The sequence below is a fragment of the Enterobacter sp. SA187 genome (genome assembly GCF_001888805.2).
Taxonomy (GTDB): Bacteria; Pseudomonadota; Gammaproteobacteria; order Enterobacterales; family Enterobacteriaceae; genus Enterobacter_D.
This window is the reverse complement of record NZ_CP019113.1, coordinates 57,672-114,424: the sequence shown is the minus strand read 5'-3', so window position 1 is coordinate 114,424 and position 56,753 is coordinate 57,672. Positions and strand designations below refer to the sequence as shown.

Below are 56,753 nucleotides of genomic sequence, written 5' to 3'. Positions count from 1 at the left end.
CATCCGTAAAATGATCACGCTCTATCAGCGGCAGTCACCCGATGCCGTTGCCGATGCGGAGCATTACGACGCGCTGTACGCCTATGCGGAAAAACGGCTGGATAAATGCGTGTTTGGCGAGGAAAAGCCGGCGTGCAAACAGTGCCCGGTGCACTGCTATCAGCCGGTAAAGCGTGAAGAGATGAAGGCGATCATGCGCTGGGCGGGGCCGCGGATGCTGTGGCGGCACCCGGTGCTGACGGTGCGCCATCTGATCGATGATAAGCGCCCGGTGCCGGAACTGCCGGAAAAATACCGTCCCAAAAAATAGCCCGACCTTTATTCCGCCGGGCCATCCGTTTAGTGCAGCGTATCTTTATCAATCCCCAGCCGCTTCATCCTTGAGAGCAGCGTCGTGCGTTTTAACCCCAGCCGCTGCGCCGCGCCTTTTGGCCCGGCGACCACGCCGTTGGTTTCACGCAGGATCCTGACGATCAACTGATATTCATCTTCGCCCTCCTGCGGCGTTTCCACCGCCGCATCGAAGCGTTGCGGCACGCTCATTTCCGCCATCGACAATTGCAGAACGTTGCCCCGCGTCAGCAGCACGGCGCGCTCGACAACGTTTTCCAGCTCGCGCACATTACCCGGCCACGGCTGGTTGCTTAAAATACGCAGCGTTTCGGCGGGGATGCTGTCGATATTGCGCCCCAGCCGGTGGGCGATTTTGAAGGTGAAGGCTTTGACCAGCAGGGGAATATCTTCCGGGCGTTCACGCAGCGGCGGAATGCGGATCGGAAAGACGTTCAGGCGATAGTAGAGATCGCTGCGAAATTCGCGATCGGCCACCATCTGTTTCAGATCGCGATTGGTGGCGGCGATCAGGCGCACATCCGTCTGGATCAGTTTGTTGCTGCCGAGGCGTTCAAACTCCTGCTCCTGCAATACCCGCAGCAGCTTCGGCTGAAGTTCGAGCGGCATATCACCCACTTCATCCAGGAAGAGCGAACTTTTATCCGCCAGTTCAAAGCGGCCGATGCGCTGGGCGCTGGCCCCGGTAAAAGCTCCGCGCTCATGACCAAAGAGATCGCTTTCCAGCAGTCCGGCAGGCATGGCGGCGCAGTTCATTTTCACCATGCGGCGCGCGTTGCGTCCGCTGAGATTATGAATAGCGCGGGCAATCAGTTCTTTCCCGGTGCCGGTTTCGCCAAGGATGAGCACCGTACTGTTGCTTTTCGCCACCATTTCCACCTGTTGCAGCACGCTGTACATGGCTTCGCTGCGGCCGATAATCTCCCCGAACTCGCTGTCCACGTTGTTAAGCTGCTCGGTGAGCGCCAGGTTTTCATCCACCAGCCGTTCTTTCAGGCGGTGAATTTCCTGATAGGCCTGCGCATTGTCGACGGCAATGGCCACCCGTTCAGCGATCTGCCGCAACAGCGACAGGGTGGACGGCGTAAAGGTTTCGCCATCGCACTGCGCAAGTTTAAGCACGCCGAGCAGCGTGCTGCCGGACATCAGCGGCAGCAGGCACAGCGTCTGGATCTTATTGCCCCAGGTTTCAAACAGCCGACGCTCATAAGGGGCCAGTTTGTCGCGCTCGTGCAGTTTCAGCACCAGCACATCCTTGCTGTTAAATACCCGCTCGGAGAGCGTACCCGCCTCGTCCACTTCACTTTGCTCATGCACCGGCGAGCGGTCATTCGGATAATGGGTGGAGTAAATATTGAGTTTGCCTTTACGACTGCTGCGCAGCACGATGCTGATGGCGTCGATGTGGAAATAGTGGTGGATCTCTTTCGCCACCTCGCTGACCAGATCGTCAATGTCCAGCCGGGACAATACCGCATTGGTAATGGCCACCAGAATGCGGAAGTTATCCCGCTCGCGGCACAGCAGTTCGTGATCGGATGCGCCGTCAGGGTGCTGCTGAATATGTTCCATCACCACGCCGGTGAGCTGGGCGAGGGTATGCAGACGGGCGTACTCTTTCTCGCTCCAGGGCCTGTCCGCCTGACGAATAAACTCGCAGCCGCCGAAGATCCGCCCGTCAATCGCCAGAGGCAGCAGAGAGTAGTGTCCCCAGGGATCGTACAGGCCGCTGGCCGCCAGCTGCGGCCAGGTGTCGCAGAACTCCGCGTAATTGCAGTGCAGCGCCTCCGGGCGTGACAGAATGCGCCGCACCGGGCCGTGCGCCAGCAGCGTGTCATCTTCATATTTCACCGCGCGGCCATCTGCCCGCGTGGCGTAATAGCGGGCATGATGATCGTCGGCGTTCCATAATACGATCGCTGCGCTGTCCGCCAGGTCTGACGCCTTCACCAGCTGCGTCAGGCTCTGACAGAGCGACGGCAGATCGGGCTGATGTAATAACGTGCGCGTAATATCAAACAGGCCCTGCTGCCCGAGATCGCTCATCGGTGTATACGACATATCGCTAGTCCAGAAAGGCACCGAAAGCCGGTGCAAAAAGAGTTTTAATGAATACAGGTGGCGGCGGCGCAAATATCAGCAAATGCGCGGCAGCGGCTCAGCGTGCGGCAGATCCAGTATGCGCTTCACGCCATATAATCCGGCGAGACGCACGCCCTTGCGCCCGACCACTTCGCCTATCAGCGCCGCGTCGCGGCCGAGCGGATGGGCGCGCAGTCGCTCCAGTACCGCATCGGCGGCATGGCGTTCCACGGCGATCACCAGTTTGCCTTCATTGGCAAAATTCAGCGCCTCCAGCCCCAGCAGTTCACAGACGCCGCGCACCGCCGGTTTCATCGGCAGGTCGGCCTCGCGCAGTTCAATACCGTAGCCGCAGCTGGCGGCAAACTCATGGGCCACCGCGTTGACGCCGCCGCGGGTGGCATCGCGCAGGGCTTTGACGCCGGGAATATCGCGCAGAGACTGGACAAGCGGCGTCAGTACGGCGCAGTCGCTCACCAGATCGCCATCCAGACCGAGGTTTTCCCGCAGATTGAGGATGGTCGCGCCGTGATCCCCCAGCGTGCCGCTCACCAGCAGCAGATCGCCGGGTTGCAGCTGTTGCGCCCCCCAGCGGATCCCGGCGGGGATAGCGCCGATCCCGGCAGTGTTAATAAAAAGCTTATCCGCCGCGCCGCGCTGCACGACTTTAGTATCGCCGGTGACAATCGCGATACCGGCCGCTTTCGCTGTCGCCGCCATGCTGTTGACCACTGCCCGCAGCGTGTCGAGGGGCAGTCCTTCTTCAAGGATAAACCCACAGGAGAAAAAGCGCGGCAGCGCGCCGCTTACCGCCACATCGTTAGCGGTGCCGCAGATGGCGAGCTTGCCGATGTCGCCGCCGGGGAAAAACAGCGGATCGATAACGTAGCTGTCGGTGGAAAAGGCCAGCCGGTCGCCCGCGGCGCTCAGCGTGGCGAGATCAAGGCGCGCCTGATCTTCCTGCTCCGCCAGCCAGGGATTGTCAAAGGCCTGCATAAACAGGCTGCCGATCAACTGCTGCATCGCCTGGCCGCCGCTGCCGTGGGCCAGTTGTACGGTACTCATGCTTCACTCTCCTGACTGCGATACTGATACCAGGCGGCGCAGGCTCCCTCTGAGGAGACCATCAGCGCGCCAAAGGCCGACTGCGGATCGCAGGTTTTGCCGAACAGCGGGCACTGGTGCGGTTTGCATTTACCGGTCAGCACGTCGCCGCAGCGGGCGCGCGGATCGTCATACGCCTGCTGCGGGGCAGGGCGAAAATGCGCCTGCGCATCAAATGACTGGTACGCCGGTGTCAGCTGCACGCCGGAGTGTTCGATCATGCCAAGCCCGCGCCACTCGCTTTTGCCTTCGACGCAGAACACCTCGGCCATCGCCTGACGGGCCAGCGCGTTGCCGCCATCGGGCACCACGCGGCGGTACTGATTTTCAACCAGACTGCGGGCTGCTATTTTCTGCTCAACCAGCATCAGTACGCCTTGCAGTAGATCAAGAGGTTCGAAACCCGCCACCACTAACGGGCGCTGAAAGTCGCTGGCGATAAAGCCGTAGGCGTCGATACCGATCACCATGCTGACGTGCCCCGGCGCTAAAAAGGCGTCGATGCCGTTGTCCGGCGCTTCCAGCAGGCTGCGCAGCGTCGGGATCAGCGTGATGTGCTGGCAGAAAAAATAGAAATTATCGAGCCCGCGCGCCTTCGCCTGTTGCAGCGTAATGGCGGTGGCGGGCATGGTGGTCTCAAAGCCGAGGCCGAAAAACACCACTTTGCGCTGCGGGTTTTCCGCCGCCAGCGTCAGCGCGTCCATCGGCGAATAGACAATGCGGATATCCGCGCCGCGCGCTTTCGCCTGCAACAGCGAACCGTTTTTTCCCGGCACGCGGATGGCATCGCCGAAGGTGCAGAAAATCACCTCCGGACGGCTGGCGATCTCCACGCAGGTGTCGATGCGTCCCATCGGCAACACGCAGACCGGGCAGCCCGGCCCGTGAATGAATTCGATATTGTCCGGCAGCAGCTGATCGAGGCCGAATTTAAAAATCGCGTGGGTATGGCCGCCGCACACTTCCATAATGCGCAGCGGGCGGGAAGCGGTGTAAGAGAGCTGGCGGGCGCGATCCCGCAGGCGATCGATAAGCTGCATCACCTGTTCCGGGGCGCGGTATTCATCAACAAAACGCATCACCGGCCTCCGCTGTTGTGGGCGTCACCGTACAGCAGACCGCCGACGTCCGGCTCTACCTCAAACATATTTTGCAGGGCTCTCAGGGTGTCGCGGGCTTCCGCTTCGTTGATCACGCTCATCGCAAAGCCGACGTGCACCAGCACCCACTGGCCGAGGCGCGACTGGCCTGTTTCATCGGTGCTGCCCACCAGCGTCAGATCCACATCACGCTGAATGCCGCAGACGTCCACTTTCGCCTGTAAACCGTCGATGGCGCTGATCTGCCCCGGTACGCCTATGCACATTGTTGCGCCTCCAGCCAGGCAAGCCAGCTGTCCATGCCTTCGCCGCTGGTGGCGGAGATCAGGATCACTTCTATCTGTGGATTCACCGCCCGCGCCGCCTCTAAACAGCGTTCGACGTCAAAATTCAGATAGGGCAGCAGGTCGATTTTATTGAGCAGCATCAGCGAGGCGGCGGCAAACATATGCGGATATTTCAGCGGCTTGTCTTCGCCTTCGGTGACGGACAGTACCGCCACTTTATGCCGCTCGCCCAGGTCAAAGCTCGCCGGACACACCAGGTTGCCGACGTTTTCGATGAACAAAATACCGCCGTCGTCCAGCGGTAAACGCGGCGCGGCGTCGGCGATCATCTGTGCATCCAGATGGCAGCCTTTACCGGTATTCACCTGAATGGCCGGGGTGCCGGTGGCGCGAATACGCGCGGCGTCGTTTACCGTTTGCTGATCGCCTTCAATCACCGCGCAGGCGGTTTTGCCTTTCAGGCGCAGCAGGGTATCGGTGAGCAGAGTGGTCTTACCGGAGCCGGGGCTGGAAACCAGGTTCAGCACCAGCAGCTGGCGGGCGGCGAAGCGCGCGCGGTTGCGGGCGGCAAGCTGATTGTTTTTATCCAGCACGTCGATTTCCACTTCCAGCATCCGGCGCTGGCTCATGCCGGGCGCATGGGTGCCCGCCTCGCCATGACCATAATGCAGATCGCCGCTGTCGGTTTGCGTTGGACTAAAGGCGGTTTTCATGCCAGTGATGGTAAGCCCGGGCCGGGCGGCAGGCGCGAAGGGCGCCCCGCGAAACGCCGAGTGCGGATTGTGCTCGTCGCCTTCTATATAGAGATTGCCTTCACCGCAACCACAGGTGGTACACATATTTCACTCCTGTTCAATTTCCAGACGCTGAATTTGCAGACCGTCGTCGGCGACAATCTGTAAGCCGTCGCTGTGACACAGCGGACAACGGCGCACGCGCTGGCTCAGTAAGGTGACGTACTGCTGACAATGCCCGCACCAGCACTCGGCCTGTTGCTCATCGAGATGCAGTGTACAACCTTCCGCCAGGGTGCCACGGCATACCAGATCAAAGCAGAAGCTCAATGCGCTGCTTTCGACGCAGGAAAATGCGCCAATTTTTAACCACACGCCGGTGACGCGCCGCGCGCCGTGCGCCGCTGCCTGCTGTTCGATAAGTTCCAGCGCGCGCTGGCAAAGGGTAATTTCGTGCATAGCGCCTCCCGTTAGTCGATGGCCTAACGAATGCAATAACGATGCCAGCTCTTTTTGACATGTCACTGACGATGTCGACGCTGACGAAATGACATGTCATTTTCGCGATGGTTTTGTTTTTTATCTTTAAAATTCAATGTATTAAAAACTGGCATAAAAACTGCTAACAACGGTTATCGCAACTAATTGGGTAACCTGACATGACCATCTGGGAAATTAGCGAAAAAGCGGACTACATTGCCGAACGGCATCAACGCCTCCAGGATGAATGGCGTCATTACTGCAACTCACTGGTTCAGGGGATAACCCTGTCAAAAGCGCGGCTGCATCATGCCATGAGCTGCGCGCCGGACCGGGATCTGTGCTTTGTCTTATTCGAGCACTTTCCGGTTTACGTCACCCTCGCCGACGGCTTTAACAGCCACACCATCGAGTATTACGTCGGCAGCAAAAACAGCGACGACAAACTGTTGATTGCGCAGGCGCAACTGGGGCTGGATGGCCGGGTTGACGGCCACGTCAGCAACCGCTCCCGCGAAGCCGTACTCGAACACTATCTCGATAAAATCGCCACCGTTTACCACGGCCTGTATGCCGCCATTGAACAGGATCTGCCCATCGATCTGCATCAGCTGGTGAACCGCCCGTTACAAAGGGCGCAGGCGTAACCGCACGGGTGTCGATGAGTGTCGAAACAGACAGTACATCGGCATGATTTCGTCAAAAATGACCACCTGAGGAATGCCTGGTGAATCGTTTTGTAATTGCTGACTCCACCCTCTGCATTGGCTGCCACACCTGTGAAGCCGCCTGTGCCGAGACGCATCGCCAGCGCGGTTTGCAGTCTATGCCGCGCCTGAAAGTGATGCGCAACGAAAAAGAATCTGCGCCGCAGCTATGTCATCACTGCGAAGACGCGCCCTGCGCCGGGGTCTGCCCGGTGAATGCCATTAACCGCGTCGATGGCGCGGTGCAGCTCAATGAAAGCCTGTGCGTCAGCTGTAAGCTGTGCGCCATCGCCTGTCCATTTGGCGCGATAGAAATGTCCGGCAGCCGCCCGCTGCATATTCCGGCCAACGCCAATACGCCGAAAGCGCCCGCCGCGCCGCCTGCGCCAGCCCGTGTCAGCACGCTGCTGGACTGGGTACCAGGTATCCGCGCCGTGGCGGTGAAATGCGATCTGTGCAGCTTCGATGACGCCGGTCCCGCCTGCGTGCGCACCTGCCCGACGCAGGCGCTGCATCTGGTCGATAACCATGACATCGCCCGCGCCAGCAAACGCAAGCGCGAGCTGACCATTAACGCGGATTTCGGCGATCTGTCGGCGCTGATGCTGCCGCCAGGAGGTACACATTGAACGCGCTTTCACTCATTAACAGCGCGCTGCTGTTTTTTTCCGCGGCGGCGTTGCTGGCAGCGGCATTTTCATTTTATAAGCCGCTGAGCGGCGTGATGGCAGGGCTGGGCGGCGCGCTCGCCAGCGTCATGACGGCGGGGGCCGGCGCGCTGGTACTGCTCGACGGCGTGGCGGTGCAGGGCACGGTATCGCTGGCGGGTATGGGGATGCTGATCACGCCGCTGTCTGCGATCTGGCTTATCACCCTCGGCCTGTGCGGGCTGTTTGTCAGCCTGTTTAACCTTGACTGGCATCGTCATGCCGGGGTGCAGGCGAACGGTCTGCTGATGAACGCCCTGATGGCGGCGGCGGTGTGCGCTGTCGTTGCAGATAACTTTGGCGTGCTGGTGGTCATGGCGGAGATCATGGCGCTGTGCGCGGTGTTTCTTACCGGCTGCGGCCAGTCGGCAAAACTGTGGTTTGTGCTGGGCCGGGCGGGCACGCTGCTGCTGGTCGTCAGCTGCGGGCTGATCTGGCAGCGTTATCACACGCTGGATCTGACGCAGATGAATATGGCCGCCCAACAGTTACCGCTGAGCGCCGGGATCTGGCTCACCGGCGTGGCCGGATTTGGCCTGCTGGCGGGGATCATCCCGCTGCACGGCTGGGTGCCGCAGGCCCATGCGAATGCCAGTGCGCCCGCCGCGGCGCTGTTCTCCACCGTGGTGATGAAAATCGGTCTGTTCGGCATCCTGACATTATCGCTCGCGGGCGGTAATCCACCGCTGTGGTGGGGCATTGTGCTGCTGGCGCTGGGGATGGTGACGGCTTTTGTCGGCGGCCTTTACGCGCTGATGGAGCACAATATTCAGCGTCTGCTGGCGTACCACACGCTGGAAAATATCGGCATTATTTTGCTCGGTCTGGGGGCCGGTCTGACCGGCATCGCCCTGCAACAGCCCGCGCTTATCGCCCTTGGCATGACCGGCGGCCTCTATCACCTCATCAACCACAGCCTGTTTAAAAGCACGCTGTTTCTCGGCGCGGGCAGCGTCTGGTATCAGACCGGACATCGCGATATTGAAAAACTGGGCGGTATCGGCAAACGCATGCCGCTGATCTCGCTCGCCATGCTGGTGGGGCTGATGGCGATGGCGGCGCTGCCGCCGCTCAACGGCTTTGCCGGGGAGTGGGTGATCTACCAGTCCTTCTTCCGCCTGAGCAGCAGCGAGCTGTTTATCGGCCGTCTGCTCGGCCCGCTGTTAGCCGTGGGGCTGGCGATCACCGGCGCGCTGGCGGTGATGTGTATGGCGAAAGTCTATGGCGTGACCTTTCTCGGCACGCCCCGCACCCCGGAGGCGGCAAACGCCCGTCCTGCGCCCTTGCTGATGACCTTCTCCGTGGTGGCGCTGGCGCTGTGCTGTATCGCGGGCGGCGTGGGCGTGCCCTGGCTGCTGCCGCTGTTATCAACGGCGGTACCGCTGCCGCTTGCCACCGCGCAGACCAGCGTGTCACAGCCGATGATCGCGCTGCTGCTGGTGGCCTGTCCGCTGTTGCCGCTGATCATCATGCTGTTGTTGAAAGGCGACCGTTTACCGGGACGCCAGCGCGGGGCGGCATGGGTGTGCGGTTACGATCACGAGCCATCCATGGTGATCACCGCCCACGGTTTTGCCCATCCGGTGAAAGCCGCTTTTGCCCCGGTGCTGAAGCTGCGTCACTGGCTGGATCCGGTCGCCCGCATTCCTGGCTGGCAGCATGAAGGGGCGGCGGTACTGTTCCGTCGCCTGGCGCTGATCGAGCTGGCGGTGCTGGTGGTGGTTGTGATTTCCCGAGGAGCCTGAACATGAATCTGCTGTTTCCGTTACTTCAGGCGCTGGCGCTGTTTGCCTTCGCGCCGCTGCTGTCCGGCGTAACCCGCGTGGCGCGCGCCCGTCTGCATAATCGCCGCGGGCCGGGGGTGCTCCAGGAATACCGCGACCTGATCAAGCTGTTCGGTCGGCAGAGCATTGCGCCGGACGCGGCGGGCTGGGTGTTTCGCCTGATGCCGTTCGTGATGGTCGGCGTGATGCTGACCATCGCCACCGCGCTGCCGGTGATCACCGTCGCCTCGCCGCTGCCGGTGCTGGGCGATCTGATCACCCTGATTTACCTGTTCGCCATTGCACGCTTCTTCTTTGCCATCGCCGGGCTGGATACCGGCAGTCCCTTTACCGGGCTGGGGGCCAGCCGTGAGGCGATGCTCGGCGTACTGGTAGAGCCGATCCTGATCCTGGGACTGTGGGTCGCCGCGCTGGTGGCGGGTTCGACGCACATCTCTTATATCGCCGCCGCGATTTACCACTGGCCCGCCGGGCGCAGCCTGCCGCTGATCCTTGCGCTCTGCGCCTGTGCCTTCGCCACCTTTATTGAGATGGGCAAACTGCCGTTCGATCTCGCGGAAGCGGAGCAGGAGTTACAGGAAGGGCCGCTGACCGAGTACAGCGGCAGCGGCTTTGCGGTGCTGAAGTGGGGCATCTGCCTCAAACAGCTGGTGGTGCTGCAACTCTTTGTCGGCGTCTTTTTCCCCTGGGGGCAGATGATGCACTTCAGCGTGACCGGCCTGCTGCTGGCGCTGGTGATTGCCGTGGTGAAACTGCTTGTCGGCGTGCTGGCGATCGCCCTGTTTGAAAACAGCATGGCGCGGCTGCGTTTTTGCGCCACCTCGCGCGTCACCTGGGCCGGTTTCGGCTTTGCCTTTTTAGCCTTCGTCTCCTTGCTGGCGGCGTGATTTAAGAGAACTTATGTATGTCTGAAGAAAAAATCGGTCAACACTACCTCGCCGCCCTGCATCAGGCCTTTCCGGGCGTGGTGCTGGATGAAGCCTGGCAGACCCGCGATCAGCTCACCCTGACGGTGAAAGTGAATTATCTGCCGGAAGTGGTGGAGTTTCTCTATTACCAGCAGGGCGGCTGGCTGTCGGTGCTGTTCGGCAACGACGAACGCCAGCTGTGCGGCCATTACGCCGTCTACTACGTGCTGTCGATGGAGCAGGGCATCAAATGCTGGATCACGGTGCGGGTGGAAGTGGACGCCAGTACCCTTGAGTTTCCATCGGTGACGCCGCGCGTACCGGCGGCGGTCTGGGGCGAGCGCGAAGTGCGCGACATGTACGGCCTGCGCCCGGTTGGGCTGCCGGATGAGCGTCGCCTGGTGCTGCCGGATGACTGGCCGGACGAACTCTATCCGCTGCGTAAAGACAGTATGGATTACCGTCAACGCCCGGCCCCGACCACCGACAGCGAAACCTACGAGTTTATTAACGAACTGGGCAGTAAGAAAAATAACGTCGTACCGATTGGCCCACTGCACGTCACCTCCGACGAACCGGGCCATTTCCGCCTGTTTGTCGATGGCGAAAACATTATCGACGCCGATTACCGCCTGTTCTATGTCCATCGGGGCATGGAAAAACTGGCGGAAACCCGCATGGGCTATAACGAAGTGACTTTCCTGTCGGATCGCGTGTGCGGCATCTGCGGCTTTGCCCACAGTACCGCCTACACCACCTCGGTGGAAAACGCGATGGGCATTAAGGTGCCGGAGCGTGCGCAGATGATCCGCGCCATTCTGCTGGAAGTGGAGCGGCTGCACAGCCATCTGCTGAACCTCGGCCTGGCCTGTCACTTTGTCGGCTTTGACTCCGGCTTTATGCAGTTTTTCCGCGTGCGCGAAACCTCCATGAAAATGGCGGAGATCCTCACCGGCGCGCGTAAAACCTACGGCATGAACCTGATCGGCGGCATTCGTCGTGACATGCTGAAAGACGACATGATCCAGACCCGTCAACTGGCGCAGCAGATGCGCCGCGACGTAATGGAACTGGTGGATGTGCTGATGAGCACGCCGAATATCGAACAGCGTACCGTCGGCATTGGCCGTCTGGATCCGCAAATTGCCCGTGACTTCAGCAATGTCGGCCCGATGGTGCGCGCCAGCGGCCATGCGCGCGATACCCGCGCCGATCACCCGTTCGTCGGCTACGGGCTGTTGCCGATGACGGTGCACAGTGAACAGGGCTGCGACGTCATCTCCCGCCTGAAAGTGCGCATCAACGAAGTGCTGACCGCGCTCAATATGATCGACTTTGGTCTGGATAACCTGCCCGGCGGCCCGCTGCTGGTGGAGGGCTTTACCTATATCCCGCACCGTTTTGCCCTCGGTTTTGCCGAAGCGCCGCGCGGCGATGATATTCACTGGAGCATGACCGGCGACAACCAGAAACTCTACCGCTGGCGTTGCCGGGCGGCGACCTATGCGAACTGGCCGACCCTGCGCTATATGCTGCGCGGCAATACGGTATCCGACGCGCCGCTGATCATCGGCAGCCTCGACCCCTGCTACTCCTGCACCGACCGTATGACGGTGGTGGATGTGCGCAGGAAGAAAAGCAAAGTGGTGCCGTACAAAGAGCTTGAGCGCTACAGCATCGAGCGTAAAAACTCGCCGCTGAAATAAGGAGTCGCCATGTTTACCTTTATCAAAAAAGTCATCAAAACCGGCGCGCCGACCTCGTCGTACCCGCTGGAGCCGATTGCCGTCGATAAAAATTTTCGCGGCAAGCCGGAGCACAATCCGCAGCAGTGCATCGGCTGCGCCGCCTGCGTGAACGCCTGTCCGTCAAACGCCCTGAGCGTAGAAACCAATCTGGCCCGTGGCGAGCAGGCCTGGCAGTTTAACCTCGGGCGCTGCATTTTTTGCGGTCGCTGCGAAGAGGTCTGTCCGACGGCGGCCATTACCCTGTCCCAGGCCTATGAACTGGCGGTATGGAAGAAAGAGGATTTCCTGCAACAGTCGCGCTTTGCGCTGTGCGAATGCCGCGTCTGCGCCCGGCCCTTTGCCGTGCAAAAAGAGATCGACTACGCCATCGCCCTGCTGCAACACAACGGCGACACCCGTGCGCACGAGCACCGGGAGAGCTTCGAAACCTGCCCGGACTGCAAACGTCAGAAATGCCTGGTGCCGTCAGATCGGATCGAACTGACCCGCCACATGAGGAAGGCCAGCTAATGCAAAACCTAATTGGACCGCGTGACGATAACGGCATTCCGGTGCCGATGACGGTGGATGAATCCATCGCGCGCATGAAAACCTCGCTGCTGAAAAACATCAAGCGTTCCGCCTATGTCTACCGGGTGGACTGCGGCGGTTGCAATGGCTGCGAAATCGAGATTTTCGCCACGCTTTCGCCGCTGTTCGACGCCGAACGCTTCGGCATCAAAGTAGTGCCGTCACCGCGTCATGCCGACATTCTGCTGTTTACCGGTGCAGTGACCCGCGCTATGCGCTCCCCTGCGCTGCGCGCCTGGCAGTCAGCGCCCGATCCGAAAATCTGCATCTCTTACGGCGCCTGCGGCAACAGCGGCGGCATCTTCCACGATCTCTACTGCGTGTGGGGCGGCACCGACAAAATTGTGCCGGTGGACGTTTATATTCCGGGCTGCCCGCCGACGCCTGCCGCCACCCTGTATGGCTTTGCCATGGCGCTGGGCCTGCTGGAGCAAAAAATTCACACCCGTCTGCCGGGTGAGCAGGACAACCAGCCTGCTGAACTGTTGCATGACGACATGATGCAGCCGCTGCGCGTGCGGGTGGATCGCGCTGCCCGCCAGCTGGCCGGTTATCGCTATGGCCGCCAGATTGCCGATGATTATCTGCGGCTGCTGGGCAAGGGCGAACAGCAGGTGGCGCGCTGGCTGGAAGCAGAAAACGATCCGCGGCTGAATGAAATCGTGCAGCGGCTTAACAGCGTGGTGAACGAGGCGCGCATCAGATGAGCGAGAAGGTCGTTTTCAGTCAGTTGAGTCGCAAATTTGTCGACGAGAATGATGCCACGCCGCCCGCCGCGCAGCAGGTGGTCTATTACAGCCTGGCGATCGGTCATCACCTGGGGGTGATCGACTGCCTGGAAGCGGCGCTGACCTGCCCGTGGCAGGCGTATCTGGCGTGGATCGGTACGCTGGAGGAGGGCAGCGAGGCGCGGCGCAAAATGGAAGGCGTACCGAAGTATGGCGAGATCGTCATCGACCATTCGCACATCAGCATGCTGGCCAACGCCTTTGATCGCGCCCGGGCGCAGCAGACGCCGGAGCAGCAGGCCTGGAGCCGGACGCTGCTCGGTATGCTGCACGATATTTATCAGGAGAATGCCATCTACCTGATGGTGAGGAGATTACGTGACTGATGTTTTACTCTGCGTCGGCAACACCATGATGGGCGACGACGGCGCAGGTCCGCTGCTGGCGGAAATATGCGCGGAGCGGGGCTGTGAAGGGTGGACGGTGATTGACGGCGGCAGCGCGCCGGAAAATGACATCGTGGCGATCCGCGAGCTTAAACCCGCGAGGCTGATGATTGTCGATGCCACCGACATGGGGCTGAACCCCGGCGAGATCCGCATTATCGATCCCGATGACATCGCCGACATGTTTATGATGACCACCCACAATATGCCGCTCAACTATCTGGTCGATCAGTTAAAAGACGATGTCGGCGAGGTGATTTTTGTCGGCATTCAGCCGGATATTGTTGGCTTTTATTATCCGATGACGCCGCCGGTAAAGGCGGCGGTGGAAACGGTGTATCAGCGCCTTGCCGGATGGCAGGGGAACGGCGGTTTTTCACCGCTGTGATTGAAACTCTGCCCGGTGGGAAATGCCGGGCGGCGCTGCGCTTGCACCGGCCTACATAATTTCGACAATGCGGATTTTTGTAGGCCCGGTCAGGCGAAGCCGCCACCGGGCAATGCAATTTATTCCAAATCCGCGCCATTACTGGCAATCACTTTCTTATACCACCAGAAGGATTTCTTGCGCGTGCGGGCGAGGGTGCCGTTGCCGGCGTCATCGCGATCCACATACACAAAACCATAGCGCTTGCTCATTTCACCGGTGGATGCCGATACCAGATCGATACAGCCCCATGAGGTATAACCCATCAGCGGCACGCCGTCTTCGATGGCGTCACCCATCGCGCGGATATGCTCGCGCAGATAGCTTATGCGGTAATCGTCGTTGATCTCGCCGTTGGCATCGATTTCATCCCGCGCGCCGAGGCCATTTTCCACCAGGAACAGCGGCTTCTGGTACCGGTCATACATCATATTCATGGTGATGCGTAAGCCCAGCGGATCGATGCCCCAGCCCCATTCGCTGGCCTGAATGTACGGGTTTTTCAGTGACTTCACGATATTGGCCGCGCTGGTGTTTCCGGCGTTCATATCCGCTGACGCGCAGCGGGAGGCGTAATAGCTGAACGACACGAAATCGACGGTGTTTTTCAGGATCTCATCGTCGCCCGGCGCTTTTTCAATGTGTACGCCTTTCTCGCGGAACACGCGGGCGGAATAGGACGGATAGGCCCCGCGCGCCTGCACGTCGATAAAGAACAGGTTTTCGCGATCTTTCTCCAGTGCCATCCACACATCTTCCGGCTTGCAGGAATACGGGTAAAAATTACCGCCCGCCAGCATACAGCCCACCTGATTGTGCGGGTTCACCTCATGGGCTATTTTAGTCGCCAGCGCGCTGGCAATCAGCTCATGGTGCGCGGCCTGGTATTTCACCTGGTCCTGATTTTCACCTTCTTCAAACGCCAGTCCCGCGCCGGAGAACGGGCTGTGCAGCATGATGTTGATTTCATTGAACGTCAGCCAGTACTTCACCAGCCCGTCAAATTCTTCAAAACAGGTGCGCGCATAGCGGGTGAAGAACTCCACCATCTTGCGGTTGCGCCAGGAGCCATATTCCACCACCAGATGCATCGGCACGTCGAAATGGCACAGCGTTACCAGCGGTTCAATGTTGTACTTTCTGCACTCCTCAAACACCGCTTTATAGAAGGCGATGCCTTCCGGGTTGGGCGTCAGTTCGTCGCCATTCGGGTACAGGCGCGCCCAGGCAATGGAAGTGCGGAACACCGTGAAGCCCATCTCCGCCATCAGGGCGATGTCTTCCTTGTAGCGATGATAAAAATCAATCGCCTCATGGCTGGGGTAGAACTCATCATCACGCAGCGCCACGCGCTTTTCCTGGCCCAGCTTCACCGGCAGGCGGTTTGCGCCATGGGGGATCATATCGACGGTGGTCAGGCCCTTGCCGCCTTCGCGATATGCCCCTTCAGACTGGTTGGCGGCCAGCGCGCCGCCCCATAAAAATCCTTCCGGAAATACAGACATGCTTACTTCTCCTTAAATCAGGCTCTGGCTTCGGTGCTGACGGGCGCTTTCGCCGCCTGCAACTCACGCGCTTTCGCCGCTTCTTTTTCCACCGGAATATCTTCAAAGCCCAGCATCAGCGTGAGCACAAAGGACAGCACCACCGCCAGCGCCATCACGCCGAACACCCAGACGATGCTCATCGGATTGGCCGGATCGAAGAACTGCACGCTGGTAAACAGTCCGGGTGCTGCCATTGAATGGCTGGCGAGTCCGGCAATGCCCGCCACCGCGCCGCAGATAAAGCCGCTGATGAGGCTGGCGATAAGCGGTCGTTTCAGGCGTACCGCCACGCCGTACAGCGCCGGTTCCGAGATGCCCGCCAGAATGGCAGAGGCGGCGGCTGCCAGCGCCGTCTGACGCAGTTCCGGGTTTTTCGTTTTCCACGCCACCGCCAGTGAGGAGCCGCCAAGGGAGAGGTTAGCGCCAATTTCTGACGGCATCACCATGCCTTCTTTACCGGTTTCGGCGATGGTCTGAATAATAGTCGGCGTAAACACGCGGTGCATCCCGGTCATCACCAGCAGCGGCCACAGCGCGCCCATAATGGCGACGGACAGCCAGCCAAGATAATCGTGAATGGTGTACACCAGCGCAGAGATGGCGCTGCCGATCCAGATACCGATTGGGCCGATGAGCACGATGGCGAGCGGGGCGGCAATCAGCACGATCAGCATCGGCTTGAGGAAGTTTTTCGTCACCGCCGGGGTGATCTTATCGACCCAGCGTTCGATATAAGACAGGCACCAGGTCATCACCAGCGCCGGGATCACCGTGTAGGTGTACTTCACCGCCGTCACCGGGATAAAGGCGAATTCGACGTGCTCGCCCTGAGCCGCTTTCGCCATCAGCTCGATAAAGCTCGGGTGCACCAGCACACCGGCAATGGCTATCGCCAGCGACATGTTGGTTTTAAATTTGATCGCCGCCGAAGCCGCCACCATCAGCGGCAGGAAGAAGAAGGCCCCGTCGCCGATCACCGTCAGGATGGTCAGCGTTGGCGCGCCTTTTTCCAGCACGCCGGTCATCTCCAGAATCATCGCCAGCAGCTTGACCATCGATCCGCCGATGATCGCCGGGATCAACGGGGACATGGTGCCGATCAGCGCATCCAGAATACCTGCGCCGATGCGCTTTAAGGTCAGTTTCTGTTTTGATGCGGTTTCCACCGGCTGCATATCTCCCGGCAGCAGGCTCACCACTTCGCGGAACGCCTGCGAGACCGTGTTGCCGATGATCACCTGGCACTGGTTATCGTTACGCACCACGCCCATTACGCCGCTGATGCTTTTCAGGCCGGGAGCGTCGATGAGCGATTCATCTTTTACTACAAAGCGCAGACGCGTCATGCAGTGCGTCACGGCAGCGATATTGTCAACGCCGCCCAGCGCAGCAATCACAGAGTGGGCAAGCGCCGCATAATTCTTAGCCATCGGGAAGTAATCCTGTTTTATCAGTAAGATACGCTTTCATTGTCAGACAATGACACAGCAGATAGGAAACCGGTTCCACAAAAGAATGATTAGTTCTTGTAAATCAAACAATGATTTTTATATTGATTTGTGATGAGGTTCGCTAAATATTTGATTGGCTGTAGGCCGGGCAAGACGTAGTCGCCGCCCGGCACCAAAGCTGCAAACTGCGTGACTGTGAAGTACACTGCCGCTTATCGACATTAAAGGGATAATGATCATGACGACGATGCTGGAGGTCGCGAAGCGGGCAGGGGTGTCCAAAGCCACGGTATCCCGCGTGCTGTCAGGGAATGGCTATGTGAGCCAGGAAACCAAAGACCGGGTATTTCAGGCGATTGAGGAGAGCGGCTACCGGCCTAATTTGCTGGCGCGCAATCTGGCGACGAAAAAGACGCAGACGCTCGGTCTTGTGGTGACCAACACCCTCTATTACGGCGTCTATTTCAGCGAGTTGCTGTTCCATGCCGCGCGGATGACGGAAGATCATGGCCGCCAGCTGATCCTCGCCGACGGTAAACACAGCGCTGAAGAAGAGCGTCAGGCGATCCAGTATTTACTCGATATGCGCTGTGACGCGATCATTATTTATCCCCGTTTTCTCAGCGTCGATGAACTGGATGCGCTTGTTGAAAATCACACCCAGCCGGTAATGGTGCTTAATCGTCGGCTGCGGAAAAACAGCAGCCACTGCGTCTGGTCGGATCAAAAACAGTCCAGCTTTAAAGCGGTGTCGACTTTATTAGCCCGCGGCCACCGGGATATTGCTTTTATTACCGGCTCGCTGGATTCGCCGACCGGTATTGAACGTCTGGCGGGCTATAAAGATGCGCTGGCGCAGCATGGCGTTGCGCTGCGCAACGATCTGATTGTCGAAGGAAAATGGACGCCTGCCAGCGGCGCTGAGGGCGTGAAAACGCTGCTCTCACGGCAGCAAAGCTTTACCGCGCTGGTGGCCAGTAATGACGACATGGCGATTGGCGCAATTAAGCAGCTGCATGAGGCGGGAATAACGGTTCCCGAACGGGTTTCCGTGCTGGGATTCGATGATATTGCGCTGGCCCCTTATATTGTGCCGTCGCTGTCCAGCGTGCGTATTCCGGTCACGGAAATGATCAAAGAAACCATTAACCGGTTAATCTTTATGCTCGACGGCGGTGAATTTAAATATCAGCAAACCTTTGCCGGGGAATTACATTCCCGCGACTCCATCATTGACGGGCCACACGCCTGACGTCGACAGGTGTCATCGTCACTCGTGTCGATGACACTTCCTTTCTGCCTCGTCTTTTCTAAAATATACATAAATATCAATACATTAAAATCTGGCACGATTCATGAATAGCTCCGCGGTAACCTTTACAGCCGGAGAACCCGATGAACCGTTTCATCATGGCGGATGCCAATAAATGCATTGGCTGCCGCACCTGCGAAGTCGCCTGCGTGGTTTCGCATCAGGAAGATCAGGACTGCGCCGCCCTGACGCCCACCACCTTTCTGCCGCGTATCCATGTGATTAAAGGCGTGAATATCTCCACCGCCACCCTGTGCCGTCAGTGTGAAGACGCCCCTTGTGCCAACGTCTGCCCGAACGGCGCAATCAGCCGCGATAAAGGCTTTGTGCATGTGATGCAGGAACGCTGCATCGGCTGCAAAACCTGCGTGGTCGCCTGCCCGTATGGCGCAATGGAAGTGGTGGTGCGCCCGGTCGTGCGCAACAGCGGCGCGGGCCTGAACGTGCGCGCCGAAAAAGCCGAAGCCAACAAATGCGATCTCTGCCATCACCGTGACGCCGGTCCGGCGTGCATGGAAGTCTGCCCGACCCGGGCGCTGGTCTGTGTCGACCGCAATATGCTGGAAAAAATGAGCGCCGATAAACGTCGTCGTTCCGCCCTGGATACCACCGGCATGCTGTTTTAACCCGAACCCGATTTCAACTTTTAACAGGTCTGTTACTGATGAAAAAAATCACAAGCGTATGTCCCTACTGCGGCGCAGGCTGCAAACTTAAACTGGTCGTTGAGAACAATAAAATCGTGCGCGCGGAAGCCGCCGAAGGGGTGACCAACCAGAATCAGCTGTGCCTGAAAGGCTATTATGGCTGGGATTTTCTGAACGATACTAAGCTCCTCACGCCACGCCTGACGCAGCCGATGATCCGCTACGAAAAAGGCGGCAAACTCACGCCGGTCAGCTGGGACGAGGCGATCCGCTATACCGCAAAACGCCTGGGCGAGATCCGCGCGCAGTTCGGCCCGCGCGCCATCATGACCACCGGTTCGTCCCGCGGAACGGGGAACGAAACCAACTATGTGATGCAGAAATTCGCCCGCGGCGTGCTCAATACCAATAACGTCGACTGCTGCGCGCGCGTCTGTCACGGTCCATCGGTGGCGGGATTGCAGGAAACGCTTGGCAACGGCGCGATGAGTAACTCCATCGGCGACATTGAAAATTCCCGCTGCCTGCTGGTATTTGGCTATAACTGCGCGGATTCGCATCCCATTGTGGCGCGTCGGGTGATCAAGGCGAAACAGAACGGCGCGAAAATTATCGTCTGCGATCCGCGCCGTATCGAAACCGCGCGCATCGCCGATCAGCATCTGCAAATCAAAAACGGCTGTAATATGGCGCTGGTTAACGCCTTTGGTTATGTGCTGCTGGAAGAGCAGCTCTACGACAAAGAGTACGTCGCCAGCTTTACCAGCGGGCTGGACGGCTACCGGGAAACGGTAAAAGATTATGCGCCGGAAAAGGTAGAGCACCTGACCGGCGTGTCGGCGCAGCAGATCCGTCAGGCGATGCGCACTTACGCCGCCGCGCCGTCGGCCACCATTATGTGGGGCATGGGCGTGACGCAGTTCGGTCAGGCGGTGGACGTGGTGAAAGGGCTGGCGAGCCTGGCGCTGCTTACCGGCAATCTGGGGCGCGAGCACGTCGGCGTCGGGCCGGTGCGCGGGCAGAATAACGTGCAGGGGGCGTGTGACATGGGCGTCATCCCTAACCAGTTCCCCGGCTATCAGGATGTGGTGGATCCGGCGGTGCGCGCAAAATTCGCTGCCGCCTGGGGCATTAACCCTGACGATATGGACGATAAACCCGGCGTGCGCATCACCGAAGTGCCGCATCTGGCCATCGAAGGCAAAGTGAAAGCCTATTACATCATGGGTGAAGATCCATTGCAGACCGAAGCGGATCTGGGCCTGGTGCGCAAAGGCTTTGCGGCCCTTGATTTTATCGTCGTGCAGGACATTTTCATGACCAAAACCGCCGAGCAGGCGGACGTGATCCTGCCCGCCACCTCCTGGGGCGAGCACGGCGGCGTCTTTACCTGCGCCGACCGCGGCTTCCAGCGCTTCGAAAAAGCCATTGAGCCTGCCTATAACGTCAAACGTGACTGGGAAATTATCAGCCTCATCGCCACTGAGATGGGCTACCCGATGCACTACGACAATAATCAGCAAATCTGGGATGAACTGCGCGAGCTGTGCCCGCTGTTCTATGGCGTGACGTATGAAAAAATGGGCGATATGGGACACGTGCAGTGGCCTTGCCCGACCCTCGATCACCCCGGCACGCCTTTCCTCTACAAAGGCAATAAATTTGATACGCCGGACGGCAAAGGGCATCTGTTTGCCGCCCCGTGGCGCGCGCCTGCGGAAGTGCCGGACGCCGACTACCCGCTGGTGCTGTGCACCGTGCGCGAAGTGGGGCACTACTCCTGCCGCTCGATGACCGGTAACTGCGCGGCGTTGCAAACTCTGGCGGATGAGCCGGGTTTTGTGCAGATCAACCCGCAGGACGCCCGTGCGCTGGGCATTCAGGATCGGCAACTGGTGTGGGTTTCCTCGCGCCGTGGCAGGGTGATCAGCCGTGCCGATGTTAACGAGCGTATCAACACCGGCAGCGTGTACATGACCTATCAGTGGTGGATTGGCGCCTGTAATGAACTGACCCAGGACAATCTCGATCCGATCTCCAAAACCCCGGAAACCAAATATTGCGCGGTGAAGGTGAGCGCGATCGACGACCAGCGCTGGGCGGAAGATTACACTCAGACCACCTATCTCGAGATGAAAAACCGGCTGCGTGATGCAGTGGTATGACAGGACAGAATGAGTAATAACGGCGTACTGATACGTGTACGCGGCAAGGTGCAGGGGGTGGGTTTCCGCCCCTTCGTCTGGCAGCTGGCGCAACAACTCGATCTGCGTGGCGATGTCTGCAACGACGGGCACGGCGTCGAAATCCGGCTGTCCGGCGACGCCACGCGTTTTCTTCGCGAGCTGTATCAGTACTGCCCGCCGCTGGCGCGCATTGACGATACGGAGGTGACCCCCTGGCAGTGGGACGACGCGCCCACCGCCTTCACTATTCGCCACAGCACCGGCGGCAGCATGGACACGCAGATTGTGCCGGACGCCGCCACCTGCCCGGCCTGTCTGGCGGAAATGAACGATCCTGCTGAGCGCCGCTATCGCTATCCCTTTATTAACTGCACCCACTGCGGGCCGCGGTTTACCATTATTCACGCCATGCCTTACGACCGTCCGTTCACCGTGATGCGCGCCTTTCCGCTGTGTCCGGTCTGTGATGCTGAATACCGCAATCCGGCGGATCGGCGTTTTCACGCCCAGCCGGTGGCCTGCGCAGAGTGCGGCCCGCAGCTTGAATGGCAGGCAGCAGGGGTAAGCGAAGCGGGCGAGGCGGCATTGCAGGCGGCAATCGCCATGCTGGCGGCGGGAAATATTGTCGCCATTAAGGGCCTTGGCGGTTTTCATCTCGCCGTTGATGCGCAAAACCAGCAGGCAGTGATGCGCCTACGGGAACGTAAACGCCGTCCGGCAAAACCGCTGGCGGTGATGATCCCCTGTGGCTGCTGTGAGGTGGCAGCAGAGCACCTGCAATCCGCCGCCGCGCCCATTGTGCTGGTGGCGAAAAGCGCGCTGCCGGATCTGTGCGAGGCCATTGCGCCTTCGCTTGCGGAGGTGGGCGTGATGTGGCCCGCCAGTCCGCTCCAGCATTTGCTGATGCAGGCGCTGGATCGTCCGCTGGTGATGACCTCCGGCAACCTCAGCGGACGACCGCCTGCGCTTACCAACGACCAGGCGCTCAACGATCTGGCGGACATTGCCGACGGCTTTTTGCTGCATAACCGCGACATCGTGCAGCGCATGGATGACTCGGTGATGCGCGTCAGCGGTGAGATGCTGCGCCGGGCGCGCGGCTTTGTGCCGGACGCGCTGCCGCTGCCGCCGGGCTTCCAGGATGTGCCGCCGCTGCTCTGTCTGGGGGCGGACATGAAAAATACCTTTTGCCTGCTGCGGGGCGACCGGGCGGTGCTGAGCCAGCATTTTGGCGATCTCACCGATGACGGAGTGGAAACCCAGTGGCGCGCCGCCCTCGATCTGATGCAGAAAATTTATGATTTCGTGCCGCAGCAGGCGGTGTGCGATGCCCACAGCGGCTATCGCGCCACGCAATGGGGCGAGGCGCTCGGCCTGCCGGTGAGCCACGTGCTCCATCATCACGCTCACGCGGCGGCTTGTCTGGCAGAACACCGCTGGCCGCGTGACGGCGGTGACGTGATCGCGCTGATCCTTGACGGTATTGGCATGGGTGAAAACGGTCGTCTCTGGGGCGGGGAGTGTCTGCGGGTGAACTACCGCGAATGCGAGCACCTCGGCGGCTTACCGGCGGTGGCGCTGCCCGGCGGCGACCTGGCGGCACGACAGCCGTGGCGCAACCTGCTGGCGCACTGTCTGGCCTTTGTACCGGACTGGCAGCGTTATCCCCAGACCCGCGTGCTACAGGATAAAAACTGGCCGCTGCTGGCGCGGGCGATAGCGCAGGGGATCAATTCCCCTCGCGCGTCATCCTGCGGGCGGCTGTTTGACGCCGTAGCCTGCGCGCTCGGCTGCGCGCCGGAAAGCCTGAGCTACGAGGGCGAGGCGGCCTGTCAGATGGAGGCGCTGGCAAGTGAATGTTCCGGTGTGGATCATCCGGTGGTGTTGCAGCCGCAGGATTTGACGACGTTCTGGCAGTCGTGGCTCAGGTGGGACGCAACGGTAAGCGAAAAAGCCTGGGCGTTTCATGATGCGCTGGCAAAAGGGCTGGCGGGGCTGATGCGGCGCGAGGCGCAGGCGCGGGGGATCACGACGTTGTGTTTTGGCGGCGGGGTGATGCACAACCGGCTGCTGGTGGCGCGCTTAGGGTTTTATCTGGGGGAGTTCAGGTTGCTGTTTCCGAAGGGGTTACCGGCGGGGGATGGGGGGATCGCATTGGGGCAGGGGATTATTGCGGCTGCACGCTTGGTGTAATGTGGTAAGTTGCGCTCTTACTGACTTCTGCGTACGACTCAGACTTCAGGCGCACAGAGCGCGCAGGGGGCGGCCAGTCGCCGCCGCCCCCTGCACCCCCGGGCTCCCGGCAAGAAAATCGCCGCTTCGCGGTGCCCTCGGCTTATCCCTTCCGGCTTCGGGTCGGGCGCGATGCAGCGTCCCTGCAAGTCGCGCCCTCAGCCCGCATCCATGCGGGCTGCCCCGGCCGTAAGGGAACGCCTCAGCGATTTTCAGCCGGACTCCCCACACTTCACGATTTTTAAAAAACACCACTCACAGCTTCCTGTAAGTTCGTAAAAAAATTAACGCCACTCCGTCGCCTTATAAAAAATAAAGATAATGACGCGAGGGGTTGAGTCCCCGCTGAAACCGGCGAGCCGGAGGCCGGATGACAAGGGCTGGACGCCATGGATGGCGGCCAGAGGCGATATGAGGCAGGAGGCCGAATTGAGCCGACCGCGGGCAGACGGGCGGGAGGTGAGCGCAGTGCGCAGCACCGGTTTCTGTGCGGGGCCGCGGGGATTGCTAAGGGGGCCGCGGTGGCCCCCTTAGCACGTTCACCGTCAGCGGCGTCACGCCTGACACGGAACGCAAAGTGAACGGAATATTCCACCACACCGAACATTCCACCACACCAAACATCCCACCGAACAGCCCCAATAAACCTACCCGTTCAGCGCCTTCAGCAACCCAAACGCCTCCTTCATCCGATCCTCACTCACCACAAACGCCCGCAGCTTCTCCCCCTCAAACCCCTTCGCCACCATCCCGTCCGGGCGCGCCTCGATCTGCCAGTGCAGATCCCCGCGCTGTGTCTCGCCCGCCAGATGCAGCGGCAGATCCGGCGTCTTCACTTTCACCAGCATCGGCGGCAGCGACAGCGTGGCCTGCTGGCCCAGCAGCGTCTTCGCCAGCCACATCGCGCAAATCTGGATCGGTTGCAGGAAGGGCAGCAGCTTACCGTTGATCTCCGCGCAGTCCCCCAGCGCATAAATATCCTCAATACTGGTGCGCAGCTGACTGTCGACCACAATGCCGCGTCTGACGGCAATACCCGCCTGACTCGCCAGCGCGGTTTGTGGTTTCAGGCCAGTGGCGGCCACCACCGCATCCACCTCAAGGAGGCGATCGCGATCAAAACGCGCCTGAATGCCCCCGGCGGTAGACTCCAGCCCAAGCAACTGCGATTTCAGCAGCAGATGCACGCCGCTCTCCGTCAGACGGTGTTGCAGGCGGCTGCTCACTTCCGGCGGCATCAGCGAAGAAAGTATGCTGGCGGCGGTATCCACCAGCGTCACCGTTTTACCGGCGCGGTTAAAATCCATCGCCAGCTCAGTGCCGATCAGCCCGCCGCCGACAATCAGCACGCGCTGCGCATCGCGCAGGGTCGCGCCGCACGCCTGATACTCCTGCTGACTGTTCAGCGTCAGCATCAGCTCGCTGCCCGGCACCGGCGGCACAAAGGCCGAAGCCCCTGTCGCCAGTACCAGCTTGTCGTAAAACCACTCCTGCTGCTGGCTTTTGACGCAGCGGCGGGTGGGATCGATTTCCGTCACCCGCGTCTGCGGGAACAGGCGCAGATTGAACTGTTCCGCAAACTCCCCCGCCGACTGGCGGGTGAGATCGTCTGCGGACTGGCCGAGGCTGATCACGTGGCTGAGATCCGGTTTGTTGTATTCGTCCATGCTGTCAGCGGCAATCAGCGTGACCGGAACCTGCGCGTCCTGTTTGCGGATATTTTTTACCAGCTGTCGGGCGGCGAAGCCCGAACCAATAATGACGATACCCTGATTCATTTTGCCTCCACGGCCAGCACATCAAACACGTCTTTACCCAGTGAACATTCCGGGCACAGGAAGTTGTCCGGCACCTCGTCCCACGGCGTGCCGGGGGCGACATCCTGCATTGGCTCGCCGGTGGCCGGATCGTAGATCCACTGACAAACGCTGCACTGCATGCATGGGCCGAGGTCAGCGGCGGCAGGCTCGCTGACGCTTTCTTCCTGCGGTTTTACGTTCGGGGCAGCAGCGGAAGGCAGCGGGGTAAGCGCCCACTGACGGGCAATATCACGACCGTGCTGGCGGCAGATTTCCAGCGCATCAATATCCGGACGCCATTTGGCTTTCAGGCTGAGTGACATTTCAAAACCGGCATCCTGTAAACGCGTAGACAGGCGGTCCACCGCGCCGCCGCTCCAGCCGTGGGAGCCAAAGGCACTGGCGCGTTTATTGCGGAAGCGCAGCCCGGTTATCTCTTCCACCAGCCCGGCGATTTTCGGCATCATCACGTTATTCATGGTGGAGGTACCCACCAGCACGCCTTTGGAGCGGAACACGTTGGTCAGCACCTCGTTTTTATCGCTGCGGGCGACGTTGAAGATTTTCACCGCCACGCGGGGATCCACTTCGGTGATGCCCTGGGCGATGGCGTCGGCCATCATGCGGGTATTGTTCGACATGGTGTCGTAGAAAATGGTGATGCGATCTTCCTGATAATCCGCTGCCCATTTCAGGTACAGCTCGACGATTTGCGTCGGGTTATCACGCCATACCACGCCGTGAGAGGTGGCGATCATATCCACCGGCAGGTTAAAGCCGAGGATTTCGGTGATTTTCGGCGTCACCAGGCGGCTGAACGGCGTCAGGATGTTGGCGTAGTAGCGCTGGCACTGCTCGAACAGTTCCACCTGATCCACTTCGTCATTAAACAGGTGTTCGTCGCAATAGTGCTGACCGAAGGCGTCGTTACTGAACAGCACCGCGTCGCCGGTCATGTAGGTCATCATGCTGTCCGGCCAGTGCAGCATCGGGGTTTCAACGAAGATCAGCTGTTTACCGTTACCGATGTCCAGCGTGTCGCCGGTTTTCACCACGTTAAAATTCCACTCCGGATGGTGGTGATGACCGTTGATGGAATCGATGGCGTTATTGGTGCAGTAAATCGGCGTGTCCGGGATGCAGGACATCAGTTCGGTCAGCGCACCGGCGTGATCTTCTTCCGCATGGTTGATGATGATGTAGTCAATATCCGCAAGGTCGATTTCAGCGCGCAGGTTCTGCACGAATTCACGGCTGAATTTGTGGTCAACGGTATCGATGAGCACGTTTTTCTCTTCGCGGATCAGATAGCTGTTATAGCTGCTGCCGCGCAGGGTTTTGTATTCGGTACCGTGAAAATCGCGCACTTCCCAGTCACGTTGTCCAACCCAGTGAATATTATTTTTTACATGAATAGTCATATTAACCTCAGCCACTCTGAATTTGAGAAAGATGTCTGACATATATCAAGATGCGTGCCAGTTTTTTATTTTATTTAAAATCAATGGTTTGATAGATTTTTGGTAAAGGTAGTTTGTCAAAATGACTATGCTTTTTATGGTCAATATGACACTATGCATTGTCAAAATGACTGTGAGGTGGGTATGCGTTTTTCCGTGGAAGCACTGGCGAAAATCGCCATTGAACTGCAAAGCGATATCGGTCATCAGGATCGCTTTTCCCGGCTGATCGCCACGCTGCGCCAGGTGCTGGGCTGCGATGCCTCGGCGCTGCTGCGCTATGAGGCGCACCAGTTTATTCCGCTGGCCATCGACGGGCTGGCGCAGGATGTGCTGGGGCGACGCTTTTCCCTTGCCGGACACCCGCGCCTGGAGGCCATCGCCCGCGCCGGGGACGTGGTGCGCTTTCCGGCAGACAACGATCTGCCCGATCCCTACGATGGCCTGATCCCCGGCCAGGAGAGCCTGAAAGTGCACGCCTGTCTGGGCCTGCCGCTGTTTGCCGGGCAGAAGCTGATTGGCGCGTTGACTCTCGACGGCATGGAGCCGGATCAATTCGACGGCTTCAGCGACGAAGCCCTGCGTCTGATAGCCGCGTTGGTGGCCGGGGCGCTGAATAACGCGCTGCTGATTGCCCAGCTGGAAAGCCAGAACGTGCTGCCCGCCGGGGAAAGCAGCTTCACGCCGGAGCGCGGACAGGAGATGATCGGCCTCGCCCCGGCAATGCAGCAGCTGAAAAAAGAGATCGATATTGTCGCCGCCTCAGATTTGAACGTGCTGATCAGCGGCGAAACTGGCACCGGTAAAGAGCTGGTGGCGAAAGCGATCCACAGCGGATCGCCACGGGCGGTGAATCCACTGGTCTACCTGAACTGCGCGGCGCTGCCGGAAAGCGTGGCGGAAAGCGAACTGTTCGGTCATGTCAAAGGGGCCTTTACCGGGGCGATCAGCAACCGCAGCGGTAAGTTTGAAATGGCCGATAACGGCACGCTGTTCCTTGATGAAATCGGCGAGCTGTCGCTGGCGTTGCAGGCGAAGCTGCTGCGTGTGTTGCAGTACGGCGATATTCAGCGCGTCGGCGATGACCGCAGTTTGCGGGTTGACGTCCGGGTGCTTGCCGCCACCAACCGCGATTTGCGTGAGGAAGTGCTGGCGGGGCGGTTTCGCGCCGATCTGTTCCACCGTCTGAGCGTTTTTCCGCTGTTTGTACCGCCGCTGCGGGAGCGGGGCGAGGATGTGATCCTGCTGGCGGGTTATTTCTGCGAGCAGTGCCGGATGCGGCTCGGGCTGGCGCAGGTGGTGCTAAGCCCCGGCGCGCGGGCGCAGCTGCTGGCGTATGGCTGGCCCGGCAACGTACGCGAGCTGGAACATGCCATTCATCGCGCGGTGGTGCTGGCGCGGGCGACGCGGGCAGGGGATGAAGTGGTGCTGGAAGCGCATCACTTTGCCTTTACCGATGAGGCTGCGCCTGCGGCAACGCCCGTCATCAGCCTGCCAGTGAACGACGCCGCGCTGAACCTGCGGACGGCTACGGAAGATTTTCAGCGCCAGCTGATTGAGAATGCCCTGCGCGCCCACGACCATAACTGGGCGGCAAGCGCGCGGGCGCTGGAGATGGACGTCGCCAACCTGCACCGGCTGGCGAAGCGTCTGGGGCTGAAGGGCTAGAGAATGCCCGCCTGGTAGAAGTCCTGTAAGTTGATAGCGCCGGTGAGCACGCCGTTTTCATCCACCACCGGGGCGGCGGCGATTTTGCGCTTCATCAGGATCTCTTTGGCATCAATGGCGCGGCTCTGCGCCTGTAGCGTGACGCCGCCCGGCGTCATGGCGTCACGTACCGCGGCGTCCAGCGTGCCGCCGCCCACCAGCCAGCGGCGCAGGTCGCCATCGGTAAATACCCCCTGAACGTGCTGCGCGCTGTCGCATACCGCCACCAGCCCCAGCCCGGTGCGGCTCAGTTCCAGCATGGCGTCCATCACGCTGGTGTCGAGTTGCACCTGCGGCAGGGCGTCACCGGTACGCATCAGGTGATGCACTTTATTAAGCAACCGCGCGCCCAGCGCCCCCGCCGGATGCGAACGGGCGAAATCTTCTTCGTTAAAACCGCGCGCCTGCATCACCGCCATCGCCAGCGCGTCGCCCATCATCAGCGTGTTAACGGTGCTGGAGGTGGGCGCAAGGTGCATCGGGCAGGCTTCACGCTCCACCGAAATGTCCAGCCAGGCTTTGGCGGCCAGCGCCAGCGGGGAGCGGGATTTACCGGTCATCGCCAGCAGCGCGACGCCTTTTTCTTCCAGCCGCGGGATGATCAGATCCAGCTCTTTGGCGGTGCCGGAATAGGAGATAAACAGCAGCAGGTCGCGGCTTTCAATCATGCCAAGATCGCCGTGCAGCGCTTCCGCCGGGTGCACAAAAAACGCCGGGGTACCGGTGCTGGCGAGGGTGGCGGCGATCTTCTTGCCAATGTGTCCGGATTTGCCGATGCCGGAGACAATCACTTTGCCTTCGCAGTGCAGGATGGCGCTGGCGGCGCGCACGAAGTCGTCCCCGAGGCGTTCCGGCAGACGGCTGGCTTCCTGTAATTCCAGCAGCAGGGTCTGGCGGGCGGTATTTAACAGATGTTCACTCATGGCTCTCTCCGGCAATAATCACATCAATTCCTTTGTCTTCCAGTGCGGCGCGGAACTCTTCGGAAATTCCCGCGTCGGTGATCAGTTTATCCACGCTCTCCAGGCTACAGACGATATTCGGGCTTTTGCGGCCAAACTTTGAGGAGTCGGCCATCAGGATCACTTCCCTCGCGGCGTTGCACATGGCTTTACTGACGGTAAACACTTCGTTGAAGGTGGTGACGCCCGCGCTGAGATCGATGCCGTCGGTGCCCATAAACAGCTTATCGAAGCTGAAATGCTCAAAGGCGTTTTCCGCCAGCTGGCCGTGGAAGGAGGCGGATTTTTTACGGAAAGTGCCGCCCGGCATCAGTATGGTCTGCTCGTTGTCCAGCTCCGACAGGGCGTTAACGATGTGCAGGCTGTTGGTCATGACCGTGATGTTATTAAAGCGGCTGAGCAGAGGCACCATTTGCAGCACCGTACTCCCTGCGTCGAGGATCAGCGAATCGCCATCGTGAATAAAGCCCACCGCCGTTTCGGCGATGCGCGCTTTCTGAGTGGTGTTAATCAGCGCTTTATGATCGATAGGCGGATCCGCTTCGTCCTTATTAAGCACGACGCCGCCATAAGTGCGGATCACCGTACCGGCGTGTTCGAGGATCACCAGATCTTTGCGGATGGTGGTGCCGGTGGTGTCGAACTGCTGCGCCAGTTCATCAACCGAACATTTTCCCCGCTGATGCAGATGTTCGAGAATAGCGGCCTGGCGCTGACGTGGTTTCATAAGCGTGGATCCTGCGTAAAAGTGCGAACTGATAATTTCGCAAGCTAAAAGCGTTCACAACGAAATTACCCATGTTTCATTTTAAGCGCTAATGATAGAGCATTCTGACAGCGCGGATCATGGGGAAAGATCACATCAGGGCGTAATTCATCACGATGTTTGCCGGTAAGCGCGGAAATTTTTAACGGTCTGGCGAAAACCGTCAGTCCTTTCATCAATAAGGTGTCCGTCACGCGCTGCTGTTCATCCAGCGCGACGGCGATGACCACGCGGGGCTGAAAACGTCCGCCAGCCCGCCCGACGCCGACCCGCCCGCGCTGGCACAGCTGCTCAAAGGCGCGGTTAAACTGGCGGATCTGCCAGCCGCCCAGCGCCATCTGGCCGATCCAGGCGATGGCGGCGACGGTGATAAGTGCCGTTACCATAGTGACTCCTTAATTGCCGGAATTGCCGGGTGGCGGCTGCGCCTTACCCGGCCTACGGTCATGGAGGGTTGTAGCCCCGGTAAGCGCAGCGCCACCGGGGAATGAACTCAAAACATCACCTGCCCGCCGGTGATATTAATCGACTGCCCGGTGCAGTAAGACGCCAGCGGGCTGGCGTAAAACAGCAGCAGGTTAAGCACATCCTGATAATCGCAGCCGCGCTTCAGCGGCACTTTATCAATGTAATGCTGCTCCACCTGATCGGCGGGAATACCGAGCTTGCTGGCATACTGCGGGATCAGCGACTGGAACATCGGCGATTTCAGCAGATTACCGAGCATCAGCGAGTGCACGGTAATGCCGTACTCCGCCAGATCCAGCGCCAGCGACTGCGTTAACCCCACGCCGCCGAACTTGGCGGCGCTGTAGCCGGAATTGTGTTTGCTGCCCACTTTGCCGGATTTCGAGTTGATCTGGATGATACGCCCGGCGATGCCGTCGCGGATCATCAGCCGTGAAAACTCCCGCGCACAGAGGAAATAGCCCACCAGATTCACCTGCAACGAGCGGTCAAAATCCCCCAGCTCGACGTCGCTGATAAAGGCCGCTTTGGCGATCCCGGCGCTGTATACCAGCAAATCGACGCGGCCAAAAATCTCGTCCACGCCTCGGGAGAGCGCCAGCACGCTCTGTTCGCTGGTGGCGTCTGCCCCGAAACCGTACGCCTTACCTTCGCCGAATTCGGCATTGATCTGCTGTGCGGTGCTGGCGGCTTTATCGCTCTGAATATCCACCACCGCCACCCGATAACCCTCTGCGGCCAGCCCACGGCACAGGAACGCCCCTAAGGTCTGTCCTCCGCCAATGACAACGGCAACCTGATCCATACTTTTCTCCTCAACTACGCAGTAAATTTTAAAATGCAGCCCGGCTGGATCGCCGATGGCACCGGCCCGGCGACGTGCACCGTACCGGGGAATTCCGCCTCGCGTTCTCCGTCAAACCGCAGGGTGATATGACCCAGCTCGCGCAGGTTTTCGCCCGCCACCGCCCCCACGGCGGTGACGGGATAGCGCTGTTCCCCCAGCTCGAATACCGCGCCGGGTTGCAGGCTGCCGTGCATTTCGCCGTGGCAGTGAATAAAGCAGAACGCCTGAATGTCGGCCGGCGCGCCCTCGCGAAAGGTGATCAGCATCTTTTCGTCCAGCGCCTCCGCTGCGCTGTCGCCAATATGGGTGATGGTGGTCTGGTAGATCACGGACATCGTTTATGACCTCTTATTGATAGATGAAACCTGAAACAAACCAGGCGATAAGGACGGTAGGCGCGCCGGTGAGAAAACGGCTGACCAGTACAGAAGGAACGCCGACGCGCACCGTGTCCTGACGCGCTTCCGCCAGTGACAGCCCCACAGGAATGAAGTCGCACGCCGCCTGGGCGTTAATCGCAAACAGGGCGGGCAGGGCGAGATGCGGCGGGATGTGCCCGAGGCCAATCTGTACGCCGATCAGTACGCCAATCACCTGGGCGATGACCGCGCCAGGGCCGAGGAAGGGCGACAGCAGCGGGAAGGAGCAGATCAGCGCCAGCGTCACCAGCCCCAGCGGATGGCTGGCGAGCGGGGCGAGGCCGTGGGCGATCCAGTCGCCCAGACCGGATGCCATGATGATGCCGATCAGCGCCGCAACGAACGCCATAAACGGCAGGATGGTTTTCAGCACCGTATCAATGGTGTCGCGCCCGGCCTGAAAGAGTACCGCCACCGCCGAGCCCATCCCCATGCCGACCTTCGCCAGCAGGCCGTCGCTCTGCTCGGTGATCTTCTTACTGGTGTCGTAATCCCGCGGCGCAGGATTTGCCGTGGCGGCCTGTTCGTGGCGAATGTTTTCCTCTTTCACGCCGGAGACGTAAATGTCTTCGGTGATGTACTGCGCCAGCGGGCCGGACTTGCCGGTGGCATGAATATTCACCGTCGGAATACGGCGTTTCGGGTAGATCCCACAGCGCAGGGTGCCGCCGCAGTCGATCACCGCCACGCCGATCTCTGCTTCCGCAGGTTCTCCCTCTTTGAAGCCGTCCACCGCCTGCCAGCCGGTAAGCTGCGCCAGCTTGTCGACGATGGCCGGGCGCGTTCCGGCCGTGATATAGACGATTTTTTTCGGCGTGGTGGCGTCAATCGTCAGCGGGCCGCCCCAGCCGCCGGTGCCCTTTTCAATCACAATGCGCGTCATGATGTTGCTCCTGCCAGGCGGACTTTCTGCTCCAGTTGAATGCCCATTTTTTTCTCAAAAATGGCGGTGGTGAGGTCAGTGACCCAGCCGCGAAAGAAGTTGGTGACGAGGCCGACCAGCAGGTAGCTCACCGCCAGCGGGCCGAGGGGTAAACCCAGCGTAGTGAGGCCGCTGGCGATGCCCAGATACACAAACAGCTCGCCGGGATTAATGTGCGGGAACAGGCCGTTCATCGAGTGGCAGCTATAGGACGCGGCGGCGTAATAGCTCGGCTTGTATTTTTCCGGCATAAAACGGCCCAGGCTGAGCGTCATCGGATTACAGAACACAAAAGTGCCGACCAGCGGCAGCAGCAGATAGCGGGTAACGGGATTACCGGCGCAGCCCTGCGCCAGTCGTTCGATGCGTTGCTGACCAATAAAGTTAATCAGCGCGTTCATGATCACCAGCAGACTGATCAGCAACGGCAGAATGCCCGTCACCATGCCGGTAAATACTTCGCCACCTTTCTGAAACAGCCCGATAAACCACTCGGCGCCGTGCGTGATGGTTTCGATCATTCTTTTCTCCTCCAGGGTAGGGTCTTTTGCACGGCTAATAATAATCACTTTGAAAGGTTTGAAAGTGTTATTCATATCTCATTATGAAAGATAAAATGATCGAAATGAAAGATTTTAAGGAAAAGAAGGGGAGTAAACGTTCGTTTTGCAAGATTTAGGCGGGGCGCAGGAGAATGTTGCGGCGACTTCTCTTTGCCGCTTCCTTGTGGACAGGCAGATGCTTTACCATAATTCCCTCTCGCCGAATTCGTTATCTTATATGGATGTCCCATGTTTAAGCGTCGTTACGCAGCTCTTTTACCTGTGCTGGTTCTGCTCTCCGCCTGTAGCAGTAAACCAAAATCCACTCAGGCTCCTGCCACTGCGGGCACGCCGCCTTCCGGCGGATTCCTGCTGGAGCCGCAGCATACTATGCTCAATCCGGCCGGCGATTTTGCCAACAACCCGGCGGCTGAACAGTTCATCAATATGATGGTCAGCAAACACGGTTTTGACCGTCAGCAACTGCATGAGATCCTCTCGCAGGCGAAGCGCCTTGATTCCGTGCTGCGCCTGATGGATCGCCAGGCGCCGACCGCCAGCGTACCCTCAGGGCCAACCGGTGCCTGGCTGCGTTACCGTAAACAGTTCATCACGCCGGATAACGTGCAAAACGGCGTAGCCTTCTGGGATCAATATGAAGATGCGCTCAATCGCGCGTGGCAGGTGTACGGCGTGCCGCCGGAAATCATCGTCGGCATCATCGGCGTGGAAACCCGCTGGGGCCGCGTGATGGGGAAAACCCGCATTCTGGATGCGCTGGCAACCCTGTCATTCGCCTATCCGCGCCGCGCCGCCTATTTCTCTTCCGAGCTGGAAACCTTCCTGCTGATGGCGCGCGATGAGAGCGACGATCCGCTCGATTTGAAAGGTTCTTTTGCCGGGGCGATGGGCTACGGACAGTTTATGCCGTCCTCCTATAAAGAGTATGCCGTTGATTTTAATGGCGACGGGCATATCAACCTGTGGGATCCGGTGGATGCTATCGGCAGCGTGGCCAACTACTTCAAAGAGCATGGCTGGGTGAAAGGCGATCTGGTGGCAGTACCGGCCATCGGGCAGGCGCCGGGGCTGGCGAACGGCTTCAAAACCAAATACAGCGTTGCGCAGCTGGCGGCGGCGGGCTTAACGCCGCAGCAATCGCTGGGTAATCATCAGGAAGCGAGCCTGCTGCGCCTCGATGTGGGCACCGGCTACGAATACTGGTACGGTCTGCCGAACTTCTACGCCATAACCCGCTATAACCACAGCACCCACTATGCAATGGCAGTCTGGCAGCTCGGTCAGACGGTGGCGCTGTCGCGCGTTAAGTAATAACGATAAAGGCCGGCGTCCGCTGGCCTTTTTTCTGAAGCCCCCTCGTAAAATCGACTTCCCGCCCCCACCTTTATTGAGAAGATGCTATCTTGTCTGCCATGTTTTTATTCACTTACGGGAGTCATGATGACAGACAGTGAATTGATGCATCTGAGCGAGCGTATCGGACAGGCGCTCAAAGCGCGGGGCGCCACGGTCACCACCGCTGAATCCTGCACCGGCGGCTGGGTGGCGAAAGTCATCACCGATATTGCGGGCAGTTCCGCCTGGTTTGAACGCGGTTTTGTCACCTATAGTAACGAAGCGAAAGCGCAGATGATTGGCGTTAAGCCCGCCACGCTGGAACAGCATGGCGCGGTGAGCGAGCCGGTGGTGGTTGAGATGGCGATAGGCGCCATTAAAGCCGCCCGCGCGGACTATGCGATCGCCATCAGCGGCATTGCCGGACCGGACGGCGGCACGGCTACCAAGCCCGTCGGCACCGTGTGGTTTGGCTTTGCCAGCGCCGCAGGCGAGGGGATCACCCGCTGTGAATGCTTCAGCGGCGACCGCGAAAATGTGCGTCGTCAGGCCACGGCTTATGCCCTGCAAACGCTATGGCAACAATTTCTACAAAACACTTGATACTGTATGAGCATACAGTATAATTGCCGCAACAGTTAAGAATTCCCGGTTGAGCACCACCTGCTTTACCCGGCATGACAGGAGTAATAATGGCTATCGACGAAAACAAACAGAAAGCGTTGGCGGCAGCACTGGGCCAGATCGAAAAGCAATTCGGTAAAGGCTCCATCATGCGCCTGGGTGAAGACCGTTCCATGGATGTGGAAACTATCTCCACCGGTTCGCTTTCTCTGGATATTGCACTGGGCGCAGGCGGTTTGCCGATGGGCCGTATCGTAGAAATCTACGGGCCGGAATCCTCAGGTAAAACAACCTTAACCCTTCAGGTTATCGCGGCGGCGCAGCGTCAGGGTAAAACCTGTGCGTTTATCGATGCTGAACATGCGCTGGATCCTGTCTACGCACGTAAGCTGGGCGTGGATATTGATAACCTGCTGTGTTCTCAGCCGGATACCGGTGAGCAGGCGCTGGAAATCTGTGACGCGCTCGCGCGCTCAGGCGCCGTTGACGTGCTGGTGGTTGACTCGGTTGCAGCGCTGACCCCGAAAGCCGAAATTGAAGGCGAAATCGGTGACTCTCACATGGGCCTCGCGGCACGTATGATGAGCCAGGCGATGCGTAAACTGGCGGGTAACCTTAAGCAGTCCAATACGCTGCTGATCTTCATCAACCAGATCCGTATGAAAATCGGTGTGATGTTCGGTAACCCGGAAACCACCACCGGCGGTAACGCGCTGAAATTCTACGCTTCCGTGCGTCTCGACATCCGCCGTATCGGCGCGGTGAAAGAGGGCGATAACGTAGTGGGCAGCGAAACCCGCGTGAAGGTTGTGAAGAACAAGATCGCCGCGCCGTTCAAACAGGCTGAATTCCAGATCCTCTACGGGGAAGGTATTAACTTCTACGGCGAACTGGTTGACCTGGGCGTGAAAGAGAAGTTCATCGAGAAAGCAGGTGCATGGTACAGCTACAACGGTGAGAAAATCGGTCAGGGTAAAGCGAACGCCACTACCTGGCTGAAAGAGAACCCGGAAACGGCGAAGGAAATTGAGAAGAAAGTGCGTGACGCGCTGCTCAGTAATCCGGATACCAAGCCTGACTTCACCGTTGATGACAACGATGAACACGCGAAAGAAGGCGACGAAGATTTCTGATAATCTTATGTAACCGATAAAAAGGGCTGCTTATGCAGCCCTTTTGCTATTCCATTCCCAGCAGGTGTGCTATGTCTGATTCTGATACTACGCCCCGTCGTTCCGCCTATGCCCGGTTACTGGATCGGGCGATGCGTATCCTCGCGATGCGCGATCACAGTGAACAGGAATTTCGCCGCAAACTCACCGCGCCCGTTATGACCAAAACCGGGCCGGAGCCGGTGGATGCCAGCGAAGAAGATATCAATAACGTCGTCAACTGGTGCTTTGAAAACCGCTACCTTGATGACGATCGTTTCGCCCGCCAGTTTATTGCCAGCCGCGGGCGCAAAGGTTACGGCCCGTCGCGCATCAGCCAGGAGCTAAACCAGAAAGGCATTGGCCGGGAAGCCGCGCAGGCGGCGATGCGCGAGTGTGATATTGACTGGACGGCGCTGGCTCGCGAGCAGGCCTACCGCAAATATGGCGAGCCGCTGCCCACCGCCTTCGCCGATAAAGTGAAAGTACAGCGATTTCTGATGTACCGCGGCTTTATGATGGAAGATATTCAGGCGCTGTGGCGAAATTTTGATGATTGACTGCATACGGGATTTTACTTCGCAGTAAAGAAAACTTATCTTATTCCCACTTTTTCCGGTAGTTGGCGGCGGTCTCTACGCAGTCAACCGCCGGCTACGATAATACGTTAGCTTGATTTCAGGATAATTATGAGCAAGAGCACCGCTGAGATCCGTCAGGCGTTTCTCGACTTTTTCCATAGTAAGGGCCATCAGGTAGTTGCCAGCAGCTCCCTGGTTCCAAATAACGACCCGACTCTGCTGTTTACCAACGCCGGGATGAACCAGTTCAAGGATGTATTCCTTGGTCTCGACAAGCGTAATTATTCCCGCGCGACCACCTCGCAGCGCTGCGTGCGTGCGGGCGGTAAACACAATGACCTGGAAAACGTCGGTTACACCGCGCGTCACCATACCTTCTTCGAAATGCTGGGTAACTTCAGCTTCGGCGATTACTTCAAACACGAAGCCATTCAGTTCGCATGGGAACTGCTGACCGGTGAAAACTGGTTTGCCCTGCCGAAAGAGCGTTTGTGGGTAACCGTGTATGCCACTGACGACGAAGCGTACGACATCTGGGAAAAAGAAGTCGGCATTCCGCGCGAACGTATCATCCGTATCGGTGATAACAAAGGCGCGCCATACGCTTCCGACAACTTCTGGCAGATGGGTGACACCGGTCCGTGCGGCCCGTGCACCGAGATTTTCTACGATCATGGCGATCACATCTGGGGCGGGCCTCCGGGTAGCCCGGAAGAAGACGGCGACCGCTACATTGAGATCTGGAACATCGTCTTTATGCAGTTCAACCGCCAGGCCGACGGCACCATGGAACCGCTGCCGAAGCCGTCCGTGGATACCGGTATGGGCCTTGAGCGTATTGCCGCCGTACTGCAACATGTGAACTCTAACTACGATATCGATCTGTTCAGCAAACTTATCGAAGCCGTAGCGAAAGTGACGGGCGCGACGGATCTGAGCAACAAATCCCTGCGCGTCATTGCCGACCATATTCGTTCCTGTGCCTTCCTGATTGCGGATGGCGTGCTGCCGTCGAATGAAAACCGTGGCTACGTGCTGCGTCGCATCATTCGTCGCGCGGTGCGTCATGGCAACATGCTGGGCGCGAAAGACACCTTCTTCTACAAACTCGTCGGTCCGCTGATCGCGGTGATGGGCGCGGCAGGCGAAGATCTGCAACGCCAGCAGGCGCAGGTTGAGCAGGTGCTGAAAACCGAAGAAGAGCAGTTTGCCCGCACGCTGGAGCGTGGCCTGGCGCTGCTGGATGAAGAGCTGTCGAAGCTGACCGGCGATACGCTGGACGGTGAAACCGCCTTCCGTCTGTACGATACCTACGGTTTCCCGGTGGATCTGACCGCCGACGTGTGCCGTGAGCGTAATCTGAAAGTGGACGAAGCGGGCTTCGAAGCCGCAATGGAAGAGCAGCGCCGTCGCGCGCGTGAATCCAGCGGTTTTGGCGCCGATTACAATGCGATGATCCGCGTTGACGGCAGTACCGAATTCAAAGGCTACGACCACCTTGAGCTGACCGCAAAAGTCACCGCGCTCTTTGTCGACGGTAAAGCGGTAGACGCCATCACAGCCGGTCAGGATGCGGTGGTGGTGCTGGATGAAACGCCTTTCTACGCCGAATCCGGCGGTCAGGTGGGCGATAAGGGCGAGCTGAAAGGCAATGGCTTCACCTTTACCGTTACCGACACGCAGAAATACGCTCAGGCGATTGGTCACCAGGGCAAACTGGCGTCCGGCGTGCTGAAGCTGGGCGATGGCGTAAAAGCGGAAGTTGACGAGGCTCGCCGCGAACGTATTCGTCTGAACCACTCCGCCACGCACCTGATGCACGCCGCGCTGCGCGAAGTGCTGGGTACGCATGTGGCGCAGAAAGGTTCTCTGGTTAACGACAAGATCCTGCGCTTTGACTTCTCGCATTTCGAAGCGATGAAACCGTCAGAGATCCGTGCGGTTGAAGATCTGGTAAACGCGCAAATCCGCCGCAACCTGCCGATCGAAACCAATATCATGGAACTGGAAGCCGCACGCGCGAAGGGTGCAATGGCGCTGTTCGGTGAGAAATATGATGATCGTGTGCGCGTGCTGAGCATGGGCGATTTCTCAACGGAGCTGTGCGGCGGGACTCACGCCTCACGTACCGGTGACATTGGCCTGTTCCGTATTGTGTCGGAATCGGGCACCGCCGCTGGCGTGCGTCGTATCGAAGCCGTCACCGGCGAAGGGGCGATTGCCAGCCTGCATGCGGAAAGCGATCAGCTGCATGACATCGCGCAGTTGCTGAAAGGCGACAGCCAGAACCTGGGCGAGAAAGTGCGCAGCGTTCTGGATAAAACGCGTCAGCTTGAGAAAGAGCTGCAACACCTGAAAGAACAACAGGCAGCCCTGGAGAGCGCAAGCTTGTCCAGCAAAGCCGAAGACATCAATGGCGTGAAGCTGCTGGTCAGTGAACTGGCAGGCGTTGAGCCGAAGATGCTGCGTACCATGGTCGACGATCTGAAGAATCAGTTAGGTTCTACTATAATCGTGCTGGCTACGGTGGCAGAGGGTAAGGTTTCTCTGATTGCGGGTGTGTCTAAGGATGTGACCGACCGCGTGAAAGCAGGGGAACTGGTAGGAATGGTAGCCCAACAAGTGGGGGGCAAAGGGGGCGGTCGACCGGATATGGCGCAAGCCGGCGGTACCGATGCGTCAGCGCTTCCCGCAGCACTGGCCAGCGTTAAAACCTGGGTAAGTGCGAAGCTGTAAATAACGAAAAAGCGCAGGCAAATGCCATGACTCAGGTTGTGGCATTTTTGTCACTACGCTTTTGATAACGATAAAGTCAGGTTGAAGTTGTGTATATCGGCTAAACTTACGTTTAACAGAAAGTAATAGTGGTGATAGCTGTCGCTTCAGATACTGGTCATCACATACTTTTTTGACGTTTATGATGGATAATGCCGGGATACAGAGAGACCCGACTCTTTTAATCTTTCAAGGAGCAAAGAATGCTGATTCTGACTCGTCGAGTTGGTGAGACCCTCATGATAGGGGATGAGGTCACTGTGACTGTTTTAGGCGTTAAGGGCAACCAGGTACGTATTGGGGTCAATGCTCCTAAAGAAGTGTCCGTTCACCGTGAAGAAATCTACCAGCGTATCCAGGCTGAAAAATCCCAGCAGTCCAGCTATTGATATTATCGCGTCTCGCCCCCCGGCGAGGCGCGGTTCATTCCCGCTATTTTCCTCCTCTTTCGTGACACTATCATTTCCTTTTAATTTCCCTGTGCATCCGCACGTGCAAATTCTTTGGCTATTCTGCGCTTTTTTATCACCATGGGGCTGAACCGCCTCCGCCAGCTACCGCGGCCGCGCCTGCTAAAATCTGCTGATAAAACATCCTTTTTGCGCTTTTTGCAGCCTAATTGTCTGCGAAGTGTGCAATCGATTCAGGGCTGGGAAAAATTGTTTGACTTATAAGTCCCAGAAAGTAATATGTGCGCCACGCAGCGACGATGAGCAGAAACAAGTTCTTCGAAGCACTCGTAAGAGGCGTGTGGTGAGGTGGCCGAGAGGCTGAAGGCGCTCCCCTGCTAAGGGAGTATGCGGTCAAAAGCTGCATCCGGGGTTCGAATCCCCGCCTCACCGCCATTTTGCATCCGTAGCTCAGCTGGATAGAGTACTCGGCTACGAACCGAGCGGTCGGAGGTTCGAATCCTCCCGGATGCACCATTCTCCCTCAGGATAACAGCGAAAGCGGCTGTCAAAGAGCGTGCGATGTTATCGCAAGCACCAGGGAGGATAACGTTGCTTTAGCAACGGCCCGTAGGGCGAGGCGCAGCCGAGTAATCCTCCCGGATGCACCATTCTCCTCTGGTTGTTTCAGTAACAATCAGCGCAGTAAAGCAATACCTGATGCATCCGTAGCTCAGCTGGATAGAGTACTCGGCTACGAACCGAGCGGTCGGAGGTTCGAATCCTCCCGGATGCACCATCTCTTTTGATTGTTTCAGTAACAGTCAATGCAGTACCTTAGTAATTCCCGATGCATCCGTAGCTCAGCTGGATAGAGTACTCGGCTACGAACCGAGCGGTCGGAGGTTCGAATCCTCCCGGATGCACCATTCTCCTTCAGGATAACAGCGAAAGCGGCTGTTAAAGAGCGTGCGATGTTATCGCAAGCACCAGGGAGGATAACGTTGCTTTAGCAACGGCCCGCAGGGCGAGGCGCAGCCGAGTAATCCTCCCGGATGCACCATTCTCCTCTGGTTGTTTCAGTAACAATCAGCGCAGTACAGCAATTCCCGATGCATCCGTAGCTCAGCTGGATAGAGTACTCGGCTACGAACCGAGCGGTCGGAGGTTCGAATCCTCCCGGATGCACCATACTTCCCCGGTCTTTCAGCAACAGCGATTCATGAAAGAATCTGCAATGCTGTTACAAGCACCAGGGAGGATAACGTTGCTTCAGCAACGGCCCGCAGGGCAAGGCGCAGCCGAGTAATCCTCCCGGATGCACCATTCTTCGTACCTCCTCCCAAATCCAAAATTCCCGATATTCTCCTTGCGCTGCCAGCGACAAAAATCCTTGTTTACGTTACAGTATCCTTCTGTTATCCGGTTGTGAGAACGCGATGTACGAACGTTACAGTGGACTAATTTTTGATATGGATGGCACCATCCTGGATACTGAACCTACGCACCGTAAAGCCTGGGATGACGTCCTAGGGCGCTATGGTCTGCGCTATGATTTGCAGGCGATGATTGCCCTTAATGGCTCACCGACCTGGCGTATCGCGCAATCTGTTATCGAATACAATCAGGCCGATCTGGATCCGCATCTGCTGGCGCAGGAAAAAACCGCCGCCGTGAAGTCTATGCTGCTCGATGGCGTGCGTCCGTTACCGCTGGTAGAAGTGGTGAAAGCGTGGCACGGTCGTCGCCCGATGTCTGTCGGCACCGGCAGTGAAAGCGCCATTGCCGAAGCGCTGCTTGCGCATCTGGGCCTGCGCCACTATTTCACCGCCGTGGTCGCCGCCGATCATGTGACTCACCATAAACCCGCTCCCGATACCTTTTTACGCTGCGCCGAGCTGATGGGCGTGCCGCCCGCCGAGTGCGTGGTGTTTGAAGACGCGGATTTCGGCCTTCAGGCGGCACGCGCAGCTGGCATGGACGTCGTGGACGTGCGCGTATTGTGAGTGACGGCCTGTCACTCTTCTCATTGTTTGCCGGCAGTTTTCTCAGCGCCACGTTATTACCGGGCAATTCTGAGGTGCTGCTGGTCGCCTTACTTCTTTCTGGCGTGAGTCAGCCCTGGCTGCTGGTATTAATAGCAACAATGGGTAATAGCCTTGGAGGGCTGACTAACGTTATCCTTGGTCGCTTCTTTCCGCTGCGTAAAACGTCACGCTGGCAGGAAAAAGCCACAGGTTTTCTCAATCGTTATGGCGCAGCCGCGCTATTATTGAGCTGGATGCCTGTTATTGGTGATTTGCTGTGCCTGCTGGCGGGATGGATGCGCATCTCGTGGGGGCCAGTTCTCTTTTTTTTATGCCTTGGCAAGGCGTTGCGCTATGTTGTTGTGGCATTCGCAACGCTTCAGGGCATGACGTGGTGGCACTAATTGCATTGCTGGCCTTAAATCGTCAACCATTACAATTATGCTGTGTAGAAATGATTTCGACAGGCGGGAGGTCAATTTGATCCCGGACGTATCACAGGCGCTGTCCTGGCTGGAAAACCACCCTCAGGCTTTGAAGGGGATCCAGCGCGGGCTGGAGCGCGAAACGCTGCGCGTTAATGCAGATGGCAGTCTGGCAACAACCGGACATCCGGAGCAGCTCGGTTCAGCGCTGACACATAAATGGATCACGACCGATTTCGCGGAAGCGCTGCTGGAGTTTATTACTCCGGTCGACGGCGATATTGATCATATGCTGACGATCATGCGCGATGTGCATCGCTATACCGTGCGTCAGCTGGGCGACGAGCGGTTATGGCCGCTGAGTATGCCCTGTTACATCGAGAACGGTCAGGACATTGAGCTGGCGCAGTACGGCCCCTCAAATATTGGTCGCCTGAAGACGCTTTACCGTGAAGGGTTGAAAAACCGTTACGGCGCGCTGATGCAGACCATTTCCGGCGTGCACTATAACTTCTCGCTGCCGATGGCCTTCTGGCAGGCAAAATGCGGTGAAACGGATAAAGAAGCGATCTCGGCAGGGTATTTCCGTCTGATCCGCAACTACTACCGTTTCGGCTGGGTGATCCCGTACCTGTTTGGCGCGTCGCCGGCAATTTGCCCGTCGTTCCTGCAGGGCAAGCCGACCTCGCTGCCGTTCGAGAAAACGGAAAACGGCATGTACTATCTGCCGTATGCCACCTCGCTGCGCTTAAGCGACCTTGGCTACACCAATAAGTCGCAGAGCAACCTCGGCATCACCTTTAACGAGCTGAACGAGTACGTGGCGGCGCTGAAACGGGCGATTAAAACCCCGTCTGAAGAATACGCGAAGCTGGGCCTGACGAAAGACGGCAAGCATCTGCAAATCAACACCAATATCCTGCAGATTGAAAACGAGCTGTACGCGCCTATCCGTCCGAAACGCGTAACGCGCAGCGGCGAAACGCCGTCGGATGCGTTACTGCGCGGCGGCATTGAGTACATTGAAGTGCGCTCGCTGGACATCAACCCGTTCTCACCCATTGGCGTTGATGAGCAGCAGGTACGCTTCCTCGACCTGTTTATGGTCTGGTGCGCGCTGGCGGATGCGCCGGAGATGAGCAGCGACGAACTGCTGTGCACGCGCACCAACTGGAACCGCGTGATCCTTGAAGGGCGTAAGCCTGGCCTGACGCTGGGTATCGGCTGTGAAACGGCACAATATCCGCTGGCGAAAGTGGGCAAAGATTTATTCCAGGATCTGAAACGCGTCGCGCAAACTCTCGATGGTATTGACGGCGGTGATGCGTATGCGAAAGTATGTGATGAACTGGTGGCCAGCTTTGACGATCCTGAACTGACTTTCTCGGCGCGCATTCTGCGCTCGATGATTGATAACGGGATTGGCGGCACCGGCAAATCACTGGCGGCGCAATATCGCGATATGCTGCGTGAAGAACCGCTGGAAATTCTGAAAGAAGAAGATTTCAGCAAAGAGCACGATGCGTCATGGGCGCGGCAGCGGGAAGTGGAAGCGGCGGATACCGAGTCGTTTGAAGAGCTGCTGGCAAGACACGCCTGACAGAAAAGAAAAAGGCCACATTTCTGTGGCCAAATATTCATCTCTGAAAACAGGGATGATGATAACAAATGCGCGTCTTTCATATATTCAGACTCGCGGTTGTTCGAAGAGTTCAGTTTATTTTTAAAAAAATCACTCCGGAGGTGACAAGATGCCATTGTTGGATAGCTTCACAGTCGATCATACCCGTATGGAAGCGCCTGCTGTGCGCGTTGCCAAGACCATGAACACGCCGCATGGCGACACCATTACCGTTTTCGATCTGCGTTTCTGCATTCCGAACCAGGAAGTGATGCCGGAAAAGGGCATTCATACGCTCGAGCACCTGTTCGCCGGTTTCATGCGCGATCATCTGAACGGCAACGGCGTTGAGATCATCGACATTTCCCCGATGGGCTGCCGCACCGGTTTCTATATGAGCCTGATCGGTACGCCGGACGAGCAGCGTGTGGCGGATGCCTGGAAAGCGGCGATGGCGGACGTGCTGAAGGTGAAAGAGCAGAACCAGATCCCGGAACTGAACGTCTACCAGTGTGGCACCTATCAGATGCACTCGCTGGACGAAGCGCAGGAGATCGCGCGTCATATTCTGGATCGCGACGTGCGTGTGAACAGCAACGACGAACTGGCGCTGCCGAAAGAAAAACTGCAGGAACTGCACATCTAGTTTCGGTCAGTGAGGTATAAAAAAAGCCAGTTCAGTGAACTGGCTTTTTTATTTGCCGGTTTTGCCGGGTGGCGCTTCGCTTACCCGGCCTACACCTACAAAGCGTAGGCCCGGCAAGCAACGCGCCGCCGGGCAAAACGACACAATATCAATGCGCGCCGCCACCACCACCCGCGCCGAACGGCGGTCTGGCGAACCACACCAGCCCCAGCAGCAGAAGGAAGATCCCGGCGGAGATCCAGAAAATCTCATTGGCCGAAATGATCAGCCCCTGATTGGTGATCTGCTGGGCGATCCACCCGGACGCCTGCTGCTGCGACATGCCCATTCCCTCAAGCTGCCCGTAGATTTGCTCAGTATTCGCGTTATAAGGATTCACCGACTCGGTCAGCTGCGCATGATGCATCGACTCACGGCTGGTCCATAGCGTCGTGGTAATCGACGTACCAATCGAGCCTGCCAGCGTGCGCGTAAAGTTCGACAGACTCGACGCCGCCGCCAGTCGTTCAGGCGGCAGACCGGAGAGCGTAATGGTCGTCAGCGGCATAAAGAAGCAGGCGACGGCGAAGCCCTGAATAAACTGCGGCCACGCGGACGCGCCAAAGTCCATGCCCGGCTCAAAGGTATAGGCGCGCCAGTAGAAGCACACCGCATACATAATGAAGCTGAAGGTCACCAGACGACGCATATCCAGCTTATGAGCAAAGCGGCCGATAATCGGCGACAGGATCACCGGGATAATGCCGACCGGCGCGGACGCCAGCCCCGCCCAGGTTGCCGTGTAGCCGTATACCTCCTGCAACAGCTGCGGCAGCAACACAATAGCGCCGAAGTAGAGCATATAGGCAAGGCTGATACACAAACAGCCGATGGTAAAGTTGCGCGACTTGAACAGCGAAAGATCGACAATCGGATGGTCATCCGTCAGCTCCCAGACAATCAGGAAGGAGAGGGAGACCACCGCAACCACCGTCAGCACGATAATTTCGGTGGAGTTGAACCAGTCCAGCTCTTTACCCTGATCGAGCATCACCTGCAAACTGCCGATGCCGACGATCAGCAATGCCAGCCCGACGCCGTCAATGCGCCGCTGCTCGGTACGGGTTTCGCGTCCGCGCAGCGCCTGCGCCGCCATCAGCACCACCACCAGACCAATAGGCACGTTGATGAAGAAGATCCAGCCCCAGTGATAGTTATCGCTGATATAGCCGCCGAGGATCGGCCCGCAAATCGGTGCGACAATCACCGTCATCGACCAGAGCGCCAGCGCCACCGAACGTTTGGCGGGCGGGTAGTTGCTCAGTAACAGACTCTGCGACAGCGGGATAAGGGGACCTGCGACAATACCCTGGATCACGCGGAAGAAAATCAGCATGTTCAGGCTGCTCGACACCCCGCACGCCCAGGAGGCGATGGCAAAGGCGACGGTGGACCATAAAAAGAGTCGCACCTCGCCGACGCGTTTCGCCAGCCAGCCGGTGATCGGGATGGAGATGGCATTCGCCACGCCAAACGAGGTGATGACCCAGGTGCCCTGGCTCAGTGACGCGCCCAGGTTACCGGCGATGGTCGGGATCGCCACGTTCGCAATGGTGGAGTCCAGCACCTGCATGAAGGTCGCAAGGGACAGCGCAATGGTCATGATGACCAGCTGCGCGCCCTCCAGCGGTTTACGCTGCTGCATAGCACTCACCTCAGGATTAACCCGCGTTGGCCTGAACGATGTTATTGATCAGGGTATTCACCGGCTCCAGGCTGATTTCCCGCGCATTACTTTCATACGCTGGCGTACTGCGCGCCTGGCTTGCCAGCACCTGGCCGTCGCGGTTGGTGGTATCCACCGTCACCAGCGAAGAAAGACCAATGCGCAGCGGGTGATCGGCGAGCTGTTTCGCATCCAGCTCAATACGTACCGGCAGACGCTGAACCACTTTGATCCAGTTGCCGGTGGCGTTTTGCGCGGGCAGCAGCGAGAAGGCGCTGCCGGTGCCCATATCCAGACCGACCACTTTACCGGTGTACTTCACCTCATCGCCGTAGAAATCGCTGATCACCGTCGCCGTCTGGCCAATACGCATATGCGCCAGCTGCGTCTCTTTAAAGTTCGCGTCCACCCACAGACCGGTTGCCGGTACCACAGCCATCAGCGCGGTGGTCGGGCTGATTTGCGCGCCAGGCTGCACGGCACGGCGGGAAACATAGCCGGAAATCGGGCTGACGATTTTGGTACGTTGCAGCGCAAGCCAGGCGTTACGCACTTCAGTGGCGGCCTGTTGCACCGCCGGCTGATCTTCAAGGCGGGTGCCGAGGATCATCGCCTGGTTGGCGTTATATTGCTGCACCGCCACATCAAGCTGCGCCTGCGCGCTGGCGACCGCATCACGGGAGTGTTGCAGCTCTTCACGGCCAATCAGGTTGGCGCTGCCCAGCGGTACACGACGATTCAAATCGCTCTGCGCCTGGGCGAGGGCGGTTTTTTTCACTTCGATGTTAGCCTGATACTGACGGCTGTTGATCATCAGCTGGCGGGTCTGACGCACGCTGGAAGCCAGCTGCGTCTGCGCTTTTTCAAATGCCTGCTGGGCATCCGTCGGATCAAGGGTGACCAGCACGTCGCCCTGTTTCACATAATCGGTGTTGTCATGCCAGACTTTCGTCACGCTCCCCGACACCTGCGCCATAATCTGCACCTGGTTGCCAGCCACATACGCATCGTCGGTTTCTTCGACGTGACGCAGTACCATGAACCAGTAAATCCCGTATGCCACAGCAATAATAATAAAGAGCAAGGTCAGAAGAAGCAGGGCACCTTTACGTTTGCCTTTCTTCCTGACCGGTTGCTGCGGGGTTTGAGTCTCCGCATTTGCGCTCATGTGTGTTCTCCACGATCTTTTTATATATTCGGCAACGCCGACCTGTTCACCAAAAAGCCAGCATTAAAAATGCTGGCCTGGCGGATTTCTTATTTAATCAGGATGTCAGAGCTAATCGTCGCGTTAGCGCAGCGCCTCAAGAATGACGTCTTCTTCGTCCATCTGGTCGAGGCGGTTCAGTAGCTTACGGGTGATTTGCTCAAGCTGTTCTTTCTCGGCGGGGCTCAGAGAAGACCAGAGCAGGTGCAGACAGTTATGCTGCGGGGGTAAAACCTGACGCAAAAATTCGTGACCTTTTTCGGTCAATTGCAGATGCAGACAACGACGGTCGTTGTCGCTCTCACGGCGTTCGATCCAGCCGCGTTTTTCCAGTTCATCGGCAATACGGGTGGCATTGGTGCGCGACGAACCCAGCGCACAGCTCAGCTCGGAAGGCTGAATGCTATGATTTTCCTGCGACTCAAGGGTAATTAACGCCATGAACAACGTTTCGTTGATCCCCTGCGCTTTCAGCATTTTGTTGCGGTTATCCAGCAGTTTGCCCTGCATATGCATACACAAACGCGTCAGCAGAATTTCCTGAAACGGAAAATCTTCATAACGACTGGCACGGAACTTCAGCATTTGCTCAATGGGCGTGAACGAACTTTCCATCTCAATATGACCTCATTAATTACAGCCGATATAGTAACGGCGGTGACAAATAATGTAAATGTATTATTTTCCTTGAGTGATTAGTTTTAAGAATAGTTTCAGCCGGGCTGAAGCCGATCCTGGCGATGGTAGCCGAGCCACCAGACCAGCAGATTCAACAGCGCCATCACGCTGCCTGCCACACAGACGCCCGCCCAGCCCGCATGCTGCCAGGCTGATGCAGAAATCAGCGAGCCTGCCGCGCCGCCGATAAAGTAGCTGGTCATATAGCCCGCCGTCAGACGGTTACGCGCGTCCGGCTTCACCAGATAGATCACTGTCTGGTTGGTGATATGCACGCCCTGCACGGTCAGATCCAGCACCAGGATACCGATGATCAACGCAATGGCAGAAGTATGACCAAACCAGATCGCCACCCAGGAGAGCAGCAGCAACAGTAAACCGGTGGTGGTGGTGATATGCGCCTTGCCTTTATCCGCCATGCCGCCGGCAGGCCGCGCGCCCAGCGCGCCCGCCGCCCCGGCCAGGCCAAACAAACCGATCACGCCTTCGGAGTAATTAAACGGCGGCGCGGCCAGCAGAAACGCCATTGAGGTCCAGAGAATGCTGAAATTGGCGAAGGTCAGACAGCCGAGCACCGCGCGGGTACGCAGCAGCGAATCGCGGGTGAACAGAGAAAATATCGAGCCGAGAAGCTGAAAGTAGTTGAGATGATTATCCTGCTTCACTTTCGGCAGCCCGCGCCACAGCGCCAGCGCCATGACCAGCATTAACGCGCTCGCCGCCCAGTAGACGGTGCGCCAGCCGCCAACTCCCGCCAGCAGGCCGGAAACGGTACGCGCCAGCAGAATGCCCAGCAGCAACCCGCTCATGATAGTGCCGACCACTTTGCCGCGCTTTTCCGGCGAGGCGAGGGTGGCGGCCAGCGGCACCAGGATCTGCGCCACCACCGAGAACAGCCCGGTCAGCGCTGTGCCGAAGATCATCATCCACGCCGAATGGCTGGTGGCGGTGATCAGCAGGCCGCAGGTGGAGAGCAGCGTCATCAGCACAATCAGCGTCCGGCGTTCAAACATATCGCCGAGCGGCACCAGAAACATCAGGCCGACCGCATAGCCGAGCTGCGCGGCGGTGACGATAAATCCGGCCTGGTTGGGGGTGAGGGAAAAGGCGCGGGCGATGGTATCAAGCAGCGGTTGCGCATAGTAGTTGCTGGCGACGGCGAGACCGGTCGCGACGGACATCAGCACGATCAGAGCCGGGCTGAGGGTGTGGGTGGAATTTTTCATTATTATTGAAGTCGTTAGTTGAGTGGTTTTCTTGCCAGAATTCAATGATAACGAATTGGGGGATTGTTGGGGAATTGTTACGTGTCCGAACGTGCGGTTAAAGATGCCCCTCTCACAGCAGGAGAGGGGTACCTGAATATTACTTCTGCGCTGCCAGCGCTTCTTTCACCCAGCCGTCAAACTGCTGCTGGTGGGCTTTGATCCAGCCATCGACATGACCGTTAATATCGGCTTCTGAGGCTTTACCGGCATGCATCATCGCGTTCTGCGCGTTAATGTCAGCCAGCGGCAGTTTCATCACCGAGAACAGCTTCGCCGCCGCCGGGTTTTTTTCCGCCCAGGCTTTGTTCGCCACAATGTGCATCGTGTTAACCGGGAAGCCGTAGTTCATGCCGTTCGGCAGTTTAGTATCAATATTTTTCTGCTCGCCCGGCAGGGAGGAGAACGGCACCTGCAACCACACCACGTCTTTACCCGGTTTCAGCACGTCGCTCACCCAGTACGGCGTCCAGGTGTAATAGAGCACCGGCTTACCTTCTTTAAAGCGTGCAATGGTATCCGCCATCATCGCCGAGTAGTTACCGTGGTTCACGGTCACGGTATCCGCCAGCTTATAGGCCTCGTTCTGGTGGTTGATCACCGCCTCGCAGCCCCAGCCTGGCGTGCAGCCCATCATGTCGGCTTTACCGTCGCCATTGCTGTCGAACAGCTTCGCGATCTTCGGATCTTTCAGCTGTTCAATATTGGTGATGTGATATTTTTCAGCGGTTTTTTTGTCGATCAGATAACCCTGGGCCGCGCCGGTAACAAACACCCCTTCGCGGTAAAACTTCTTATCGCCGCCCGCTGCGGCATACATATCGTCATGCAGCGGCTGCCAGTTAACGGCGGTAAAGGTGGCATCACCGGAGGCAATGGAGGTATAGCCAACGTTGTAATCCACTTCGCTCGGCTTATTCACGGTGTAGCCGAGCTTTTCCAGCGCGCGGCTGACCAGCTGCGTCTGGAAGCTTTCTTCGGAGATGGTGCTCTGGATCGGTTGTACGGTAATGCCTTTACCCGGCAGATCGGCGGCGAAAGCGCTGGTGGAGATAAGGCTGGCAAACGCTGTGGCAATGATTACATTCTGTCGCATCGTTGTTCCTCAAGCTAAACATTAGTCAGGCCCGGCAGGCGTAGCGCCGCCGGGCAACAGGATCACTTACTGAACGGACGGGTCAGCAGACCCAGCGGGCCGGTCTGATACCAGCGGCGGTTGCCACGACTGCGGGAGTCGCGACCCACGGCCTGGGTCAGACGGTCAAGAATAATGGCGAGGATGACGATCCCGACGCCGCCGACGGTGGCCAGGCCCATATCAAGACGACCGATACCGCGCAGCACCATCTGACCCAACCCGCCAACGGCGATCATCGAGGCGATCACCACCATGGAAAGGGCCAGCATCAGCGTCTGGTTCACGCCCGCCATAATGGTGGGCATCGCCAGCGGTAGCTGAACTTTGAACAGCATCTGCCGCGGGCTGGCGCCGAAAGAGCGCGAAGCTTCGATCAGATCCGCCGGTACCTGGTTAATGCCGAGGATTGTCAGACGCACAATCGGCGGCAGGGCGAAGATAATGGTCACCACCACGCCGGGCACGTTACCGATACCGAACAGCATGACGATAGGCACCAGATACACGAACGCCGGTGTGGTCTGCATGGCGTCCAGCAGCGGGCGAATGATCTTCGCCGCCCGCTGACTGCGCGCCAGCCAGATCCCCAGCGGCAGGCCGATGATCATGCAGAACAGCAGCGCGGTCAGCACCAGCGCCAGGGTGATCATCGCCTGCGACCAGGCGCCGATAGCGCCGATGGCAACTAATGAAATCAGCGTCGCCACGCCCATGCTGAGGCTCGACATCTGCCAGGCGATCAGCGCGAAAATAACAATCGCCACCGGCGCAGGCATACCCAGCAGCAATTGCTGGAAGGCGCTGAGGATATAATCCACCGGCACGCGAATGCCCTGGAACAGCGGGCGGAAATGCACCACCACCCAGTCGATACCCTGCGTCACCCAGCTGTCGAGTGGGATCAGCGACTTATGGAAGGGATCCATAATATTGAAATGCTCCGGCGCAGGCGGCGCGCTGGAAAGCCAGTCTGTACCGCCGCCATCGGCTGGCGCCCCTGACGGGCTGCCCCATGCATCTGCGGACTGTGCGGCGCTGTCGGCAGCCGGTTCGCTGCCCCACGGATTAGATTGATCAGCCATTGTTCACCCCATCGCGATCTAAAGCCCTGAGCAGCGCACCTTTGGAGATGCTGCCCATATACTGTTGCTCCTCACCCACTACCGGTACGGCGCAGGGCGCCTGTCCGACAAGGGAGAGCAGTTCGCTGAGCGGCGTTTCGGCTTCCACCGCAGCGGGGGACTCCAGTAACGCCGCATCGATACCCAGATTCTGGCTCAGCGCCGTTTTCAGGGAATCAACAGAGACAATGCCGACAAATTTATTTCCGCGCTCGATGACGTAACCGTAATCACGATCTTCATCCTGCAATAATTTCAGCGCCGAGCGCGGGCCGAAACCAGGCGTTTTACGGATCAGACCCGCCTGAGTACGACGGGCAATATCTTTGGCGCTGAACACCTGACTAATATCCACGCCGCGGAAGAAGGTGCGGACATAATCATTGGCCGGATTATTGAGAATTTCATCGGGCGTACCGACCTGCACCACTTTGCCATTTTGCATAATGGCAATGCGATCGCCGATACGCATGGCTTCATCCAGATCGTGGGAAATAAAGACAATGGTACGCTGATGTTTCGCCTGTAATTTTACCAGCTCATCCTGCATTTCCGTGCGGATAAGCGGATCGAGCGCTGAGAAGGCCTCGTCCATTAATAAAATATCAGGATTAATGGCTAATGCGCGCGCCAGACCGACACGCTGACGCATACCGCCAGAGAGTTCATCCGGATACGAATGGGCATAATTTTCCAGCCCCACCTGACGCAACGCGTCCAGCGCTTTGGTCTGGCGTTCAGCGGCGGGCACGCCCGCTAATTCCATACCGAAGGCGGTATTATCCAGTACCGTCATATGCGGCATCAGCGCAAATGACTGGAAGACCATCGCGATCTTTTTCCTGCGCACCTCGCGGAGTGCGGCGTCTGATATTTTGGCGATGTCTTCGCCGTCAATCAGCACCTGCCCGCGGGTGGGTTCAATCAGGCGATTGAGAAGGCGAACCATGGTCGATTTACCTGAACCAGATAATCCCATGATGACGAAAATCTCGCCTTCTTCAATGGCCAGACTGGCGTCAATGACGCCAAGCGATAGCCCTGTTTTTTCCAGTATCTGTTCTTTCGAAAATCCTTTTTCGATATATTTGAAAGCTCGCTGTGGATGCTCACCAAATATTTTATAGAGATTTTTAATTTCGAGTTTAATTGCCATGCAATAAATGAGTTCCCGTTATTTATTTATATCAATACAGTTCCTGATGGAAATAATGAGCGGGCTATACCCTAACATACTCAGATTCTGTGACAACCCTCAAATGCCAGCTGGCACGGAAATTGCCGAAGCGCATCTGGCGGCATTTCCCATGATATAAGGGCTGAGAGCGAGTCTTACAAAGTGATATTTTTTTTGAAAAGCACGTGAAATGGTACCTGAAACGGGAAGCTTCAGGTGAAAGGAATTAGTTGGGAGCAGTGTAGTTCACAGGGAAATATTCGTGTGATGAAAACGGAAATATTATGAAATATCCATCCGGGAAATACGGAAATATTTCCCGGAGAGGAGAGGATTAAAAATCCCAGTCTTCGTCGGTGGTTTCCACCGCTTTACCCATCACATAAGACGAGCCTGAACCGGAGAAAAAGTCATGGTTTTCATCGCCGTTGGGCGACAGCGCCGCAAGGATCGCCGGATTCACATCAGCCATTTCCGGCGGGAACAATGCTTCATAGCCGAGGTTCATCAGCGCCTTGTTAGCGTTGTAACAAAGAAAAGCCTGCACATCCGCTTCAAGGCCGGTGCCGCCGTATAAATCCGCGGTATAGGCCAGCTCGTTGTCGTAGAGATCCATCAGCAGATCCAGCGCAAAAAGCTTTAACGACTCGCGCTCTGTTTCGTCGACTTTTTCGAGGCCCTTCTGGTATTTATAACCGATGTAATAACCGTGTACCGCTTCGTCACGGATAATCAGCCGGATAAGATCGGCGGTATTGGTCAGCTTGCCGCGGCTGGAAAAATACATCGGCAGCCAGAAGCCGGAATAAAACAGGAAGGATTCCAGAAAGACGCTGGCGATTTTCTTCTTCAGCGGCGCATCGGCGGCGTACTGCTCGAGGATCAGCTGTGCTTTGCGTTGCAGCGGCGCGTTTTCCTCGCTCCAGGCATAGGCGGCATCGACATCTTTGGTCTGACACAGCGTCGAGAAAATCGAGCTGTAAGAGCGGGCATGTACCGCCTCCATAAAGCTGACGTTCGACAACACCGCCTCTTCATGGGGCGTCAGCGCATCCGCCATCAGCGCCGGCGCGCCCACGGTATTCTGGATGGTATCGAGCAGCGTCAGGCCGGTAAACACGCGGATGGTAAGCTGCTGCTCGGCCTGGTTCAGCGTCTGCCAGGCGGGAATGTCGTTAGACAACGGCACTTTCTCCGGCAGCCAGAAATTGCTGGTCAGGCGGTTCCACACTTCCAGATCTTTATCGTCCTGGATCTTGTTCCAGTTAACCGCACTGACGCGGGATAAACGGCTCATCCTTTTCTCCTTACAGCGCGCATGACACGCAGCCTTCAATTTCGGTGCCTTCCAGCGCCAGCTGGCGCAGGCGGATGTAATACAGCGTCTTGATGCCTTTCTTCCACGCATAAATCTGTGCGCGATTGATGTCGCGCGTGGTGGCGGTATCCGGGAAGAACAGCGTCAGCGACAGCCCCTGATCGACATGGCGCGTGGCGGCGGCGTAGGTATCAATAATTTTTTCCGGCCCGATCTCGTAGGCATCCTGATACATCGCCAGATTGTCATTGGTCATAAAGGGGGCAGGGTAGTACACGCGCCCGGTTTTACCCTCTTTGCGGATCTCGATTTTCGACACAATCGGGTGAATGCTGGAGGTGGCATGGTTGATATAGGAGATCGATCCGGTCGGCGGCACCGCCTGCAAATTTTGATTGTAGATACCGTGGCGCATCACATCGTCGCGCAACTGCTGCCACATGGCGCGCGTCGGCAGCACAATGCCCGCGCGGGCAAAGAGTGTGCGCACTTTTTCGGTTTTCGGCTGCCACTCTTCTTCCAGATAGGGCGTGAAGTATTCGCCGCTGGCGTAGCGGGAGCGCTCAAATCCGGCAAAACGCTGGCCACGCTCGCGGGCGATCATCATTGAGGTATGCAGCGCGTGCCAGGTGATGGTGTAAAAATAGAGATTGGTGAAATCAATGCCTTCTTCGCTGCCATAGAGTATGCCTTCCCGCGCCAGATAACCGTGCAGGTTCATCTGCCCGAGGCCGATGGCGTGGGATGCGGCATTGCCGTTTTCAATGGATGGCACCGAGCGGATATGGCTCATGTCCGACACCGCCGTCAGACCGCGCACCGCCGTTTCCACCGTGCGGCCAAAATCAGGGGAGTCCATGGTATGGGCGATGTTAAGCGAGCCCAGATTGCAGGAGATATCCCGCCCGGTCTGCGCGTAATCCAGGTTTTCATCGTATTCCGACGCGCTGTTGACCTGCAAAATCTCCGAGCACAGATTGCTCATGTTGATGCGCCCGGCAATCGGGTTGGCGCGGTTAACCGTGTCTTCATACATGATGTACGGGTAACCGGACTCGAATTGGATCTCCGCCAGCAGCTGGAAAAAATCGCGCGCGTTGATGTACGTTTTACGAATACGATCGTCGGCCACCATCTCATGGTAGTGCTCGCTGATCGCCACATCCCCGAACGGCTTGCCGTAAATACGCGCTACGTCATAGGGAGAAAACAGCGCCATCTGCGCATTGTCTTTCGCCAGCTGGAAGGTGATATCCGGGATCACCACGCCTAGGGAAAGGGTTTTAATACGAATTTTTTCGTCGGCGTTTTCCCGTTTGGTATCCAGAAAACGCAGAATATCCGGGTGATGGGCGTGCAGATAGACCGCCCCCGCGCCCTGGCGCGCGCCAAGCTGATTGGCATAAGAGAACGCATCTTCCAGCATTTTCATCACCGGAATAACGCCGGAGGACTGGTTTTCAATGCGCTTAATGGGCGCGCCTGCTTCCCGCAGGTTAGAGAGCAAAAACGCCACGCCGCCGCCGCGTTTGGAGAGCTGGAGCGCGGAATTCACCGCCCGGCCAATCGACTCCATATTGTCTTCGATACGCAGCAGGAAGCAGGAGACCAGCTCACCGCGCTGCATTTTGCCGCAGTTGAGAAAAGTCGGCGTTGCGGGCTGGAAGCGTCCGGCGAGGATCTCCTGCGTCAACTGCTGCGCGAGTTGCTCATCACCCTGCGCCAGCGTCAGCGCCACCATCACCACCCGATCCTCAAAGTGTTCCAGATAGCGTTTGCCGTCGAAGGTTTTCAGCGTGTAGCTGGTGTAATACTTCCAGGCGCCAAGGAAAGTCTGGAAACGAAAACCGCTGGCGTGCGCCGTCTCAAACAGGCCGATCACGAAGGCGCGATCGTAGCGCGCCAGTACGCTGTCATCGTAATAGCCCTCTGCAACCAGATAATCCAGGCGGCTGTTCTGATCCGCAAAGGTCACAGTGTTAGGCAGCACGTGGGCGGTATAGAACGCGTCCACCGCCTGATGATCTTTTTCAAACTGGATGCGGCCCGCTTTATCGTACAGATTCAGCATGGCGTTCAGCGCGTGATAGTCCGTGGAGGCCTGCATTACGCGTTCTGC

52 protein-coding genes and 5 tRNA genes (3 of these 57 running past the window's edge) are annotated in these 56,753 nt (G+C 58.1%); 30 read left to right on the top strand and 27 right to left on the bottom strand.

Annotated elements, in window-relative coordinates:
- On the top strand, window positions 1–310 hold the 3' portion of the coding sequence (locus BMF08_RS00600; protein ID WP_072570004.1) for a nitrous oxide-stimulated promoter family protein. Its footprint begins 35 nt before the window's first position; only the last 310 of its 345 coding nucleotides appear in the window; the start codon falls outside the window, past its left edge; its stop codon occupies window positions 308–310.
- A 29-nt stretch (window positions 311–339) separates the two neighbouring features.
- Here BMF08_RS00600 and flhA read toward each other — a convergent pair whose 3' ends face one another.
- The 6 genes from flhA to hypA form a co-directional block, all read right to left on the bottom strand.
- Window positions 340–2,412, bottom strand: coding sequence for a formate hydrogenlyase transcriptional activator FlhA (flhA, locus tag BMF08_RS00595; protein WP_072570005.1), 2,073 nt, complete (start codon window positions 2,410–2,412; stop codon window positions 340–342).
- A 75-nt stretch (window positions 2,413–2,487) separates the two neighbouring features.
- Entirely contained in the window at window positions 2,488–3,498 is a 1,011-nt protein-coding gene (gene hypE, locus BMF08_RS00590; protein ID WP_072570006.1) for a hydrogenase expression/formation protein HypE, read from the bottom strand.
- A complete protein-coding gene (hypD, locus tag BMF08_RS00585) occupies window positions 3,495–4,616 on the bottom strand; it encodes a hydrogenase formation protein HypD (RefSeq protein ID WP_072570007.1) in 1,122 nt (373 codons plus the stop codon). Before hypD ends, hypE begins: the two co-directional genes overlap by 4 nt.
- Window positions 4,616–4,903 (bottom strand): HypC/HybG/HupF family hydrogenase formation chaperone, encoded by a 288-nt coding sequence (locus tag BMF08_RS00580; protein ID WP_072570008.1) that lies wholly within the window; start codon window positions 4,901–4,903, stop codon window positions 4,616–4,618. The genes hypD and BMF08_RS00580 overlap by 1 nt, the downstream gene beginning before the upstream one ends.
- Window positions 4,894–5,763 carry a hydrogenase nickel incorporation protein HypB gene (gene hypB / locus BMF08_RS00575; protein ID WP_072570009.1) on the bottom strand — a complete coding sequence of 290 codons (870 nt, stop codon included), beginning with the start codon at window positions 5,761–5,763 and terminating at the stop codon, window positions 4,894–4,896. Before hypB ends, BMF08_RS00580 begins: the two co-directional genes overlap by 10 nt.
- Before the next feature lie 3 nt (window positions 5,764–5,766).
- On the bottom strand, window positions 5,767–6,117 hold the full coding sequence (gene hypA, locus BMF08_RS00570) for a hydrogenase maturation nickel metallochaperone HypA (RefSeq protein WP_072570010.1): 351 nt from the start codon (window positions 6,115–6,117) through the stop codon (window positions 5,767–5,769).
- A 200-nt stretch (window positions 6,118–6,317) separates the two neighbouring features.
- Here hypA and hycA point away from each other — a divergent pair, with 200 nt between their 5' ends.
- The 9 genes from hycA (at window position 6,318) to hycI (ending at window position 14,124) form a co-directional block, all read left to right on the top strand.
- Window positions 6,318–6,785 carry a formate hydrogenlyase regulator HycA gene (hycA, locus tag BMF08_RS00565; RefSeq protein ID WP_072570011.1) on the top strand — a complete coding sequence of 156 codons (468 nt, stop codon included), beginning with the start codon at window positions 6,318–6,320 and terminating at the stop codon, window positions 6,783–6,785.
- A gap of 80 nt (window positions 6,786–6,865) precedes the next feature.
- Window positions 6,866–7,474 carry a 4Fe-4S dicluster domain-containing protein gene (locus BMF08_RS00560; protein WP_072570012.1) on the top strand — a complete coding sequence of 203 codons (609 nt, stop codon included), beginning with the start codon at window positions 6,866–6,868 and terminating at the stop codon, window positions 7,472–7,474.
- The gene (gene hycC / locus BMF08_RS00555; protein ID WP_072570013.1) at window positions 7,471–9,297 is read left to right on the top strand and encodes a formate hydrogenlyase subunit 3; all 1,827 of its coding nucleotides are present in this window, start codon (window positions 7,471–7,473) and stop codon (window positions 9,295–9,297) included. The genes BMF08_RS00560 and hycC overlap by 4 nt, the downstream gene beginning before the upstream one ends.
- A 2-nt stretch (window positions 9,298–9,299) precedes the next feature.
- Entirely contained in the window at window positions 9,300–10,223 is a 924-nt protein-coding gene (locus BMF08_RS00550) for a respiratory chain complex I subunit 1 family protein (RefSeq protein WP_072570014.1), read from the top strand.
- A 17-nt stretch (window positions 10,224–10,240) separates the two neighbouring features.
- Window positions 10,241–11,950, top strand: coding sequence for a formate hydrogenlyase subunit HycE (gene hycE / locus BMF08_RS00545; protein ID WP_072570015.1), 1,710 nt, complete (start codon window positions 10,241–10,243; stop codon window positions 11,948–11,950).
- Window positions 11,951–11,959: 9 nt separating this feature from the next.
- Window positions 11,960–12,502, top strand: coding sequence for a formate hydrogenlyase complex iron-sulfur subunit (locus BMF08_RS00540; RefSeq protein ID WP_072570016.1), 543 nt, complete (start codon window positions 11,960–11,962; stop codon window positions 12,500–12,502).
- Window positions 12,502–13,269, top strand: coding sequence for an NADH-quinone oxidoreductase subunit B family protein (locus BMF08_RS00535; protein ID WP_072570017.1), 768 nt, complete (start codon window positions 12,502–12,504; stop codon window positions 13,267–13,269). The genes BMF08_RS00540 and BMF08_RS00535 overlap by 1 nt, the downstream gene beginning before the upstream one ends.
- Entirely contained in the window at window positions 13,266–13,676 is a 411-nt protein-coding gene (locus BMF08_RS00530; protein ID WP_072570018.1) for a formate hydrogenlyase maturation HycH family protein, read from the top strand. Before BMF08_RS00535 ends, BMF08_RS00530 begins: the two co-directional genes overlap by 4 nt.
- Window positions 13,669–14,124 (top strand): hydrogenase maturation peptidase HycI, encoded by a 456-nt coding sequence (gene hycI, locus BMF08_RS00525; RefSeq protein ID WP_072570019.1) that lies wholly within the window; start codon window positions 13,669–13,671, stop codon window positions 14,122–14,124. Before BMF08_RS00530 ends, hycI begins: the two co-directional genes overlap by 8 nt.
- 119 nt (window positions 14,125–14,243) lie before the next feature.
- Here the strand turns inward: hycI and BMF08_RS00520 are convergent, their stop codons facing one another.
- Window positions 14,244–15,668: a 6-phospho-beta-glucosidase gene (locus tag BMF08_RS00520; protein WP_072570020.1), complete on the bottom strand. Its 1,425-nt coding sequence runs from the start codon at window positions 15,666–15,668 to the stop codon at window positions 14,244–14,246.
- A 17-nt stretch (window positions 15,669–15,685) separates the two neighbouring features.
- Window positions 15,686–17,140, bottom strand: coding sequence for a PTS cellobiose/arbutin/salicin transporter subunit IIBC (ascF, locus tag BMF08_RS00515; protein WP_072570021.1), 1,455 nt, complete (start codon window positions 17,138–17,140; stop codon window positions 15,686–15,688).
- Window positions 17,141–17,399: 259 nt separating this feature from the next.
- Between ascF and BMF08_RS00510 the strand changes: the two genes are divergently transcribed.
- From BMF08_RS00510 to hypF, 4 genes are all read left to right on the top strand, one after another.
- Window positions 17,400–18,413: a LacI family DNA-binding transcriptional regulator gene (locus tag BMF08_RS00510; protein ID WP_072570022.1), complete on the top strand. Its 1,014-nt coding sequence runs from the start codon at window positions 17,400–17,402 to the stop codon at window positions 18,411–18,413.
- A 143-nt stretch (window positions 18,414–18,556) separates the two neighbouring features.
- Complete coding sequence (gene hydN / locus BMF08_RS00505) at window positions 18,557–19,099, top strand: electron transport protein HydN (RefSeq protein ID WP_072570023.1); 543 nt, start codon at window positions 18,557–18,559, stop codon at window positions 19,097–19,099.
- Between the two features lie 38 nt (window positions 19,100–19,137).
- Window positions 19,138–21,285 carry a formate dehydrogenase subunit alpha gene (fdhF, locus tag BMF08_RS00500; protein ID WP_072570024.1) on the top strand — a complete coding sequence of 716 codons (2,148 nt, stop codon included), beginning with the start codon at window positions 19,138–19,140 and terminating at the stop codon, window positions 21,283–21,285.
- A gap of 9 nt (window positions 21,286–21,294) precedes the next feature.
- Window positions 21,295–23,499, top strand: coding sequence for a carbamoyltransferase HypF (hypF, locus tag BMF08_RS00495; RefSeq protein ID WP_072570025.1), 2,205 nt, complete (start codon window positions 21,295–21,297; stop codon window positions 23,497–23,499).
- A 686-nt stretch (window positions 23,500–24,185) separates the two neighbouring features.
- On the opposite strand, the gene norW is transcribed toward hypF, so the two are convergent.
- A complete protein-coding gene (gene norW / locus BMF08_RS00485; RefSeq protein ID WP_072570027.1) occupies window positions 24,186–25,316 on the bottom strand; it encodes an NADH:flavorubredoxin reductase NorW in 1,131 nt (376 codons plus the stop codon).
- Window positions 25,313–26,758 carry an anaerobic nitric oxide reductase flavorubredoxin gene (gene norV, locus BMF08_RS00480; RefSeq protein ID WP_072570145.1) on the bottom strand — a complete coding sequence of 482 codons (1,446 nt, stop codon included), beginning with the start codon at window positions 26,756–26,758 and terminating at the stop codon, window positions 25,313–25,315. Before norV ends, norW begins: the two co-directional genes overlap by 4 nt.
- Window positions 26,759–26,941: 183 nt before the next feature.
- Between norV and norR the strand changes: the two genes are divergently transcribed.
- Window positions 26,942–28,465, top strand: a complete 1,524-nt coding sequence (gene norR / locus BMF08_RS00475; RefSeq protein ID WP_072570028.1) for a nitric oxide reductase transcriptional regulator NorR — start codon at window positions 26,942–26,944, stop codon at window positions 28,463–28,465.
- On the opposite strand, the gene gutQ is transcribed toward norR, so the two are convergent.
- The 7 genes from gutQ to srlA all read right to left on the bottom strand — a co-directional run bounded on the left by gutQ (window position 28,462) and on the right by srlA (window position 33,409).
- On the bottom strand, window positions 28,462–29,427 hold the full coding sequence (gutQ, locus tag BMF08_RS00470; RefSeq protein WP_072570029.1) for an arabinose-5-phosphate isomerase GutQ: 966 nt from the start codon (window positions 29,425–29,427) through the stop codon (window positions 28,462–28,464). The two genes, norR and gutQ, sit on opposite strands and share 4 nt — an antisense overlap.
- Window positions 29,420–30,193: a glucitol operon DNA-binding transcriptional repressor SrlR gene (gene srlR / locus BMF08_RS00465; RefSeq protein WP_072570030.1), complete on the bottom strand. Its 774-nt coding sequence runs from the start codon at window positions 30,191–30,193 to the stop codon at window positions 29,420–29,422. Before srlR ends, gutQ begins: the two co-directional genes overlap by 8 nt.
- 65 nt (window positions 30,194–30,258) lie before the next feature.
- Window positions 30,259–30,618 carry a transcriptional regulator GutM gene (gutM, locus tag BMF08_RS00460; RefSeq protein ID WP_072570031.1) on the bottom strand — a complete coding sequence of 120 codons (360 nt, stop codon included), beginning with the start codon at window positions 30,616–30,618 and terminating at the stop codon, window positions 30,259–30,261.
- 107 nt (window positions 30,619–30,725) lie between these two features.
- On the bottom strand, window positions 30,726–31,505 hold the full coding sequence (gene srlD, locus BMF08_RS00455) for a sorbitol-6-phosphate dehydrogenase (RefSeq protein ID WP_072570032.1): 780 nt from the start codon (window positions 31,503–31,505) through the stop codon (window positions 30,726–30,728).
- 14 nt (window positions 31,506–31,519) lie between these two features.
- Entirely contained in the window at window positions 31,520–31,882 is a 363-nt protein-coding gene (gene srlB / locus BMF08_RS00450) for a PTS glucitol/sorbitol transporter subunit IIA (protein WP_072570033.1), read from the bottom strand.
- A 13-nt stretch (window positions 31,883–31,895) separates the two neighbouring features.
- The gene (gene srlE / locus BMF08_RS00445) at window positions 31,896–32,849 is read right to left on the bottom strand and encodes a PTS glucitol/sorbitol transporter subunit IIB (RefSeq protein ID WP_072570034.1); all 954 of its coding nucleotides are present in this window, start codon (window positions 32,847–32,849) and stop codon (window positions 31,896–31,898) included.
- Window positions 32,846–33,409 carry a PTS glucitol/sorbitol transporter subunit IIC gene (gene srlA, locus BMF08_RS00440; protein WP_072570146.1) on the bottom strand — a complete coding sequence of 188 codons (564 nt, stop codon included), beginning with the start codon at window positions 33,407–33,409 and terminating at the stop codon, window positions 32,846–32,848. Before srlA ends, srlE begins: the two co-directional genes overlap by 4 nt.
- Window positions 33,410–33,679: 270 nt before the next feature.
- Here srlA and mltB point away from each other — a divergent pair, with 270 nt between their 5' ends.
- The 15 genes from mltB (at window position 33,680) to luxS (ending at window position 45,025) form a co-directional block, all read left to right on the top strand.
- Window positions 33,680–34,762 carry a lytic murein transglycosylase B gene (gene mltB, locus BMF08_RS00435; protein ID WP_072570035.1) on the top strand — a complete coding sequence of 361 codons (1,083 nt, stop codon included), beginning with the start codon at window positions 33,680–33,682 and terminating at the stop codon, window positions 34,760–34,762.
- Between the two features lie 129 nt (window positions 34,763–34,891).
- On the top strand, window positions 34,892–35,389 hold the full coding sequence (gene pncC / locus BMF08_RS00430) for a nicotinamide-nucleotide amidase (RefSeq protein ID WP_072570036.1): 498 nt from the start codon (window positions 34,892–34,894) through the stop codon (window positions 35,387–35,389).
- Between the two features lie 89 nt (window positions 35,390–35,478).
- Window positions 35,479–36,543: a recombinase RecA gene (recA, locus tag BMF08_RS00425; RefSeq protein WP_072570037.1), complete on the top strand. Its 1,065-nt coding sequence runs from the start codon at window positions 35,479–35,481 to the stop codon at window positions 36,541–36,543.
- A gap of 71 nt (window positions 36,544–36,614) precedes the next feature.
- Complete coding sequence (gene recX, locus BMF08_RS00420) at window positions 36,615–37,121, top strand: recombination regulator RecX (RefSeq protein ID WP_072570038.1); 507 nt, start codon at window positions 36,615–36,617, stop codon at window positions 37,119–37,121.
- A 129-nt stretch (window positions 37,122–37,250) separates the two neighbouring features.
- Window positions 37,251–39,878 (top strand): alanine--tRNA ligase, encoded by a 2,628-nt coding sequence (gene alaS / locus BMF08_RS00415; protein ID WP_072570039.1) that lies wholly within the window; start codon window positions 37,251–37,253, stop codon window positions 39,876–39,878.
- 242 nt (window positions 39,879–40,120) lie between these two features.
- A complete protein-coding gene (gene csrA / locus BMF08_RS00410) occupies window positions 40,121–40,306 on the top strand; it encodes a carbon storage regulator CsrA (RefSeq protein WP_000906486.1) in 186 nt (61 codons plus the stop codon).
- A gap of 363 nt (window positions 40,307–40,669) precedes the next feature.
- Window positions 40,670–40,762 (top strand) — tRNA-Ser (locus tag BMF08_RS00405).
- A gap of 4 nt (window positions 40,763–40,766) precedes the next feature.
- A tRNA-Arg gene (locus BMF08_RS00400) sits at window positions 40,767–40,843 on the top strand.
- A gap of 185 nt (window positions 40,844–41,028) precedes the next feature.
- A tRNA-Arg gene (locus BMF08_RS00395) sits at window positions 41,029–41,105 on the top strand.
- Between the two features lie 53 nt (window positions 41,106–41,158).
- Window positions 41,159–41,235: transfer RNA gene (locus tag BMF08_RS00390), tRNA-Arg, on the top strand.
- Between the two features lie 185 nt (window positions 41,236–41,420).
- Window positions 41,421–41,497 (top strand) — tRNA-Arg (locus tag BMF08_RS00385).
- A 248-nt stretch (window positions 41,498–41,745) separates the two neighbouring features.
- The gene (gene yqaB / locus BMF08_RS00380) at window positions 41,746–42,312 is read left to right on the top strand and encodes a fructose-1-phosphate/6-phosphogluconate phosphatase (RefSeq protein ID WP_072570040.1); all 567 of its coding nucleotides are present in this window, start codon (window positions 41,746–41,748) and stop codon (window positions 42,310–42,312) included.
- Entirely contained in the window at window positions 42,309–42,737 is a 429-nt protein-coding gene (locus BMF08_RS00375; protein ID WP_072570041.1) for a YqaA family protein, read from the top strand. The genes yqaB and BMF08_RS00375 overlap by 4 nt, the downstream gene beginning before the upstream one ends.
- A gap of 76 nt (window positions 42,738–42,813) precedes the next feature.
- Window positions 42,814–44,358, top strand: coding sequence for a glutamate--cysteine ligase (gene gshA, locus BMF08_RS00370; RefSeq protein ID WP_072570042.1), 1,545 nt, complete (start codon window positions 42,814–42,816; stop codon window positions 44,356–44,358).
- Window positions 44,359–44,509: 151 nt separating this feature from the next.
- The gene (gene luxS, locus BMF08_RS00365) at window positions 44,510–45,025 is read left to right on the top strand and encodes an S-ribosylhomocysteine lyase (protein ID WP_072570043.1); all 516 of its coding nucleotides are present in this window, start codon (window positions 44,510–44,512) and stop codon (window positions 45,023–45,025) included.
- Window positions 45,026–45,173: 148 nt separating this feature from the next.
- Here luxS and emrB read toward each other — a convergent pair whose 3' ends face one another.
- Window positions 45,174–46,709: a multidrug efflux MFS transporter permease subunit EmrB gene (gene emrB / locus BMF08_RS00360; protein WP_072570044.1), complete on the bottom strand. Its 1,536-nt coding sequence runs from the start codon at window positions 46,707–46,709 to the stop codon at window positions 45,174–45,176.
- A 16-nt stretch (window positions 46,710–46,725) separates the two neighbouring features.
- On the bottom strand, window positions 46,726–47,898 hold the full coding sequence (gene emrA / locus BMF08_RS00355; protein ID WP_072570045.1) for a multidrug efflux MFS transporter periplasmic adaptor subunit EmrA: 1,173 nt from the start codon (window positions 47,896–47,898) through the stop codon (window positions 46,726–46,728).
- Between the two features lie 123 nt (window positions 47,899–48,021).
- Complete coding sequence (gene mprA, locus BMF08_RS00350; RefSeq protein ID WP_072570046.1) at window positions 48,022–48,552, bottom strand: transcriptional repressor MprA; 531 nt, start codon at window positions 48,550–48,552, stop codon at window positions 48,022–48,024.
- Window positions 48,553–48,650: 98 nt separating this feature from the next.
- Window positions 48,651–49,841 (bottom strand): MFS transporter, encoded by a 1,191-nt coding sequence (locus tag BMF08_RS00345; RefSeq protein ID WP_072570047.1) that lies wholly within the window; start codon window positions 49,839–49,841, stop codon window positions 48,651–48,653.
- 139 nt (window positions 49,842–49,980) lie between these two features.
- Window positions 49,981–50,976: a glycine betaine/L-proline ABC transporter substrate-binding protein ProX gene (gene proX / locus BMF08_RS00340; RefSeq protein ID WP_072570048.1), complete on the bottom strand. Its 996-nt coding sequence runs from the start codon at window positions 50,974–50,976 to the stop codon at window positions 49,981–49,983.
- A 62-nt stretch (window positions 50,977–51,038) separates the two neighbouring features.
- Window positions 51,039–52,100 (bottom strand): glycine betaine/L-proline ABC transporter permease ProW, encoded by a 1,062-nt coding sequence (proW, locus tag BMF08_RS00335; protein ID WP_072570049.1) that lies wholly within the window; start codon window positions 52,098–52,100, stop codon window positions 51,039–51,041.
- Complete coding sequence (gene proV, locus BMF08_RS00330) at window positions 52,093–53,295, bottom strand: glycine betaine/L-proline ABC transporter ATP-binding protein ProV (protein WP_072570050.1); 1,203 nt, start codon at window positions 53,293–53,295, stop codon at window positions 52,093–52,095. Before proV ends, proW begins: the two co-directional genes overlap by 8 nt.
- Before the next feature lie 355 nt (window positions 53,296–53,650).
- Window positions 53,651–54,613 carry a class 1b ribonucleoside-diphosphate reductase subunit beta gene (gene nrdF / locus BMF08_RS00320; RefSeq protein ID WP_072570051.1) on the bottom strand — a complete coding sequence of 321 codons (963 nt, stop codon included), beginning with the start codon at window positions 54,611–54,613 and terminating at the stop codon, window positions 53,651–53,653.
- A gap of 10 nt (window positions 54,614–54,623) precedes the next feature.
- Window positions 54,624–56,753, bottom strand: partial view of a class 1b ribonucleoside-diphosphate reductase subunit alpha gene (nrdE, locus tag BMF08_RS00315; protein ID WP_072570052.1) — the 3' portion only. Its footprint extends 15 nt past the window's final position; only the last 2,130 of its 2,145 coding nucleotides appear in the window; its start codon lies off the right edge, out of view; its stop codon occupies window positions 54,624–54,626.
- Window positions 56,741–56,753 carry the 3' portion of a class Ib ribonucleoside-diphosphate reductase assembly flavoprotein NrdI gene (gene nrdI / locus BMF08_RS00310; RefSeq protein WP_072570053.1) on the bottom strand. Its footprint extends 398 nt past the window's final position, so the window shows 13 of its 411 coding nt (coding positions 399–411); its start codon lies off the right edge, out of view; the stop codon is at window positions 56,741–56,743. The genes nrdE and nrdI overlap by 28 nt, the downstream gene beginning before the upstream one ends.

What these genes read in the sequence shown, in the direction of transcription:
- flhA (WP_072570005.1), bottom strand. Translation starts at nt 2,412, where the DNA reads ATGTCGTATACACCGATGAGCGATCTCGGGCAGCAGGGCCTGTTTGAT.
- hypE (WP_072570006.1), bottom strand. Translation starts at nt 3,498, where the DNA reads ATGAGTACCGTACAACTGGCCCACGGCAGCGGCGGCCAGGCGATGCAG.
- hypD (WP_072570007.1), bottom strand. Translation starts at nt 4,616, where the DNA reads ATGCGTTTTGTTGATGAATACCGCGCCCCGGAACAGGTGATGCAGCTT.
- BMF08_RS00580 (WP_072570008.1), bottom strand. Translation starts at nt 4,903, where the DNA reads ATGTGCATAGGCGTACCGGGGCAGATCAGCGCCATCGACGGTTTACAG.
- hypB (WP_072570009.1), bottom strand. Translation starts at nt 5,763, where the DNA reads ATGTGTACCACCTGTGGTTGCGGTGAAGGCAATCTCTATATAGAAGGC.
- hypA (WP_072570010.1), bottom strand. Translation starts at nt 6,117, where the DNA reads ATGCACGAAATTACCCTTTGCCAGCGCGCGCTGGAACTTATCGAACAG.
- hycA (WP_072570011.1), top strand. Translation starts at nt 6,318, where the DNA reads ATGACCATCTGGGAAATTAGCGAAAAAGCGGACTACATTGCCGAACGG.
- BMF08_RS00550 (WP_072570014.1), top strand. Translation starts at nt 9,300, where the DNA reads ATGAATCTGCTGTTTCCGTTACTTCAGGCGCTGGCGCTGTTTGCCTTC.
- hycE (WP_072570015.1), top strand. Translation starts at nt 10,241, where the DNA reads ATGTCTGAAGAAAAAATCGGTCAACACTACCTCGCCGCCCTGCATCAG.
- BMF08_RS00540 (WP_072570016.1), top strand. Translation starts at nt 11,960, where the DNA reads ATGTTTACCTTTATCAAAAAAGTCATCAAAACCGGCGCGCCGACCTCG.
- BMF08_RS00535 (WP_072570017.1), top strand. Translation starts at nt 12,502, where the DNA reads ATGCAAAACCTAATTGGACCGCGTGACGATAACGGCATTCCGGTGCCG.
- BMF08_RS00530 (WP_072570018.1), top strand. Translation starts at nt 13,266, where the DNA reads ATGAGCGAGAAGGTCGTTTTCAGTCAGTTGAGTCGCAAATTTGTCGAC.
- BMF08_RS00520 (WP_072570020.1), bottom strand. Translation starts at nt 15,668, where the DNA reads ATGTCTGTATTTCCGGAAGGATTTTTATGGGGCGGCGCGCTGGCCGCC.
- ascF (WP_072570021.1), bottom strand. Translation starts at nt 17,140, where the DNA reads ATGGCTAAGAATTATGCGGCGCTTGCCCACTCTGTGATTGCTGCGCTG.
- BMF08_RS00510 (WP_072570022.1), top strand. Translation starts at nt 17,400, where the DNA reads ATGACGACGATGCTGGAGGTCGCGAAGCGGGCAGGGGTGTCCAAAGCC.
- hydN (WP_072570023.1), top strand. Translation starts at nt 18,557, where the DNA reads ATGAACCGTTTCATCATGGCGGATGCCAATAAATGCATTGGCTGCCGC.
- fdhF (WP_072570024.1), top strand. Translation starts at nt 19,138, where the DNA reads ATGAAAAAAATCACAAGCGTATGTCCCTACTGCGGCGCAGGCTGCAAA.
- hypF (WP_072570025.1), top strand. Translation starts at nt 21,295, where the DNA reads ATGAGTAATAACGGCGTACTGATACGTGTACGCGGCAAGGTGCAGGGG.
- norW (WP_072570027.1), bottom strand. Translation starts at nt 25,316, where the DNA reads ATGAATCAGGGTATCGTCATTATTGGTTCGGGCTTCGCCGCCCGACAG.
- norV (WP_072570145.1), bottom strand. Translation starts at nt 26,758, where the DNA reads ATGACTATTCATGTAAAAAATAATATTCACTGGGTTGGACAACGTGAC.
- norR (WP_072570028.1), top strand. Translation starts at nt 26,942, where the DNA reads ATGCGTTTTTCCGTGGAAGCACTGGCGAAAATCGCCATTGAACTGCAA.
- gutQ (WP_072570029.1), bottom strand. Translation starts at nt 29,427, where the DNA reads ATGAGTGAACATCTGTTAAATACCGCCCGCCAGACCCTGCTGCTGGAA.
- srlR (WP_072570030.1), bottom strand. Translation starts at nt 30,193, where the DNA reads ATGAAACCACGTCAGCGCCAGGCCGCTATTCTCGAACATCTGCATCAG.
- gutM (WP_072570031.1), bottom strand. Translation starts at nt 30,618, where the DNA reads ATGGTAACGGCACTTATCACCGTCGCCGCCATCGCCTGGATCGGCCAG.
- srlD (WP_072570032.1), bottom strand. Translation starts at nt 31,505, where the DNA reads ATGGATCAGGTTGCCGTTGTCATTGGCGGAGGACAGACCTTAGGGGCG.
- srlB (WP_072570033.1), bottom strand. Translation starts at nt 31,882, where the DNA reads ATGTCCGTGATCTACCAGACCACCATCACCCATATTGGCGACAGCGCA.
- srlE (WP_072570034.1), bottom strand. Translation starts at nt 32,849, where the DNA reads ATGACGCGCATTGTGATTGAAAAGGGCACCGGCGGCTGGGGCGGCCCG.
- srlA (WP_072570146.1), bottom strand. Translation starts at nt 33,409, where the DNA reads ATGATCGAAACCATCACGCACGGCGCCGAGTGGTTTATCGGGCTGTTT.
- mltB (WP_072570035.1), top strand. Translation starts at nt 33,680, where the DNA reads ATGTTTAAGCGTCGTTACGCAGCTCTTTTACCTGTGCTGGTTCTGCTC.
- pncC (WP_072570036.1), top strand. Translation starts at nt 34,892, where the DNA reads ATGACAGACAGTGAATTGATGCATCTGAGCGAGCGTATCGGACAGGCG.
- recA (WP_072570037.1), top strand. Translation starts at nt 35,479, where the DNA reads ATGGCTATCGACGAAAACAAACAGAAAGCGTTGGCGGCAGCACTGGGC.
- recX (WP_072570038.1), top strand. Translation starts at nt 36,615, where the DNA reads ATGTCTGATTCTGATACTACGCCCCGTCGTTCCGCCTATGCCCGGTTA.
- alaS (WP_072570039.1), top strand. Translation starts at nt 37,251, where the DNA reads ATGAGCAAGAGCACCGCTGAGATCCGTCAGGCGTTTCTCGACTTTTTC.
- csrA (WP_000906486.1), top strand. Translation starts at nt 40,121, where the DNA reads ATGCTGATTCTGACTCGTCGAGTTGGTGAGACCCTCATGATAGGGGAT.
- yqaB (WP_072570040.1), top strand. Translation starts at nt 41,746, where the DNA reads ATGTACGAACGTTACAGTGGACTAATTTTTGATATGGATGGCACCATC.
- luxS (WP_072570043.1), top strand. Translation starts at nt 44,510, where the DNA reads ATGCCATTGTTGGATAGCTTCACAGTCGATCATACCCGTATGGAAGCG.
- emrB (WP_072570044.1), bottom strand. Translation starts at nt 46,709, where the DNA reads ATGCAGCAGCGTAAACCGCTGGAGGGCGCGCAGCTGGTCATCATGACC.
- emrA (WP_072570045.1), bottom strand. Translation starts at nt 47,898, where the DNA reads ATGAGCGCAAATGCGGAGACTCAAACCCCGCAGCAACCGGTCAGGAAG.
- mprA (WP_072570046.1), bottom strand. Translation starts at nt 48,552, where the DNA reads ATGGAAAGTTCGTTCACGCCCATTGAGCAAATGCTGAAGTTCCGTGCC.
- BMF08_RS00345 (WP_072570047.1), bottom strand. Translation starts at nt 49,841, where the DNA reads ATGAAAAATTCCACCCACACCCTCAGCCCGGCTCTGATCGTGCTGATG.
- proX (WP_072570048.1), bottom strand. Translation starts at nt 50,976, where the DNA reads ATGCGACAGAATGTAATCATTGCCACAGCGTTTGCCAGCCTTATCTCC.
- proW (WP_072570049.1), bottom strand. Translation starts at nt 52,100, where the DNA reads ATGGCTGATCAATCTAATCCGTGGGGCAGCGAACCGGCTGCCGACAGC.
- proV (WP_072570050.1), bottom strand. Translation starts at nt 53,295, where the DNA reads ATGGCAATTAAACTCGAAATTAAAAATCTCTATAAAATATTTGGTGAG.
- nrdF (WP_072570051.1), bottom strand. Translation starts at nt 54,613, where the DNA reads ATGAGCCGTTTATCCCGCGTCAGTGCGGTTAACTGGAACAAGATCCAG.